This is a genomic window from Larkinella sp. (assembly GCF_965227735.1).
Classification (GTDB): Bacteria; Bacteroidota; Bacteroidia; order Cytophagales; family Spirosomataceae; genus Larkinella.
Map to the genome: position 1 here is coordinate 5,585,145 of NZ_OZ245776.1, position 57,671 is coordinate 5,642,815.

Consider the following 57,671-nt stretch of genomic DNA (forward strand, 5'->3'; position numbering starts at 1 on the left):
CTGCGTAGCCGTCAAACCGTCCATAACCGGCATCTGAATGTCCATTAGGATCAGATCGACGGTTTCTTTTTTCAGAAAGTTGACGGCTTCCAGCCCATTGTTGACCACCACACTCGGGATACCGTATTTGCGGAGGAGGGTGGATAAAAATGTCTGGTTAATGAAATTATCTTCAACGATCAGAACCCGAACAGTCAAGTCAGTTTTTCTGGTTTGTTGCACACCTGGAGGGTTCATGTTCAAAATCGGGATGTCGGCAAAATACACAACACTATTTTCTGGAACAACAGTCTGATATTTTTTTATGGTTCTTTGTCTGATAAAATGAATTCCTTACTAGCTTTAGGGAATGCTATTAAATCTACAGCTTCGTAAATGTAGTAACAATAGCGGTACGATTTTTGCCTATTTGTAATTTATTGAATGGCTTCATCATCGGGTTTTGTCGTATGCCAACTGGATCGTGTCACGGATAAACCGGGATTGCCAAATTCCGTATTTGCCGCCTATGTTGCGAAACTACTTCGCGCACGTTCTGCCTCTGTTGCCCGCCGTTTTGACGTTTCAACTGTATGAAATTATCGTCGACCAATCGGTTGTATATTGGGATTGTCCTGGCTCTGTTTCTTTTTGTTGCGCTTGGTATCATCGCGTTTCGAACCATTCGAAGTCAGCTTGAAGAAGCGCAACGGGTTCGGCATAGCTATCAGGTTCTGAAGAGTATCGCCATAACGGAACAGTTGCTGGTTGATATGGAAACCGGTCGGCGGGGCTTTCGGGGTACGAACGAAAAGCGTTTTCTAAAACCGTATTATGAGGCCGTCGGAAAAATTGAAGGGTCGGCTGATGCCATTCGAAAGCTGGTGATCGACAGTCCCGAACAAACGGAACGGGTGATGGATGCCGAAAGGCATATTCGCGAATTATTGCAATACTGGAACGGCCTGGGCGTCGATGCCGCCCAATATACGAGAGCCGATATTATCCGCGTAACCGACGGCGAAAAAGAGCGGATGGACCAGGTTCGGAAAACGCTGGACGAGATGATTCGGGTGGAGGAATTACGCCTGACCAACCGTGAGAAAGAAAGCGACAGGGCCGTTATCATGGCCATTTATGTGTTCAGTGTCGGGGCGGTTATTTTATTGATTCTGGGCATCGTTGTTTCCTATCTGTTTTGGTATGAGATGAATAAGCGCCAGAAAGCGGAAGCCCGGCTGGTTCAGAACCTGGAAGAAGTCGAACAGCTCAACCAGATCAGCCTGGAAAAAAACTGGCTGCTGACCGGCATGACGGTGGTGAACGATTCGGTTCAGGGCGTGGGCGAATCGGAGTCGCTGGCGCAGGAAGTCCTGCGAAAACTGATCCGGTACCTCGACGTTCAGGCGGGCGGTTTTTACTGCTACGACGACGAAAAACAGCACCTGGAACTGAACGCATCGGTTGCGCTGCCGACCCACACCACCCGGTATTATGCCATTGGAGAAGGACTGGTGGGGCAGTCGGCCACGGAGTCAGATGTGGTGGTGACCAGCCACGTTCCGGCCGACTATTGGGCCATTCAGTCGGGCAGTGGCAAAGCCGTTCCGGGGCAAGTGATCTGTGTGCCGCTCTGGTATAAAAAAGAACTGAAAGGCGTCATTGAGCTGGCGACGTTCCAGCCGCTGACCCCCACGCAACTCGATTTGCTGAAATCTGTTGCCAACAACATTGCCATTGCGTTGAACGCTGCCGACGCCCGCCGAAGGGTAAACCGCCTGCTGGAACAGGTGCAGGAACAGAAAGAAATTCTGGAAAACCAGCAGGAAGAACTCCGGCAATCGAACGAAGAACTGACGCGGCAGGCCGAAATTTTACAGGCGTCGGAAGAAGAACTGAAGGTACAGGAGGAAGAATTGCGGCAGATCAACGCCGAACTGGAAGAGAAAAATGAGGCCGTGGAAGTGGGCCGGCAGTCGCTCGCCCTGAAGGCACGTGAATTGGAAGAAACCGGTCGCTACAAGTCGGAGTTTCTGGCCAATATGTCGCACGAACTGCGGACTCCACTGAACAGCGTTCTGATTCTGGCCAAAATGTTGTCTGAGAATAAGGCCAATAACCTCACCGGTAAACAGGTCGAATACGCCAATGTGATCCATAAATCGGGTTCGGATCTGCTCAATCTGATCAACGACATTCTGGATTTGTCCAAGATTGAAGCCGGGAAAATTGATATGGTGGCCGAAAATGCGACGGTTAGCGGGATGGTCTACGATCAGGAGCAACTGTTCAGCGTGGTGGCAGAGCAGAAAGGCGTTACCCTCATCACCGAGGTCGACGAGTCGGTGCCGCCGGTTTTGTTCATTGCCAAACAGCGGCTGGAGCAGGTTATCAAAAACCTGTTGTCCAACGCCTTCAAATTTACACCCCAACGCGGAGTGGTAACGCTCTCGTTCAGCACCAGGCGTCCGATGGACGGTTTTGCCAATGAACCCCTCCTGGAAGCCGACCGGTGGCTGGTGATTGCCGTCAAAGACACCGGCATCGGCATTTCGCCCGACAAGCAGCAGGTTATCTTTGAAGCGTTTCAGCAGGCCGACGGTTCGACCAGCCGCAAGTATGGCGGTACGGGTCTCGGACTTTCCATCAGCAAGGAACTGGTGAAGCGGCTCGGTGGCGAAATGCGGCTGCAAAGCGAAGAAGGGCAGGGGAGCACGTTCACGGTTTATTTGCCGCTGACCGAAGCACAAACCGGCGATAAACCCAACCCTGTTGCCCCCGAACCGAAAAAGGAAAGTGTTTCTTCGACGCCTTTGAACGGCGCGTTGCCGCGTTTGCAAAACGGCATTGTTGAACAGAACACGTTGAAAGACGACCGGAATACGCTGGAAAAAGGCGATAAAGTGATGCTGATTGTGGAAGACGATCCCATTTTTGCCGGGGTTGTGCAGGATTTTGCCCGTAACAAAAAATACAAGACGATTGTGGCTTTGCGGGGCGACGAAGGCATTTATTACGCCCGGAAATACAAACCGTCGGCCATTATTCTGGACATGCAACTGCCGGTGGTGGATGGCTGGAGCGTGATCAACTGGTTGAAAAACGACGAGAATTTGAAAGCCATTCCGGTGCACGTAATGTCGGCGGCTGACGAGCCGAAGCTGGGCATCGGAAATGCGCTGGCGTACATCCGGAAACCGGTCGAAAAAGAAGATCTGGAAAAGGCATTCGACCGGATCAGCGACCACTTGCAGGGCCAGATCAAGAAGGTGCTGGTGTTGTCGGGCAATTACCTGAATGACGATTCGCTGCGGCAATTTATCGGACAGCGAAAATTTGATCTGGAGTGCGAATACGTCGCCACCAACGCGGAAGCACTGGGAAAACTGCGGAAAGAACCGTATGACTGCCTGATTGTCGACATGGGGGGCGATTTGGAGAAAGGGGTCCATCAATTGAAAGACCTGCGCGAAGCCATGCCGACGGAATCGCTGCCGGTGATCATTTACATGGACAAAGACCTGAAACCGGCGGACGAATGGCAGCTCAAAAAACTGTCCGACGTCGTGATCCGGGAGTCGTCGCAGGCCATCGACCGGCTGATGGACGAACTGGAACTGTTTCTGTATAAAGTGCAGGAAGTCGAGAAAAAGGAATTGCCCAAACCGCTGACCAAAATCAACGACCAGAGCCTGCAGGGGAAAAAAGTGTTGCTGGTGGACGACGACATGCGGAACGTTTTTGCGCTGAGTACTTTGCTGGAAGACCAGCAAATGAACGTGCTGACCGCCGTCGACGGCCGGGAAGCGCTGGAGGTGTTGCAGCAGCACCCGGATACCGACATTGTGCTGATGGACATCATGATGCCCGAAATGGACGGCTATGAAGCCACCCGCCGGATTCGCTCGGATTTGAAACTGCTGCATTTGCCGGTGATTGCCCTGACGGCCAAGGCCATGCCCGGCGACCGCGAAAAAACCATCGAGGCCGGGGCGTCGGATTACATCACCAAACCGATCGACAGCGGCCGGTTATTTTCGTTAATGCGGGTCTGGTTATCCGTCAAAGTATGACCGGGCCGATTCACATTTCGGTGGAAGAACTGGAAGAGATCGTTCACCTGGTTCGGCGGCAGTATGGCTACGATTTCGGCGATTACGCCCGGGCGTCGCTCCAGCGTCGCGTCATCCGGTGTATGCAGAAAGCGGGCTGTCGGACGGCCTACGAACTGAAGTACCAGTTGACGAACGATGACCGGTTTTTTGCCTGGTTTATCGAGTCGCTGACGGTGAACGTCACGGAGATGTTTCGCGATCCGGCTTTTTATAAAGAACTGAGAAATACCGTATTGCCGAAACTGGCGTCGTACCCGATCCTGAAAATCTGGCACGCGGGCTGTTCGACCGGTGAGGAGGTGTTTTCGATGGCGATCCTGTTGCACGAAACAGGTTTGCTCAACCGGACGCGCCTGTATGCCACCGACCTGAATCCGGCCAATCTGGAGCGGGCGCGGCAGGGCATCGTGCCGTTGCAGAACATGAAAGAGTATACGTCCAACTACATTCAGGCGGGCGGAACGAACGATTTTTCGTCGTATTACACGGCCCGGTACGAGAACGCGATTATTCACAAGGAATACCGGAAGAGTATCGTATTTGCGACGCATAATCTGGCAACCGATCAGGTTTTCAATGAGTTTCAACTGATTTGTTGCCGGAATGTGTTGATCTATTTCAACCGGGAGTTGCAAAACCGGGTCATGACGCTGTTCAGCAACAGCCTGGCTCCGTTGGGGTATCTGGCGCTGGGCATGAAAGAATCGCTGCTGTTTTCGGAGGCCCGGGATCAGTTCGATGTCGTGAACCCGGTGGTTCGGATCTACCGGAGTAAGTTATAAATGGTCGGTATACGGTTTACAGTTTTCGGTCGCTGGCGCGTGCAGCTTCGAATGCGTCAGTCCCGGCGGGGAACCGCACCGAAAACTGTATACCGAAAACCTTAAACCGAAAAACCGATGACCGGATGTAAAGTGGTGGCAATTGGCGGCTCGGCGGGTAGTATACCGGTCGTGACGGCTTTGTTGCAGGCCCTGCCGGCGAATTTTCCGTTTGCGGTTTTCGTGGTTTTGCACCGGCTGAAGAACGTTACCAGCAGCATGGACGCCATCCTGACCAGCAAAGGCCGGGGGCTTGTGATTGGTGAACCCGACGACAAGGAGGCCATTCTGGCGCACCGGGTCTATCTGGCTCCGCAGAATTACCATTTGCTGATTGAAGCCGATCAGACGATTAGTCTGGACTATTCCGAGCCGGTTCATTACAGCCGTCCGTCGATTGACGTCACGTTTGAAAGCATTGCGATGGCCTACGCTGGTAGCGCGGTGGCGATTCTGCTGAGTGGCGCCAACCAGGACGGCGCCGACGGGCTGCTGGCCATCGTTCAGCAGGGCGGGGTGGCCATTGTTCAGGACCCGGCCACCGCCGAGTATCCCGTGATGCCACAAGCGGCTATCAATCGAAATTCAAAGGCTGTCGTTTTGACACCCGAACACATTGCGTCTTTTTTACACACACTCAACGATTAACAGAAAAACGAATGGTAACAGCGAACCACTCTCCGGACATGACGATCATGTTGGTCGACGACCGCGAGGAGAACTTGCTTGTGCTCGAAGAAATGCTGGCGAACGACCAGCGAACGTTCATCAAGGCGACGTCGGGCAACGAAGCGTTGCGATATGCCCTGAAAAACGACCGGATTGGTTTGGTTATGCTGGATGTTCAGATGCCCGAAATGGATGGTTTTGAAGTCGCCCGGATTCTGAAATCCAACCCGAAAACCAGGGACATCTCCATTATTTTCGTGACAGCCATCAACAAGGAGGAGCAGTATATTCTGAAAGGGTTTGACGAAGGGGCGGTCGATTACCTGCAAAAACCGCTGGATGTCAACGTGACCAAAGCGAAGGTAAATGTTTTCGAGCAACTGTATCATTACCAGCAGGAACTGAAGCAGACGGCGCTCCAGCTTGAGAAAATAAATAAGCAACTGGAGAAATTTGTCTACATCGTCGCGCATGATCTGAAATCGCCTTTGGTGGGCATGATTGCGGCTCTGTCGTTGCTCGAAATGAAAAACGAGGAAGAGGTGGTTCCGCGCGAAGAAATTCAGGAATACGTGGGTCACTCGAAATCGGCGGCTTTTCATTTGTCCGACATGATCAATTCCCTGCTGGAGTATTCGCGGAAAAATGTGGCGCAGCAAACCGTCGAGGAGGTGGATGTGCACGAACTGGTCGATCAGATTGCCCTGCTGATTTTTCCACCCCGGCATATTTCCATCGAAATTAAAGGGCAATTGCCGGTGTTACATACCAAAAAAATCAAGCTGCATCAGATCTTTCAAAACCTGATCAGTAATGCGATCAAATACAATGACAAACCCGTTGGTTTCATTGAAATCGGTTGCCACGACCGGGGCCGCTCCATCGAATTTTACGTCAAAGACAATGGCCCGGGAATTGCACCGGATGAACACGAAGCGATCTTTAAGTTATTTCGCACCACCTCCAACGTTGCCCAGGCCGAAAGCAGCACCGGCGTCGGGTTGTTCATTCTAAAAATGCTGGTCGAAGAGCAGGGTGGAAAAGTGTGGGTGGAATCGGAAGTGGGTAAAGGCAGTATATTTTATTTTGATTGGATGAAGTAAGTTGCGAAACGCTATGGAAACGAGTATTACTTTTTACGTTGTGGAAGACGATCAAACCGATTTTAGTTACATCGATCGGGCGATTCATGAAATACAGCCGGATCTGAAAATTCGCCGGTTTTTGCACGGTGCAGCCCTGCTGACGCATCTTCAGAGCATTCTCCCGGAAGAATACCCGTCGCTGATCATGCTGGATTTTTTCATGCCGGTTCTGGACGGACTGAAAACCCTCCGGCAACTGAAAGCCAACGAAAACTACCAGCAGATTCCCGTCGTGATGTGGTCGGGATCGTCGCGGCCCGAAGACATCAGCCAGGCCTACCGGCTCGGCGCACGGGCGTTTCACACCAAGCCGGTTTTGTTTGAAGACTGGCAGGAACAGTTACAAACCACCTTGCGGTATTGGTTGCGGACGGTGGAACTGCCCCGTTTGGCCGAATATTAAGAGATCATTCCCTTATTCCTGGCGATGTAACACAATTCTACACGAATCATCCGGAATTCTGTACCACTGGCTCTTGTTCTATTGCTGATCTTTGCAGTGTCAAATCACAAAAACAAGAGCATGGAAACGATACAATTCAAAACCAATATCAAGTGTGCAGCCTGCGTGGCCACCGTAACGCCCTTTTTGAACAAAGCCGTCGGCGAAGCCCACTGGCAGGTCGATACCCAGAACCCGGACAAACTGCTGACGGTGGAAGGCGCCACGGTGGATCAGGTGAAGGAAGCGCTGAAAGAAGCCGGTTATAAAGCGGAACCGGTATGAACGCGCAACCCACGGCGGTGGCGAAAACCGCCCGGGCCGGTGCTGCCTCCAAACCGGTTCGGAAAACCTATCCCGTTCTGGAAATGAGCTGCGCGGCCTGTGCCGTCAGCGTGGAGTCGATGCTGAAAACGACGCCGGGGGTGGTCGATGCGGGCGTCAATTATGCCAACCAGCAGGCCTGGGTGGAGTTTGATCCCCAAACTGTTACGCAGCAGGAACTCCAAACCGCCATCCGTTCCATCGGCTACGACCTGGTGATGGATGCGGAAGATCCGCAGGCGGTGCAGGCCGAAGCACGGGAACGCCAGTATGAATCCCTGAAAAAACGGACGATCTGGGCGGCTGTACTGTCAGTTCTGGTGGTGGTGATCGGGATGTTTTTCATGACGATTCCGTACGCCAACGAGATCATGCTGGTGTTGTCTGCACCGGTCGTATTTGGTCTGGGTCGCTCGTTTTTTGTCAATGCCTGGAAACAGGCCCGGCACGGAAAAACCAACATGGATACGTTGGTCGCCCTGTCGACCGGCATTGCCTTTCTGTTCAGTACGTTCAACACGCTCAACCCGGATTTCTGGCATCGGCGCGGCATTCACCCGCACGTCTATTTTGAGACCGCTGCGGTGATTATTGTCTTTATTTTACTGGGAAAACTGCTGGAGGAACGGGCCAAATCGAACACCTCTTCGGCCATTAAAAAGCTGATGGGATTGCAACCCAAAACCGTCCGAATCGTGGAAAACGACGTCGAAACGGAGATTCCGGTGGCGTCGGTTCGGGTGGGTCAGGTGATTGTAGTGCGGCCCGGCGAGCAGATTCCCGTGGACGGCGTCGTGGTTTCCGGTACGTCGTTCGTCGATGAAAGCATGATTTCGGGCGAGCCGGTTCCGGTGGAAAAAAAGGCGGAACAGGCGGTTTTTGCCGGAACAATCAACCAGAAAGGCAGCTTCCGGTTTCGGGCCGAAAAGGTGGGTGCCGACACGGTTCTGGCGCAGATCATCCGCCTGGTGCAGGACGCCCAGGGCAGCAAGGCCCCGGTGCAGAAACTGGTCGACCGGATTGCCGGTATTTTCGTGCCGGTCGTCATCAGCATTGCCCTGTTGACCTTCCTCGTCTGGATGGTATTCGGGACGTCCGCTGTTGCGGGTGAAAACGCGTTTGCGCAGGCCCTGCTGACGTCCGTAACGGTTTTGGTCATCGCCTGTCCGTGTGCGCTGGGGCTCGCTACACCCACGGCTATCATGGTTGGTGTGGGCAAAGGCGCGGACAATCAGATTCTGATCAAAGACGCCGAAAGTCTGGAATTGGGCCATCAGGTGAACGCCGTTGTGCTGGATAAAACCGGTACGATTACCGCTGGAAAACCTACTGTTACCAACCTGGAATGGCAACGTTCCGACATCGCTCAGGCATCCTCCGTTTTATACGCGCTGGAAAGCCAATCGGAACACCCGCTGGCCGAAGCCGTGGTTGAGTATCTGACCGGTTTATCGGTGAACAGTCTGCCGCTGGAATCGTTCGAGAGCCTGACCGGGCGCGGGGTTTCGGCGCGACATGAAGGGATTACCTACCGGGTGGGCAATCGTCGTTTGCTGGACGAACACGGTATTCTGGTCGATCCGGCGGTTGAAAAACGCGTGAAACAATGGCAGGATGAAGCCCGGACGGTAGTGTATTTCACCAACGACAAAACCGTGCTGGCGATCATCGCCATTGCCGACCAGATCAAAGAAACATCGAAAGCCGCGATTCAAACGCTGAAAAACCGGGGGATAGAGGTGTATATGCTGACGGGCGACAATCCGCAAACCGCCCAGGCAGTAGCAAAAACGGTCGGCTTGACGGATTTTCGCGCCGAGGTGATGCCGTCTGATAAAGCCGCTTTCATTCAGGAATTGCAAAGCCGGGGGAAGGTGGTCGCGATGGTGGGCGACGGCATCAACGACTCCCAGGCGCTGGCGCAGGCCGACGTTAGCATCGCAATGGGTAAAGGCTCCGACATCGCCATGGACGTGGCCCGGATGACGCTCATCACGTCCGATTTGGGCAGCATTCCGAAGGCCCTGGAACTGTCGCGAAAAACCGTGCGGGTGATCCGTCAGAATTTGTTCTGGGCGTTTATTTACAACCTCATCGGCATTCCGATTGCCGCCGGGATTCTGTTTCCGATCAACGGTTTTCTGCTCAATCCGATGATTGCCGGAGCCGCGATGGCGCTCAGTTCGGTGTCGGTCGTCAGCAACAGTCTGCGTCTGCGGGGCGCGCGGTTGTGAAGAAGGCTACAGAATGGGTCATCCCTACGGGATTTTGTGCATTCGATCTTCACCTTGATGGGCGGATTGAAACCCACCCCTACAAAATGGGTCATCCCTACAGGATTGTTGTATTCATAATCCCGTAGGGATGATTCATTTTGTAGCCCTCGGTTTTAACCGGGGGTATAGATTGAACGAGGCATGTCTAAAATCCCGTAGGGATGACCCATTTGTAGCTCAAAACCCAGGACATTAGCTGCTGAACGCCCCACTGTTCCTCGATTTTTCCCTGACTTAATCGGAAAACGTCATAGAACGTACCTGATTTTCGGTCAAGAAGACCTTCGGATTGCACCACCACAAAATTGCCCTCGCCAATAATCCGAAGGACTTCATGGATGGCGAAATCTTCATTTTTTTGTTGCAAATATTGCCATAAACCATCCCGGCCGTTGGCAATTTCGGGCTTGTGCTGAATCAAATCCGACGTGACATAGTCCGAAAGCGCGTCGAATTTCCGCTCGATCAGAACGCGTCGACAGAAGGCTTCTACTACTTTTTTATTCGCTTCGGTTAGCCTAATGTCCTCCATGTCGACGGCTCCGTCCATCATCGGATGCCCGTTCAGGGTCGTTTCGGGTTGCTGCTGAACAGCGTCCCAATGTTCAATGACCTGCCCGTTCCGAAGCCGGAACAGATCAACGACGACCATGTGCTTCCCGCCGAATTCAAAGCGCAGGTTTGTCACCACGTAATCATTTTCCGCAATAAGTCGCATGAACGGTTTGGCCGGATTGGTTGGTTTGGGCATTTGCTGCATGGCTTTCAGGGCCTCCAGCAGCCCCGCCTTGCCCGGTTTCACCATCAGGCTGTGTTGGATGTAATCGTCGGCAATGATTTGTTCGGCATAATCGAGGTCGCCGTTGGCAACCGTGCGCCGGTAGAAATCCCGGATAATGGATTTATTGTGTTCTGTATTTTGCATGATCAGCGTCTGTTTAGAAATGGCTCTGGAACACGAAACGATCCGGAGAACCGCTGCGCATAACAGAGCTGCCATGAAACTGTTTGGTTTCATGAGGGATAAAAGAAGGACTTGAATGAAACTGAAAAACCGTCAGGCTACCAGGAAAAGCCTGATCTGCCCCAAAGAAAGGGCATACGAAAACGCCCTACCGGATTTCGGTGGGAATTTTCGGTGAAGGTTGGCGGTATGTGATGATACGATGCAGCAGTGCCGCAAAGGTAAAGGCATCCGAATAAATTACAATGGGTTACGGATCCAATTTCGATACGATGATACATCCCACGAGCCTGAAAGGCTCACATCACTAGCCCCGGCTATAGGCCGGGGGAATATGGTTGAATACGGTTTGTAATGGTTGGTGATGGTTGAATACGGTTGGTGATGGTTGGTATGGTTGAATACGGTTTGTAATGGTTGGTGATGGTTGAATACGATTGGGTATGGTGTGGAATAACATCATGAACGCGCCAACCGATCGGCATCCACCGCCGTCAGCAGCGACACCAACCCGTTTTGTTCGGTAATCTTCCGGTGCTTTTCGGGGTAGCGAATGGCCGACGTCTGGTCGATGAACATCTGCCGGAGCAACTCGCCGTAAAGGTGCATTTTCTGGTGGTCGAAACCGTAGCGGATCTGCACCTGCTGGGCAATTTCAAATTCCTTGTTGCGCCCCCGGGCCGCCCGGTCTTTGCCGCCATAATTGGCCGTAATGTCCAGAATCGAATCCGGAAATAAATCCATCAATGCCCGCGTTCCGGCTTCATCCACCAGCCCCCGAATCACCGCCCGCGTCGGCACCCATTCCTGCAAGGTAACATCGCCCCGCTCAAACAGCAGCCGCATTTCCTGCCGGTCCATCCGGCCCACCTGCGTAAAACCGTGGTAGAAATTGACCAGCGCATCGCCGTAGCGGACGGTCGCGTTCACCTGGTCTTCGAGGTCGCTGCCCTCACGTTTGCACACCTGAGCTGATTCTACTTTGCCTTCGCCCAGCCAGCCCGCAAACATGTCAAAAAAGTGAACGCCGTGTTCGATAAAAATACCGCCACTGAGTTCCCGGTCCCAAAACCAGTGCTGGGGCGAAAGGCCTTCGTCACCCGCGTAGTTTTCGAAATAACCGTGCAGGAATTTTCCTAGTATTTCCTTGTCAATCAGTTTTTTAACCCGCTCGAACATCGGATTATACCGTTGCATCAGGTTGGTGACCATCAACAAGCCTTGGCTCTCGGCATAGCTTACCATTTCGTGGCCCTGTTCGGCATTCATCGCCAGCGGTTTTTCGCAGATGACGTGTTTCCCGGCCCGCAGCGCCTGCATCGACTGTTCGTAGTGCAGGAAAGGGGGCGTGGCAATGTAGACAATGTCCAGATCCGGTTGCGCCAGCAGTTCTTCGATGGTGTCGAAATGCGTGGCCCCGAAGCGATTGGCGGCCTTGGTGGCTTCCTCGCGTTGGGAACCGGCAATGCCAATCAGCTTGACATGTGGAGTCTGGAGGAAATGCTGGGCAGCAAAAAGGCCGAAGCCGCCGAAACCAATAATGCCTAGACCAAGTTCTTTTATTTCACTCATGATGCCGTTCAGATTGTGGAGATTAAACGTGCGGAACGGTTTTCGCTCCGGGCCATAAAACCGTGAATACGCTATATCCTAACCATAAACCGGCCAAACTGTTGAGATTGAATGGTATGTACTTAGCCAACAGGTAATTAGTTTTCTAACAATATGACTGACTTACCGGAACATCTGTCGTTGGGACGCATTGGGTAGGTTGAAGGCGCCAATTTCTCCTACCCCACAGAGTGTGAAAAACCGTACTTCATGAGAGGGAGAAGAGAAAAAAAAAGGCAGGATTAATTTTATGCTACACCTCATGCCTTTCAGGGCTGGATTTTGGCGGTTCATCATTTTTTTGTCCTACGGGATGGGGGGAAAGCCGACCTTTGCTGTCATTCCGTCAATGTCGTCGTAACGGACGATATACGTTAAACCACCATCCTATGAAACACGCCTTATGAAAAAAATCGTACAAATTGGCCTGCTGCTGTTGCTGGTCGGCCCGGCCGTTCTGGCGCAGGGTACTCCCGATCCCGCTCCTGCAAGCCGGCGAACCAATGGGCAGGCCACTGTGAGCGGCTACATTAAAGATGCTGCCAACGGCGAAGGCCTGATTGGCGTTTCGGTGTTCGTGAAAGAAACCGGTTCCGGCATCACCACCAACTCCTACGGCTTTTACTCGCTGACCTTACCGCTCGGAACTTACAATCTGGTGTATACCTACGTCGGTTTTACCAAACAGAACCGCACCATCGACCTGACCAGCCAGAACGTCCGGCTGGATATGGAGTTGAAAGAAGAAGGGCGTGACCTCCAGGAAGTTGTTATTTCGACCAAACGTGAAGACGATAATGTGAAAGACATTGCGATGAGCGTCAATACGGTAGAAATGAAGACGATTCAGAAAATTCCGGCGTTGCTGGGCGAGGTTGACGTTATCCGGAGCATCCAACTGTTGCCGGGCGTCTCGACGGTTGGCGAGGGCGCAACGGGCTTCAACGTCCGGGGCGGAAACGTCGATCAAAATCTGGTGTTGCTCGACGAAGCGCCGGTTTACAACTCCTCCCACCTTTTCGGGTTTTTCTCGGTTTTTAACCCCGATGCGGTCAAGGATGTGAAACTGGTCAAGGGCGGTATTCCGGCGGTATATGGCGGCCGGATTTCGTCGATCCTCGACGTTCGGATGAAGGAAGGAAATTCCAAGAAAACGACGGTTTCGGGTGGTATAGGTTTGATTTTTAGCCGGTTAACGCTTGAGCAGCCGCTGTTTAAAGATAAAGAAGGGCAGGCCCGGGGTTCGTTCATTATTGCCGGTCGCCGGTCGTATGCCGACATTCTGGCCAAACCGTTCCTGTCCGGCGACTTAAAGGGCTCCCGGTTCTTCTTTTATGACCTTACCGCCAAGGCCAATTACCGCATCAACGATAAGAACACGATTTACCTGTCCGGTTATCTGGGGCGCGATGTGTTCGGGGCCGATTTTGGGTTCAACTGGGGCAATACGACGACCAGTTTGCGCTGGAATCACGTGTTTAGCGACAAGCTGTTCCTGAACACCACGGCTTTTTACAGCAATTACGACTACCTGCTCGACAGTGATTTGAAGCGGAAAGATCCCAAAGATTACTTCAACTGGAAATCGTCCATCGTCAACTACAGCATTAAACCGGACTTTACACTGTTCCTCAAAAACAACACCCTGACGTTTGGTGGTCAGGCCATTGTCTATGATTTCCAGCCGGGGCTGGCCAATGCCGCCAGCGGGGGCGACGTGCGGACGTTTGGGCTGGAAAATAAATATGCGCTGGAAAGTGCGCTCTACATCGGTAATGAACAACTGGTTTCCAAGCGGTTGCAGTTGCAATACGGCTTGCGGTATTCGCTCTACAATTACCTCGGTCCGGGCGAATCCTACGAATTTCAGACCGATGTGCCGCCCAACCAGCGCCGGTTTCCGGTTTCCACCACGACCTACGGCCGCAACGAAACCATCAAAACCTACGGCAACTGGGAACCCCGGTTTTCGGCCAAGTATGAGTTGAATGAGGTTAGCTCGTTGAAAATGAGTTACAACCGGCTGGCGCAATACATCCACCTGGTTTCAAACACCACCGCTTCCACGCCCCTGGACGTCTGGACGCCATCGACCAACAACATCAAACCGCAGATTGCCGACCAGATTGCGGGGGGGTATTTCCGAAATCTGGGTAAAACCGGTACGGAGTATGAGGTGTCGGTGGAACTCTACTACAAGTGGCTGCAAAACCAGGTCGACTACATCGATGGTGCCGATCTGTTGCTCAACAAATACCTCGAAGGCGACTTGCTGAACGGCAAAGGCCGTGCCTACGGCGCTGAGTTTTTCGTAAAAAAGAACAAAGGTGACCTGACGGGCTGGGTGAGCTATACGCTGGCGAAAACCGAACGGTTTGTGAACGGCATCAACAACAACCGCTGGTTTCCAACACGTTTCGACAAGCGGCACACGCTGAATGCCGTGGCTTTGTATGATCTGAACAAACGCTGGAGTTTCTCGGCCACCTTCGCTTTTGCGACGGGCACCCCCGCCACGTTCCCCACCAACGGTTACCTTTTTCAGGGGTATCTGGTGCCGCACAACGCCGAGAATTCCCGGAATAATTACCGGATTCCGCCCTACCATCGCCTGGACCTGGCAGCTACGTTGCAAAACCGCAAGAAAAAACCGACGCAGAAATGGGAGAGCAACTGGGTGTTTTCGGTCTACAACGCCTATGGTCGGAAGAACCCATTCTCGGTCTTTTTCCGGCAGGCCGAAGACAAACGGACGGTGACGCTGAACGGCGAGCAGGTGCAGATTCCGGTTGCCGAAGCCGTACGGTATTCAGTTTTTGCCACGCTGATTCCGTCGGCAACCTACAATTTCAAGTTTTAGAAGATAAAAACCGCCATGAAAAATACACCTATATTCGGTTTTTCGGTCATTCACGTACTCCTGCTGGGGTTGCTGCTGCTGGGGCTGTCGTCTTGCGAAGATCCGATCGATATTGACCTGCAAACCGGCCCGTCGCAACTGGCCATCGATGGCTGGCTGACTGATCAGCCGGGTCCACAAACCATCAAACTCACGAAAACCACCGGGTATTTCGACGCGGCTCAGCCCCCGGCGGCTCTGGGTGCTACGGTAATTGTGGCCGACGAAGACAGCGTGATTCACGAATTTATCGATGTAAAAGGGAACGGTACGTATGTCTGGACCCCGAAACCCGGCGAAGTATTCGGGAAAATCGGCAAAAAGTATTTGCTTGGCATCCGGTTTGAAGGGCAGGAATACTACGCCATTTCCCAGATGAATGCCGTTCCGGCCATCGATTCGCTGGTTTTCCGGGAAGAAAAACCCAATCCGCTGGAGGACCGCAAGGGTTTTGCGGGCGAGTTTTATGCAACGGACCTCCCGAACCAGACGGATTATTACTGGATTCGGGCTTACCGCAACGGCAAGCGGCTCGACGAAACCAGTGACATTGTCGTGTCGTACAATGGCTCGTTCAACGGTTCGGCCGACACCGACGGTTTGTTGTTCATCCAGCCCATCCGGACGTCGATCAACCCCGACAGTTTGTATAACCGGAACGACTCGGTGAAAGTGGAAGTGTTGTCGATTACGCCGGACGCCTTCTATTTCTTTCAACAACTCAGCACCCAGATCAACAACGGCGGGCTGTTTGCCTCACCACCCGCCAACGTGCCGACCAACGTGGTGAACCGCAACGTCAGCGGCCCCAAAGCCGTCGGTTTCTTCGGTGTTTCGGCGGTGAGCAGCAAGACGGTGAAAGTGGAGGAGGTAAACATTCGGCCGAGCGAGGATTAGGGGGGGGGAAGCAGGGAGTGACAAGGACAGAGATTAGGGGCTATTACCTCCTTAATCTCTGTCCTTTTTTTGTAAATACAAAAATGCAAAAGTGGGATAGTTTAGAAAAATACGGCAAAATGACTGGATTGTCGTGGGGAAAATACTGTACTGAAAGGGTAGATTTCCCATTGGTTTAAGTGGCCGAAAGAAACACCTTTGTAAAGTTATAAATACCCTGTTTGCTACCGGTTGAGTTTATAAACGCAGAAAAAATGAGAAAAATACTACTACTACTATGTGTGGCTCTGGCGTGCGATAGCATAGCCCAAAACAGTACGAATGAGCTACTGGAAGCAAAAAAAGTAACGCAAACGTTACACATTCGATTGTCGACGGGAGTAGATAAAAAAATTGAAATTCGTCCAGATAATGAAACGTTTAAGCCTTTATTGGAAAAAAGGGTATTCAGTATTCCAAAGCAGGAAAGTGGTGTAAATCTTATAGTAGACTTTTTAAATCCCTTACGCTACGAAATAAGTGTGTCAGATACTTTATTGCCTGATGCAAGTGCTCAGGCAGTTACTAAATTTCTAGAAGCACTAACTATCGCAGCTTCCAGGTTTGGGGTAGCAGCGGCAAGTGCAAATAAAACCGAAATACCTAAAAGAGATGTCGTTTCGCTAGAAGAAGAATATGTAAGATGTTTAATCAGAGATAGTGCTCGCAAGGAAGAAATAGTACAATCTGTTTCAGCCCTGAAAGAAAGGTACATTATTGATGTCATGGAACAGGTTAGAGTAGCAATAGAAAACGTCAGGTCCAAACAAACGTTAAAAGATTACAAAGAAGCTGTAGATCAATTTGGTAAAGAGATAAAGATACAAGAAAAAGAACTAAGTGATTTTGAAAAAAATATTGCCGAGTTTAAAACACTTTATCTCTCTCTTCGTGAGAATGATATTGAAGATTTCGTTGTATCCAATAAGGTTTTGGAGATAAGGAGACTGTTTGGAGACTATTTAAAAAGTTTAGAAAAAGAAGCAGAGGATCGCAAGGCTCTAATAAATAGTATGAAAGAGTTGCTCAAGCAACTTCTGCCGGTTGCTGAGAATTATACCGATATAAGACCTGACGAAAATTTTATCAATATGAAATATTTGAAAGCGGAAGAGGAAAAAATGCGGGATGTAAAAACCACAATTAAAGATCGGAGTGTGAATATTAGTAAAACTAAAATTGAAATGATTACAAACTCAAAAAAAATCGCGGATGCTGAGTTTAGAGTTAGAACCTATCAGCGTTGGGTTCCTGAGTTTACAATGGGTATTTTCAATTCTGTTTTCTCAGTCCCTACTTACAGTGCAGTTAAAGAAGGAGATAAACTGGTTGTCAGTGAAGAGAAAAAAGTTAAGTATTACGGAGGTCCGGCTGCTTTTTTGAATTTAGTAAAAAATTCAGATGGTAGTCTGGTGAATTTTATGGCTCAGCTTGGGATCGGTACCACTGATTTTCCTGTACCCTCACTTTTGTTTGGACCTGGGATTCGTTTCAAGACAAAAACTCCTTTCGCAATTTCAGCTGGCGGCTTGTTATTTCGTAGCAACGAACTCAATAAATTGAGTAAGGGTAGTGAAATTAACGATAGTAAAGAGATTGATAATGATATCAAGAGTAGTCTTAAGCTTGGTCTTAGTTGGTATATCTGTATTCAGTTGAAAATATAATTTACTCTGCAGCTATGGAATCCAGGAAAAATAAAAAACTTCTTATCCCCCCTCGGTTTATTATTAAAAACGTAGTAGTTTCTCTTTCGGAAGTTATCGATTGGGGATTGCGATTGGTGGGCATACCGGACATTTGGACTGTAACACAAGGGGAGAATATCAAGGTTTGCGTATTGGATACCGGGGTTGATTATAGCCATCCAGACCTAAAGGATGCAATAGAAGATGTTGCAGACTTTACAGGTAGCTTATCTGGTCCATTTGATATTAACGGTCATGGTACCCATTGTTGTGGTATCATTGCTGCTCGACGCAACAACGCGGGTATGGTCGGTGTAGCGCCACAATCTAGGATTTATAGTGGTAAGGTGTTGGGAGATAGTGGGATAGGTGAAGTTGAAAATATCATTAAAGGCATCAAATGGGGTCTTAAAAAAGGAGCGGATGTATTTTCATTGAGTCTTGGAACGTTTGAAGATGACCCTGAATTGAAGGCAGTAATTCAGGATATTTTTAATGACGGGAAGATTATCGTAGCAGCGGCAGGCAATGAAAGCCGATCCAACTTCATAAATTTTCCGGCACGATATGAAGAATGCATTGCTGTGGGATCGATAAATAAGTTGCGTTTAAGATCTGCTAATTCAAACCGATCCTCTGATTTGGATATTGTAGCGCCAGGGGAAGATATTTATTCTACTTACCTGGGAAAAAGTTACGCTGTATTAAGTGGTACCAGTATGGCAACACCATTTGTTGCCGGTGTCTGTGCTTTAATATTATCAAAACATCGCACATCGGGTGGCGGTACGCCCATAAATAATAACAGAGATATGTTGGCTCACCTTGCTAAAACTGCCATCGATTTGGGTAGAGCAGGAGTTGATAGTGATTTCGGCAATGGCTTAATTCATATTGAAAAAGGAGTCCGATCGCTTGCCATGGATGTACTGGCTAATGTATTCTATACTGATATTTTTACTACATACGAAGGAATGAACTATAGTTCAGATAAGAAATAAAAATCGGGTGTTTCTCAAAACCGCCACCGCACCTGCACTTTCACCTCGCTCTTGTGCGGTTTTTCAATCTGATCCAGATCGGAGCCGACGGTTTCCTGTTGTCGGAAATCGCTTCGGCTCCAGCGGAGCCAGACGTCCAGGTGTTTGTTGAGGGTATATTGCATCAACAGGTAATTCCGGATGCCTTTGTTGGCATAGGCCGGGATCGAAAACGCGGAGAGTACATCCCGCTCGTAGACATACTGGCGGCTGTCGTAATCGTTCGTGCTGAACCACGCCAACCGCCCGCTGAGAGACAACCGTCCGAAATCCGCCGTGGCATCCTGCGCGATGGCCAGCCCGTTTGACGCGGAATAACCTGCGTACCGAAAACCGCCCCACTGAATCCGCGTACGAAACGACCAGATTCGGGAAGGGGAGTAGTCGGCGTTGAACGCGTAGTTTTTCCGTACGGTTCCAACGGTTTCTTTGGTTTTGCTAAACCTTTCCGGCAGGTTCTTCTCCTTGTGTTCTTCGTGGTAAATCCCGTAGACCGTGAGCTTTTTGGTGGGCGCATAGGTGGCCTGCAACAGGTAATCGTACCCCTGTGATGGTTTATCAACCAGGTATTTCCACCACGGAAACCGGTAGTGATCGATGAACGCACCCAGCGTCAGTTTGCGGTAGATAACATACCGGAGGCCGGTGTAAAGGCCGCGTTCGTTGCTGTTGCGCGTGTTTTCGCCGAAGGCATTGGCGTAAAAACTGTGAAAATTCCGGGCATAATACCGCCCCAGAATCGCGACATCAAACCGCTTCGTCAGGCTGGCGACCGCACCACCAACGGCCCCAATGCCCCCACTTGACGACTGGGCGGCTTCCCCGAAAAAATTGACGTTCTGCCACAGATAACTGCCGTGCAACCCGAAAACCGTGTTTTGTTTACCCGAAAACTCGTAGCGATTATACGGCAGATTGCGTTTTTGCAGGGTTTTGTCGAAAACCGTGTGCAGAACCGTCGCCCCCAGTTGCCACCGTTGATCCCGGTGGTGCAGCACATGCAGGCCTAGATTCTGTTCCAGCAGGCTGGCCCGGTCGGCGAGTTCGGACGCCGTTCGGTGGAGGCCGCTGGTCTGGAGCGAACTGATCTTTTCTTCTTGGTTTTCAGTATCTTCCACGATGTTACCATCCCGTCGGTTGCGAGCCACCAGCAGCGTGACGTCCCAGTTTTTGTGCAGGGAATAGGTGGCCGTCAGCCCCCGCAGAAAACCGGATTCGCTTAGGGAACTGTAAGGCCGCCCGCCCAGCGAGGGGCGCCGAACACCCGCGACGGTTTCGGTGCCTTTGCCCAGTGAAAAACCCGACGCCAGAATCAGTCCCTGCCCGATTTGCAGTTGGTAATCGCCGATCAGGATGTTCCGCCAGCGGCCCCGGTTCTGGAATTGGGCGTGAAACGAAACGTAGTCGATGCCGTACTGAGAATGGCCCGGTTTCCAGCGAAACGGTTCGCCGGGGTCCTGTTCGAGCGTCAGGCCGAAACTGAACTCGCGCGGGCGGCTGTAGCGATACCGCCAATACCACTGCTGCCGACTGCCGTCGTAGCGCCGGGGCAGGTTGCCGTTTTTGTCCGGTTCTGCCGACGTAAATCCCTTTTGCTTTTCCAGAACGCGTTCCACGCGCATGATCAGGTAATGATCGGTGGGATTGCGAACCGAAAGTGAGCGGTTTTGCGAATCGACGGTGACGAAAGGCAATAGTCGGCGGATGGTGGGAAGATCGAAATCCGGGACGGCCTGGAGTTCATAAATCGAAAGCAGGCTGCCAAAGCGGGTGCGGTATTCCGCCAGGCTGTTGAGCTGGCGTTCAGTCAGCAGCGAGGTTGCCGCCAGCTCATCGCGGGTGGCGGTGTTGAGATCGAGCGGGTTGGCGTAAAGCTGGTACAGATTTTCGTAGACCGTTTGGTAATCAATGCCTTCGGTTTGAACCGGAAACAGGTTCTGAATGAATGCCGCGAGGTTGGTCTCACGCCGACGGTATTCCTGCGCAACGGCAAACGATTGGATGAGCAGAAAACCGCTGATCAGCCAAAAGGTAGAACGGGATTTCAAATCGTCGTGGCAAGGGGGAAGGCCGCACCTCCGCCGGACGGCCCGTTCCGGCTGAAAGAACTTCTCTCAGTTGCTTAGACGAAAAAAAGAACCGGAAGACACTCCGGTTCAGACGGTTTGGCGAAAAGAAGGCCGGATTACTCGCCCTTGATAACGGCGACCAGGTCCTGCAGACTTTTTTTCTGACGCTTGTTTACTTTCGGATAGTCGGTTTTGAGATTTTTCACTTCTTCGACCAGAATCTTAGCCACGATCAGCCGCATGTTTTTCTTATCGTCGGCTGGAATGATGTACCAGGGCGCTTTTTTGCTGGCCGTTGCGTTGATCGCATCCTCGTAAGCCTGCATGTACTGGTTCCAGAAACCGCGCTCAACCACGTCCTGATCGTCGAATTTCCAGTTTTTCGACGGGTCTTCGATCCGGCTGATGAGTCGCTCGCCCTGTTCTTTTTTCGACACGTTCAGGAAAAATTTCAGCACCGGAAAACCGTTGCGGTTCAGATACGTTTCGAAGTTACTGATGTCTTTGTAGCGCTGTTTCCAGAGTTTGTCCAGATCGACGGTGCGTTCTTCGGGCAACCGCTGGGATTGGGTCAGGATTTCGGGGTGGACTTTCACCACCAGCACTTCTTCGTAATAGGAGCGGTTGAAAATGCCGATGGTTCCGCGCTCTGGCAGGTTGATGAGGTTGCGCCAGAGAAAATCGTGATCCAGTTCCTGATCGGTCGGTCGTTTGAACGAGTGAACGCGCATGCCGAGCGGGTTGACGCCCGAAAAGACGTGTTGAATGGTGCTGTCTTTGCCGGCGGCATCCATCGCCTGAAAAACCGTCAGCAGACCGTAGCGGTTGTGGGCGTACATTTTCTCCTGCAATTCGTTCAGCTCGGTCGTCAGGTTGCGCAGTAAAACCTCGTAATGGTCCGAATCGTCGTACAGATCGTCTAGTTTGGTGGGGAAATTGGCAATGGCGAATTTCTCAGATCCGCGGCCGTCGAAACGAAACGGTTCTGTTTTCAGGTCGAATGATTCCGTCATGGATGTTATCGTTGTGGTTTACGGGATTCGGGTATGCCGGGCAATTTCTTCTCCGGCGAACCGTCTTAAATTAGATTCTGTTCTTTAAAAACCGTTGGATTGATTCCCGCGTAGATACAGGCTGGAACTCGATTTTGTTATACCGGTGTAAGGTCGGAATAAAACCCTCAACTTCGTACAATGTTTAAACCCATGCATCTAAAACGCGTTAGTATCTGGCTGCTGGCCCTGTTGCCGCTGGCGTCTTTGTCGGCCTGTGGTCAGTCAACGAAACAACAATCATCCGAGAAAAAATCTAAAATTATGAATACCAACAACCCTGTATCAACTGCCGCCGGCATGGAAAAAGCCACCTTCGGCACGGGCTGCTTCTGGTGTACGGAAGCCATGTTTGAATCGCTGGACGGCGTTTCGGATGCCGTTTCCGGCTACGAAGGCGGTTCCAAAGCGAACCCAACTTACAAGGAGGTCTGCACCGGCAACACCGGCCATGCTGAGTGCGTCGAGGTGACGTATGATCCGAAAAAAGTAACCTACGCCGAACTGTTGCAGGCCTTTTTCCGGAGCCACGATCCGACTTCGCTCAACCGGCAGGGCGCCGACGTCGGAACGCAATACCGCTCGGTGATTTTTTACCACAACGACGAGCAGAAGCAACTGGCCGAAACCGTGAAGAAAGAACTGAACGCGTCGGGTGCGTATGACAAACCGATTGTGACGGAAATCAGCAAGGCCACGACCTTCTACGAAGCCGAAGCGTATCACCAGAGCTACTTCGCCAACAACCCGGAGCAGGGCTACTGCTCGTTTGTGATTGCGCCGAAGCTCGACAAGTTCCGCAAGGTCTTCAAGGATAAATTGAAGAAGGGCGACAAGGTGACGTCGAGTCATGAATAAGTCGAATCAAAAATAAAGTCACAAAATGCCCCGGAAGGGGCATTTTGTTTTGTCACCGATCACGCCGGGTGTAGCTTGCTAAGCATTCGATTCGTATTTTACACCCGGTTTTGCTTTCCCATTTGTGAACGCTCACGCTGATTTATGACGACAGGTTCTACGGCACATTTGCTTTTGGTTGAAGACGAACCCAAGGTGGCAACATTCATTAAAAAAGGATTGCAGACGCAGGCATATACGGTGGAGGTGGCTTTGACGGGTGAAGAGGGAAAAGAGTTGTTCAACAAAACGGTTTTTGACCTCATCATTCTGGACGTGAACCTGCCCGACATCAGCGGCCTGGATGTGGCTGAGTACATCCGGCAGCAAAACCGCCGGGTGCCGATTCTGATGTTGACCGCGCTGGATACAACCGCCGATAAATTGCTGGGATTTGAAGCCGGTGCCGACGACTACCTGGCCAAACCCTTCGACTTTCTGGAACTGGTGGCCCGCGTGAAAGCCCTCCTGCGCCGGGCCGGAACGACGGAAGAACCGGACCGCATTCTGCGCGTGGCCGATCTGGAACTCGATCTGCACGAGCGCGTCGCCCGTCGGCAGGGGCAGACCATTGAACTGACGGCCCGCGAATTTGCCCTGCTGGAATACCTGATGCGCAACGCTGGCCGGGTGGTTTCGCGGGTGGACATTGCCGAGCAGGTGTGGGACATCGGGTTCGATACCGGCACGAACGTCATCGATGTATATGTGAGTTACCTGCGCGCCAAGATCGACAAGGATTATCCCACCAAGCTTATCCATACGTTGATCGGAATGGGCTACGTGCTGAAAGAGAAATGAGCCTTCAAAACCGCCTGACCCTGCTGTCGACCGCCATCGTTTCCATTTTGCTGGCCTTCTTCTGCCTGTTTCTGTATCTGGTGGCGGAACAGTACCGGAAAAAAGAATTCCTGACCCGGCTGCGTTCGGAAGCCCTGACGGCGGGGCATCTGCTGGTGGGACAGGAGCACCTGGGGCCGACCCTCTACAACCTGATCGACAAGAATCAACTGACGGTTTTGCCCGACGAAGAAATCATTATCTACAACGCCCAAAACCGCCTGATTTACGAAAGCGGAACGGACTTTCTGACGGTGACACCCACAATTTTAGACCGGGTTCGGGAGCTACAGACAACGCAGTGGCGGGAGGGAAACCGCGAAATTGTGGGGATTATGTTTACCGAAAAAGCCGCGCCGTTTGTCATTTTTGCCTCGGCGGTGGACATCTATGGCGTGCGGTCCATGCAGGATTTGGCGCGGTTGCTGAGCGGGGGCTGGTTCGTGATGATTGGCGTTATGCTGATTGCGGCCCGCTACTTCATGGGCCGTATTCTGGAACCCATCAGCCGGATCAATCAGCGGATCGACGAAATTACGGCCTCGAATCTGTCACTTCGTTTACCCGAAGGCGAAAGCGCTGATGAACTGACCCAACTGGCGCAGCGGTTCAACCGGATGCTCAACCGGCTGGAAGACGCGTTTCGGCTGCAACGGTCGTTTGTGTCGCACGCATCACACGAGTTGCGAACCCCGCTGACCGCCATTACGGGGCAGTTGGAAGTGTCGCTGCTGGCCGACGATGAGCCCGACGAACTGCGGGCAACGCTCCGTTCGGTGCTGGACGATGTTCGGGGACTCAACCGCATGGCCAATGGACTGCTGGCGTTGGCCAATGCCAGCATGGATTCGTCCGCCGTGCCGATGGGTCCCGTGCAACTGGATCGTTTGCTGGAACAGGTTCAACTCGACGTTCAGCGGCTTCAACCGACCTACGCCGTTCACCTTCGCATTGATTCGCCAGGCGCGTCCCCCGCCGACTGGCAACTGACGGGCAGCGAACCGCTGCTGCGGACGGCTTTTTTTAACCTGCTCGACAACGGCGGTAAATTTTCGACCGACCATACGGTAACCCTCCACGCATCCGTCCAGCCGAAGTCGGTGGAACTGCGGGTGCATAATGCCGGGTCGGTGATTCCCCCCGACCAGCTAGCGGAGGTGTTCATTCCGTTTCAGCGGGGGCGTAATGCCAGCGGACTGCCAGGATTCGGAATTGGCCTTTCGCTGACGGAGCGCATTGTCCGGTTGCACAAAGGCGATATTCGGGTGGAGTCGAAGGAAGACGCCGGAACCACTTTTATCGTTACGCTTCCCCGCTAATTGCATTTCTAACGCCGTTCTAATGTCGTTCTAACACGAGCTTAACACCGGCTTACGACCTTTGTAAGGTCAACCAGGCAGTAGGGTATAAACGAACCTGAAACCGAGCGGTTGATTACTTACAAAATAGAAAAAGCCATGAAAACATACATTTTTGCTCTAGCTCTTAGTGGATTAACGATTTTGAATGCTGCAGCCCAGGACGATACGAAGCGTCGGAAGGATGTAACCTATTCGACCCATAATTACAAACACCCCAACAAAGCGGCTGCTGCTCAAAAATGGGCAAACCAGAAAGGGGAAGGCATCAGCGTCCCGGCGGTGAACAACCGGGCGGTAGCCAACTACAAACAACCAAAACTCAATACGGAACCGGTCAACGGGATTCTGGTGCCGCACACGGCTGAAGAAAATCTGGCGAACCGGAACTACAAAATTCAGCATTTCAACGTAGCGGGTCAGGAGGCCCCGGCAACTGAAGTGGCCGGTAACACGCCGAAAGGAACCTTGCCACAGGAGAACGAATAATCCTAAACCTAATTGCTAAAAAGGGCTTAACCGCATCGATGCGGTTAAGCCCTTTTTGTTTTGGTCAAACTTTCTTGATTCTCAATATTCCAATAATTCAGTAGACCGGATCGGTGATGAGGTCTATCTTATTACTTCTTCCGAACATACACATTGTTGCTGATCGACTCCAGCCGTACCTCCGGCCCTCCGCCGTTGACGGTTCCTTCCAGCAGATAACCGACCATCGGATTCTTTTGCTTCTTGTTTTTAAAGTCGATGGGTAAATCGGAATAGACCTCGCCGGTGATGGTTTTCATGGACAGATTCGCGCCCTTGGTTCCGGGCCAGTTCAGGTCCACAAAACCGCTGATGGTTTTGGCAAACACTTCTTCGCTGGCCCCTTCGATGTCGATGTTGCCGTTGATGGTTTCAACGCGCAGTTTGGCTTTGCGGGGCAGAAAGACCTGGTAGTGGATGGTGCTGCAAACGTACGTATTTTGGCCATTGTATTCAGTTCGCCAGTAGGCGGCTTTTCCGGGACAGTCTTCGGCGCGGCCCTGTTTCAGCAATTCCATGTCGAAGTCAGTTTTAACCTTGATTTCGGTCGCCGTCGATCCCGATTCCACCAGCAGGGCGTCGTTCAGCCGCCCGCCGTTGATCGTCGCGGTAATGTGGACGGAAACTTCGGCTTTGTCCCAATACCGGATCTGAATGCTGTCGGCAAATTTCAGATGGAGGTTGATCAGTTGCTCCGGCAGGAACGGTATTTTTTTGTCGATAATTTTCTGGGCGAAGGCCGAGCCGACACTCAGGCCGGTCAGGAGCAGGAACAGGAGCTTTTTCACAGGAATAGGGCGGTTCTTGGTGGCTTACTTCTGCTTGCGGATGTAGATATTGCTGCTGATGGTATTGAGCTGAATCTCAACCCCTCCGCCGTTGGCCGTTCCTTCGATGTGATTGCCTCCGCCTACGCGCGACAAGCCTTCCTTCGTGCTTTTCAGGCCCAGATCAAAGTCGGTGTACATCTCGCCGTTGATGGACCGCAGCTTCATATTGGCCTTCGCATTGGCGGGCAACGTCACGTCCACCGCCCCCGAAATGGTGGTAATCGATGTCGGTTTTTCCTGGCTCAGATTCGTAAAAAAGACGTTGACTTCGCCGTTGGTGGTGTTGGCGACCACGGGGCCGGTCACACTTTTGAGCGTGATGGGCGAGTTGGTGGTTCGCACTTCCAGGTCGCCGTCCATGTTACTGATGGTGACCGCTCCGTTCCGCCAGTTGATTTGCCGGAAGAGAATGGCGACTTTTTTAGGCACCCGAATTGTGTAGTCGATGTCTTTGCGGGTGGCTTTCTCGATTTTCAACCCGCCGTTTTCCGGAGTTACGGCCAGCCCGATGCCGGAATTGTCTACGGCCGAGTAATACAGCGGTTTGAGTCCTTTGGCCCGTTCCGGCGGTGCTTCCAGTCCCGACGAAGCCCGGATGATGACCTCGTCGCCGTCGTAGCCTTCAATTTTGTAGTCACCGGCGTCCATTTCGATGACGATTTTCCGGTCCTTGGCATTGGCGAGTTTAGCCTTGTATTCCTGGGCATTGGCATCCGGAAGGCAGCATAAAGCCGTGACAATCAATAAACTGATTTTTCTCATTGGTTTGGTCTGTAAAAGTGAAAATCGAATACAATCAGGAGGCAGAGCGGTTTTTGGTCTGGGCCAGGCGATTCAGCCCTTCCTCTGCTTTCAGCCGGACCGCTTCCAGGAGTTGCCGGTTTTGGGCGAGCCGTTGCATTGCGTCGACGGCCCGTTTTTCCTGAATCGAAACCAGGGTTTCGATGAGCATGATCTGGACGTAGGGATCGGTCTGAATCTTCAGTGATTGGATCAGGGCTTCCCGAACGCCCGGTTCGTTGGGCAACCGCATCAGAGCCTCACAAGCCGCCAGCCGTACGTTGACGTTATCATCAAAATTGAGCGTGTTGATCAGCAACTGGGTAATCGCCTGATCGGCTTCGGCCAGCTCGTAGCTCTGATTAACCGCCTGAATGCGCTCGCTGGCCGATGTCTGGGCCGCCGGGTCGAAGTTCAGCACCTTTTTAATGGCCACTGTCGACGAAGTTTCGAGCGAATCGGTCGGTGCAGAAACCCGGTTGCTGTAATAATAACCGCCCACAAAGCCGCCCGCCAGCAGGGCCACACTGGCGGCCATTCGCAGCCCCCAGGTCGTCAGACTTCGGATGCGACCCGCCGAACCCAGCCGGTTGGCCAAGCGGTGGTTGAAAGCGGGGGAGGGCTGCTCTTTCCGGACTTCGACAAAGTAGCGAAACGGCCCGGCCTGGTTTTCCAGATGAGCTGGAACCGAGGGGCCGCGAAAAAAATCCCGCAAGGCTTTTTCTTCTTCCAGGGTGCTCTCCCCGGCGTAATATTTTTCGAGCAGCTTTTCAATATCCTGCTTCATAATCGTTGGTCTTTAAGTAACTGTCCCGCACCCGCTGCCGGGCTCTCGACAAAATCACGCGGATGTTGTTGACGGTCAGGCCCGTTACCTGTTCAATCTCTTCAAACGAATACTCCTCCACATCGCGCAGATGCAGAATCAGCTTTTGCGGGTCCGGCAAATCGCCGATGATGCGACGCAGCAGCGCACTGCTGTCTGCTAATTCGGTCTGGCGATACGGCGAAACATCGTCTGCCTGAACGGTTGTCAGGTCGGTATTGCCGTCTGTCGTCCGGTTAGCCTGGGATTTTAGTTTGTCCAGACACAGGTTTCGCGTCATCTGCACCGCCAGCGCTTCGACGCTGTGGTACGAATCCAACTGCTGCCGTTTGGTCCAGAGCCGCAGCAACACCTCCTGCAACGTATCCTCGGCTTCTTCGCGGTTGCGCAGAAACAGTTTGGCCAGCCGGAAAAGCCGTCCCTGAACGGGGAGTACGATTTGTTTGAAGGCTTGTAAATCCATTTCAGAGACAAAGACGACAGAAGAGGGAATTCATTACAGCGGTTGTGCGAAAATTCGACTATTTTTTTGACATCCTTAGTTTGTCGTCTGGAAACAGGCCGCCAGATAGGGTTCGACCGCCCGTTGAAATTATTGTAACTACATGGATTACAATGGGAGCATACGTAGAACTACTTGCTACTAAAAAAGAAATAAGGGTAACTACTACGAGAATTTAAGGGAATTCTACCCGTTTTTCACCGAAATGCGGTCAACTAACCATTCACCACTTGTAAGAACCTGAGAAACTCCCTTATTTTGGCCTAAGTTTCACATCTAACTCATTCATACTAATGAAAAAATTACTCTCCTCACTCCTCGTAATGTCCCTGCTGCTGGTAGGTACGCAATCATTCGCACAATATCAGAAAGGCGATAAATTATTGAATGCCGGTATCGGTTTGTCAAGCTACTACGGTGGTGGTCTTCCGATCGGAGCTTCTTTTGAAGTGGGAATAACCGACGAAATCAGTGTTGGTGCACAACTCGATTTTTACACCTGGGGTTACAACTTCGGTGGTTACAAATGGCGGTATACTTTTGTTCCGGTAGCGGTACGCGGTTCTTACCACGTTAACGAACTCCTGAATCTGAACAATGACAAATTGGACTTGTACGGTGGCCTGGCATTGGGCTATTATATCTCAAGCTTCAAAGATAATTCAGGATACTCGGGATTTTATGATAATGCCTATGGTAACCAGGTACTGTTTGGTATCCACTTGGGCGGCCGGTATTATTTCAAACCGAATTTGGGCGCCTTTGCAGAAGTTGGTTACGGTGTTTCGGCACTGAAGTTGGGGGTTGCCTTCAAATTTTAATCAGGTATCGCCACAACGAAAAAACCGCCGGAAGCTCGCTTCCGGCGGTTTTTTTTTGTGAGACAAAAGAGCAGAGACAAGAGAATAAAGACCAACAGCCCTGTATCTGCTCTCTTGTCTATTTCAACCTCTTCACGCCCATATTCCAGAGCATAAAGGCATAAATATCCGCCGTCGACTCGATGTTTTTCTTCGTGTTGCTGGCACCGTGGCCAGAATTGGTTTCGATCCGGATCAGTGCCGGATTCGGGCCTTTGTAGTGTTCCTGCAACGTAGCCGCATATTTGAACGAATGCGCCGGAACCACCCGGTCGTCGTGGTCGGCGGTGGTGATCATGGTGGCCGGATACGGGATTCCCTCTTTAATGTTGTGAAGGGGCGAATAGGCATAAATCGCCTTGAATTCGTCGGCGTTATCGCTGCTGCCATAATCCGACACCCAGCCCCAGCCAACGGTGAATTTATGAAACCGCAGCATGTCCATCACGCCCACCTGCGGTATGGCAACCCGGAACAAATCCGGCCGCTGGTTGATGACCGCGCCCACCAGCAAACCGCCGTTGGAGCCGCCCCGCAGCGCCAGCTTTTGCGGTGAGGTGTACTTTTGGGCAATCAGATACTCGGCAGCCGCAATGCAATCGTCGAACACATTCTGCTTTTTGAGTTTCATGCCCTGCTCGTGCCAGGTTTCGCCGTATTCGCTGCCTCCGCGCAGGTTTACGGACGCGTAAATGCCGCCCTGCTCCAGAAACGGAATCAGCAGAGAACTAAATCCGGGAGTGAGGGTGACGTTAAAACCGCCGTATCCATACAGCATCGTCGGGTTGTTGCCGTCCAGTTGCAGGCCCTTCCGGTAGGTCAGGAACATCGGTACGCGCGTGCCGTCCTTGCTGGTAAAAAACACCTGTCTGGTTTCGTAATCCGCCGGTTTGAAATCGACTTCCGGCGCCCGGAACAGGGTGGTTTTTTTCGTCGCCAGGTCGTAGTGGTAAATCGTGGCCGGAAACGTGAAGGAAGTAAACGTGTAAAAAACAAACCTGTCGTCGCGCTCCCCGTCAAAACCGCTTACCGTTCCCAGGCCCGGCAGCGACACTTCATTTTCGAGCTTACCGTTCAGGTCGTACACGTAAATACGGGAGGTGGCATCTTTCAGGTAATTCGCAAAAAGTTTGTCACCCGCCACCGACACGCCATCGAGTTTTTCGGGTTTTTCCGGAATCAGATCATTAAGCGCACCGGTTTTGGGCATCACTCTGGAAAGCTTGTAGTTCGGTGCGCCGTTGTTGTGGTAGACCAGCAACTGATCGCCCACGTTGTCGACCACCGAGTAGTTGTGTTTGAAGCCCTCAAAAAGTCGTTTGAACTGCCTGTCACCGGCTTGCAGGTCTTTGTACCAAATTTCGGACCCGTCTGTGCCCTCGGAAATGTTCAGAATCAAAAACCGTTCATCTTCAGTGGTCTGCGAAAAGAAATACCGCAACGGATGCGCTTTGTCTTCATACACCAGTTCGTCCTGAGCCTGAGCGGTTCCTTGCCGGTGGAAATACACCTTCATGAACTCATTTTTGGACGATAACTCCTGTCCGGCAGCGGGTTTGTCATACCGGCTGTAATAAAAACCGTCGCCTTTCCAGGCCGCCCCCGTAAATTTCACCCATTCGAGCTTGTCGGGCAGCGGTTTCAAGGTCTGCATGTCCATCACGTAGATTTCCTGCCAGTCGGACCCCGCTTTCGACAGCGCATAGGCCGCATACCGGCCGTTTTTCGACAAATCGAAGCTCGTAAGCCGCGTTGTGCCGTCGGCCGAAAGCTGGTTGGGGTCGATCACCACCTCGGGCGCGCCGTCCAGGCCCTTCTGGCGATATAAAACCGACTGGTTTTGCAGTCCGTCGTTTTTGTAAAAGTAAAACCACTCCTTTTTACGACTTGGAGCCGAAAAACGGGGATAATTGATGATCTGTTCGAGCCGCTTCTCCAGTTGCTTCCGGTAAGGAATCTGTTCCAGATACCCGAAGGTGACGGCATTCTGGGCCTTCACCCACGCACCGGTTTCCGCCGAACGGTCGTCTTCGAGCCAGCGGTAGGGATCGGCCACTTTCGTGCCGTGGTAGTCGTCGATCTGATCCGTTTTGCGGGTTTTTGGATAGTTCAGCGGAGTGGATTGGGCTATGGCCCCGGAAATTTCAAGCATAAGAAACAGACCAGTCAGAATGGATTTTAGGTTCATACCTATCAACTAGGTTAATACGAAAATGAGTCGATAAAATCCAAATTACGACTTTTGATCTGATTGGAACGCAGATTGGACGGATTTAACGGATTAACGCAGATAAAAATCTGTTTTGATCCGTTAAATCCGTCCAATCAGTGTTCCCACTCTTTACAAAATATCCCACCAATTTTTCACCGCCTGCGTATCGCCCCCGATGTTTTTGGCTGCTGCTGCGCTGTTGGTGGCATTGCTGGCCCGGCTGCCACTGGGGTATTTCAACCGTTTCGGAACATCTTTCACGTCCGGGTCCAGGCTACCCGATGCCGGGTCGATGAACAGGATTTCGCCGTTCGGTTTTTTCGGATCCAGCCGCAACCGTTCCATCCAGGCCTGCAACCCCTGCATGTAGAGCGCCAGCCATTTTTGTGTACCGATCACGTTTTTGAACGTGCCGGCTTTATAAGGAACCCCTTCAAGGTAAGCTGCGACCACTTTCGAATCCGTGATTCCCCACTGCGACATGGAAGCGGTTACGGCGGTTTTATAGAGGTCTTCCGCCGTTTCGGTGCCGACATTCATCCCGCGCGCAGCGGCTTCGGCTTTGGCAAAGGCGATTTCGGCGTAGGTGATCATGTATCCTTTGGCCGAACCGCTGTAGGCAATCACGCCCGGTTTAGACAAGCCAATCATGGTTGGCGAATTGGCTTCTGTGCCATACACTTTGCCGATGTACTTGCCATTCGTGTCGTCCGGACGGGCAAAAATCGGTAATCGCGGATCGTTGACGGATTTCAGATAATCCACCAGGGTCGATGTTACGGCGAATTCCACCAGTGGTCTTTCGACGTCGTTATACGGAAACCGGTTGGTCGTTGAAGCCACATTGTACGGAAAAAAAGCATCCTGGCTAACGCTGGTCAGCGTGTTTTTAACCGCATCTTCGATGACGGTTTTGGCTTCGGCGGGTTGCGCATCGGCGATTCGCAATGCCATGCGAATCCGCAGGGCATTGCCGATCCGGACCCATTGTTTGGCGTCGCCGTTGGCCATAATATCGCCTCGGATCGGGCCGGATGACGTGTTTTGCAGCACATCAATTTGCTTTTTCAACGAAGCCAGCAGGCCAGTGTAGACATCTTTGCCTTTGTCATAAACGGGCTGCGGAATGTCGTCGCCTTTGAGGGCCTGCGAATACGGAATGTCGACGTAGACGTCGGTCAGTACGTGAAACAGCCAGCTTTTCAGGATTTCGGCCACGGCCAGTGTGTGCGGATTGCTTTCTTCCGGGTGCCGGTTGTAGTAGTTCTGGATTTCCTGCAAGTCCATCAGCGGACCGGCATACAGGCTGTTCCACAAACCGTCGTTGGTAAACAGAAAACGACCGTCGGAGGTCTTGTCCGTCCCCATCCAGTATTGCGAAAGTTCCATGCCGATGCGTCCGTTGAAATACGTATCGTACATCAGGTCCGACGCCCGTTTTTCGGCATTGGCCAGGAGGAATTCGGGCTGGGTTTCGCTGGAACGAGCCGGATCGGTGTTCAGCTCCTCAAAGTTTTGGCATCCTGAAAAGGCGATCAGCAGGGCCGCCAACAGGAAAACGGTATTGAATTTCATAGGAATAAAGGTTATGATTTTGCGTGCCCGGTCCGGGCTTGCCTTAAAACGTCATGTTGATATTCACACCGTAACTGCGAACCGCGGGCAGGGCACCGCCTTCAAAGCCAATCTGGTTGCTGATGGAATTGGTGATGTTCGCCGGGTCCACATTGGGCGCATTGCTCTTAATCAGCCAGAGGTTCCGGCCCGTCAGCGTGAGCCGCAGGGCCTGCATCCGGATTTTTTTGGCGACGGCATCCGGGAAATTCCAGCCCAGCCGAACCTCACGTAAGTAGATGAAGCTGCCATCGTATAAATTGGCGCTGCTGATTCGGTTTCCACCATCGGCGTTGAAGTGCGTGCGGGCCGTAATCACCACATCATTCGGGGTTCCGTCGGCTTTCACGCCCGGGTTGATCAGCCCCTTTTCGCGAATATCACCCACGGCGGTTTCAGCCAGCATACCGGATTTATTGCCGTACAGATTGGTGTACGAAAAGAAATCTCCGCCTTTCTGGAAGTCGACCAGCGCCGAAAGATAAAGGCTCCTGAAACTGAATGTGTTGGAGAGACCACCGATAAAATCGGGGTTGGCATCGCCAATGATCACCGGGGTTGGCGTGACGTTGTAGGTGCCATTGGCACCCACCGTCCGGTTCCCATTGGCATCGTAAACGTAGTCGGTACCGAGCATGGTGCCCAGCGACATGCCTTTTTGCGCCACCATCGAAACCTTGTTGGTACGACGTTCCGTGCCGATCACAAACCGCTCGATGCCCTGGATGTTATCCGTGTTCAGGTCGAGTACGGTATTTTTGTTTTTCGAAAAGTTCAGGGCCATACGCCAGCTAAAATTGCGGGTGGTCACGGGCGATGCCGAGAGCGTTAGCTCAATGCCCCGGTTCTGAACGGTTCCGCCGTTGACAACTTTAGTCGAAAAACCGCTTTCGGCGGGTATCTGAACATCCCAGATCTGGTTTTTGGTCCGACGGTCGTAGTACGTAAAATTAAGCCCGAGCAATTCATTGAAGAACTTCAAGTCAACACCGCCTTCTACTTCCGACGAAAGTTCCGGTTTTAACTTGCTGTTAAACAGCTTGTCGGACGTGCTTTGCAGCGGATAGGTGTTGAACGGAGCCACGTAATCATAATACCGGGAAACGCTGTATGGGCTGGCATCATTTCCGACCTGTGCATACGAAAGCCGCGCCTTGCCGAGGGTAAGCCAGTTGGTCTTGGGCAACACATCCGAGAAGATAAAGGAACCGGCAACCGACGGATAGAAATACGAGAAATTACCGGTTTGCTGTAGCGTCGAAGCCCAGTCATTCCGGCCCGTAGCCGTTAGATACAGTAATTTTTTATACCCCAATGTGGCCGACGCAAAAAGGGAATTGGTTTGCCGGTTTCCGTAGGCATTGGAAATCGTTGCCGGAAGAACCGAGTTTTGCAGCACATATACCAGCGGGTTCTGAAGGCCGCCGTTTGTGGTGCCTGCGTCCACACTCGATTTGATGCTCAGGATGTTACCACCCGCCACGGCCTCCAGGCTCAGTTTGGAATCCATGAACGTCTTGTTCAGATTCAGCGTGCCCTGGTAGTTGGTTTCGTTGTTGATCGCTACCCGCTTGGCATACGACCCAACGAAAAACCCTTTGGCACTGCGCACTTCGTCGAGGTGATTGAGGTAATCCGAGAACACCCGCACGTCGGCCGAGAGCCAGTCGTTGATTTTATACGTCAGACCGGCATTGCCGAAATAGCGGTTGTTCTGGTCGGTGTTGAAGCTTTCATACTGGTTCCAGTACGGATTTTGGGTAAACGCCGGTTTTTGAATGTTCCAGGCCGTGCGGTTCCACGACTGCTCCGTTCCGTCGGCGTATTTGTAGTCTTTCAGATACGCATCGTCGATCTGGCGCTGGCCATACATGACGTAAAACAACATGGGGTTGTTGCCGAAAAAGCCGGTTCCGGGTCGCCCTTTGGAATCGTCGTGAACGTAATTGATGCCTCCGCTGAAGGTGAATTTGTCGGTAAATTTATAGGTCGTGTTGAGGCTGATGAAAAACCGGTTCAGGTGGCTGCCGGGATAAATAAAGTTCTGCTTCGTTTGTCCCAGCGAAAACCGGATGGAGCCTTTGTCGGAGCTGCTGGCGACCGACAGGTTGTTGGAAAACGTGAAGCCGGTTTTGAAGAAATCCTTCGCATTGTTGGGGTGAGCGCTCCAGGGGGCGGTTTTTCCGAAGTTCGGATTGTTCCGGTCCTGATCCCACGACCAGTAGTGTCGCACCAGCGTTCCGTCCAGTTTCGGCCCCCACGATTCATCGGTACCGTAGTCTGGAATCAGGTCATATTTTCCTTTCCCATCATTGTCGTCATACGTTCCACCGCCGGGCAGAAAACCGGTCGGATTCTGGTTGACATACAATTTGGTGAAGGCAGAACTGCCCCCGCCCCCGTACGAATTCTGTAGTTTGGGCAACATCGAAACCTGGTCGACCTGCATGTTGAGGTCATAATTGACCGAAATACTGCCGGACCCTTTGCCGGTTTTGGTGGTGATGTAAATGACGCCGTTCTGCCCGCGGCTTCCGTACAGGGCCGTCGCAGCGGCTCCTTTCAGCACCGAAATATTTTCGACATCATTGGGGTTGATCAACTGGGCCGGGTTGCCGTAATCATAGCCGCCACCCCCGGTGCCCTGTCCACCCGTTGTTCCGTAGGAGTTGAGGTTCATGTTGGCCATCGGCACGCCGTCGACAATAAAAAGGGCGTTGTTGTTGCCGGAAATGGACTTCAGGCCGCGAATGGTCACCCGCGACGAACCGCCCATGGAACCGCTGTTGCCACCGATCTGCACGCCCGCCAGTTTGCCCTGCAACGAATTGATAAAGTTGACTTCCCGGGCTTCCTGAATACCGCTTCCGTCGATCTGCTGCACGGCATATCCGACGTTGCGGGTGTTGCGCTGAACGCCGAGTGCAGTAACCACTACTTCGCTCAGGCTCTTGACGTCCGGGATCAGTTTGACGGTTACTTTCGACATGGCGGGTGTGACCTGGACCTCTTCGGTGCGAAAGCCGATGGACGAAATGGTGAGTGTTTGGTTGCCGGATGGCATGGAAACGGTGAAGGTTCCGTCTCCGGCGGTGGTGGTTCCGGTGGTGTTTCCTTTGACGACCACATTGGCCGCGGGGACTGCTGCACTGGTTTCATCAACGACCTTTCCGGTGACTTGCCGGTTTTGAGCCTGGACATGCTGGGTCCACATCGCTATGCCGAACAGCGTCAGCAAGCAATGGCATAAATTTTTCCTCATGGGTTTAGTGTTAATTGGGTATATGATTACTTCGGTAAGTATACATATTATAATAACACCGTGTATCTGGTCGGCAAATTTGTTTGGCTGTAAAATTAAAGAATATGTCCAGTTTAAAATTTTAATCTTACTATTTTAGCGAAGTTAAACAGGATGGTAATAGGCTGGTTCAAAACCAACTACACCCGGTTTTACGTATAAGGAATAGACTTCCCTGAATGGAAATACTGGCATAAATAATTCTATAAAAGCGGGAAATGAAATAGTATTGCAGCGTGATGAATGAGGGGCCGGTTTCGCTATCGGAACGGTTTTTTATTATTTCCTATCTTTTTAGTTACCATAAACCGCATTGTATGCCTAAAAATCTACTTTCAAAAGTTTTAATCGGATTGGTATTGTTGTTGGAAGCGGCCACGCTCCGGGCTCAGGTGGCGGTTTCGTGGCCGCAAAACGGGATGGTTTTTCAGCGTGGTTCCGACAACAAAGCGAGCGTAAAATGCATCATTACCTCGACCAACGGGCAGGCCATTTCTTCGCTGCAACTGCTGTTTTACAAGTATACCCTGGCTGGCGGCACGCAGGGGCCGCTCGATCCGGTAACGGGCAATTCGCAAAGCTGGACGACAGTACCCATTTCGGGGGCCGGAACGTGTCAGGTTACGGCGCAGATCAACGTGGCCGGTGGCATGTACAAAGTGAAGGCAAAGGACAACAGCGGTCGGGAAACAGCCGAGTTCGACCTCGGAGTTGGGGAGGTGTTTGCCATTGCCGGCCAATCCAACGCGTCGGGCATTGTGAATGCCAACAACCCGGCTTACGAAACGGGTAATGCGACCTTCGTCCGGTTTTTCAATGAAAAAGACCAGAGCAACAACCTCCAGGGTTTTGAAGAAAACGATCCGGGAAAATGTGCCGGTTGTTCGCCCGAAACGGTGTATTTTCAATGGTATTGGGGCGGATTGGGAAACAAGCTGATACAGGCGCTGAATGTGCCGGTGGCCTTCTACCAGAACTCCATGTCGTCGACGAGTGTGGTGGAATGGCGGAACAGCAGCCAGAACCGCAATACGCCCTTTAACGACGGACAGCCCCGGTTTATCAACGGGTTTCCGTACCGGAATTTGAAGAATTTTCTGACGGGCCGCGCCAAACAGACGGGGTTGCGGGCCATTCTCTGGCACCAGGGAGAGAACGACCGACGGGATGACCCGACGACGCCGAACAACTCGCCTACCAATACGACCGGCGGTTTTCCACGGGCGATGCGGTATTACGATGTGCGGACCAATTCGATCAACATGTCTGAAAATGACGGCGATGTGCTGAATGAACTGATTGGACAAAGCCGCGCCGATCTCGGTGCCGATGTTCCCTGGGTCATTGCGCAGGCCAGCCATCTTCGGGGCATCAACGACCCGTTAATCGTGGCAGGACAGGTCAAAACGATTGGGTATGCCACCCACGACAACAGCAATCCGTCCGCTGCACCCAAAGCATTTGGCGATCCGTTTGTGTCGCCCTATGGCCGGGCCAACATCTTTAACGGACCCAACACCGACCAGTTTGGCAATTCATACCGGCAACCGGACCCCGATAAAACGCACTTCAACACCCTGGGGCAAAGCGCCGTGGCGACGGAATGGAACAGGGCCCTGACGACCCCGTATAACGGACAGACTTTTTTCAACGCTTCGGTACCGATGCTCAACAAGGGTGAAACGACCGGCGTGCCGACCAACGTGGCCTGCAATCCAACGACGCCACCCGTGGTCAGCGGCAACTTTGACGGCTATCTCTACGGCGCGGACTGCGAAACGTTCCGGGGCTGGGCCTGGGACGCCAACCAGCGAAATACCCCGATTTCGGTTCAGATTCTGGACGGCACAACGGTTATTGCCACCCTGACCGCCGACGAATTCCGGCAGGATCTGGCCAATGCCGGTAAAGGCGACGGACGCCATGCGTTTCGCTACTTCATCGACAACAGCCTGAAAAATGGGGTGAAACACAGCCTTTCGGCCCGCGTAACGGGCAGCAGTTTTGTCCTGAAAAGCGGCCCCAAAGTGATTGAGTGTCAGGGAACGGGCACACCACCACCGGCCAACAATCCACCCCAGTCGCCCACGGTATCCGCGTTGTCGGCCCAGCAGGGCGTAGCCTATTCAACGACTTTACCGGCATTTACGGACCCGGATGGCGAAACACTCACCTACGGTTTATCGTCTATACCGACTGGCCTGGGCTTCAATGCGGCCAGCCGGGTGCTGAGCGGGACGCCCACGGTCAATGGCACGTTTACCCTGACGTATACGGCAACCGATCCGCGGGGCGGCAGCGGCTCAACACCGGTAACCTTGACGATTCAACCTCCGGCAACACAACCGCCGTCGTCTACCACCGTGACGGGCAGCTTTGAAGGCTACCTGGACAAAGTGGAGTGCGGCACCATGCGGGGCTGGGTCTGGGATCGGAACAAGCCCAACACCCCGATGACCATTGAGTTTTATGCCAACGGTGTTGCCATCGGCACGACCGAAGCCAACATTTACCGGCAGGATCTGAAGGACGCGGGCAAAGGCAACGGCGCTCATGCGTATAGCTTTACGACACCGGCCAGTCTGAAGAATAATGCGACGCATCAAATCAGTGCGAAGATTCTGAACAGCAGTTACACCCTGAAAGGCGCGCCAAAACCGCTGGCGTGTGCGCCCCCTGCGGCCCGCATGTCGGCGGGTGTTTCGGAGCAGAACTTGAGGGTAACGGTGTTGGGCAATCCGGTGGGCGAAACCGTTGGGGTGGAAGTTCGCGGAGCCGAAGGACAATTCCTGCGTTTTCAGCTTTCCGACCTGAATGGCCGCATGTTGGCGCAACAGGACGTGGCCGAAGCCGGAACGGTTGAAATTCAGCATTTGCCGGTCGGACGACAGCCGACGGGCTTACTTCTGCTCCGGATTGAGAGTGGTCAGCAGGCGGTTACTGTCAAGGTGCTGAAACCGTAGGAAAGACGAGAGGGGAAAGACAAGAGACAAGAGAGGGAAGACGGGAGAATGAAGACAGCCAGTAGCGGTTTTTGGTCTTTTATCTCTTGTCTTTCCTCTCTTGTCTTAACAACATTTGCAGGTTACCGATCTATCTGTTAATTTACCCTGATGTTTCCGTTTCGGTGACAAATGAAACTAACCTGTATCTTGTTCCTGCTCTGCTGGCTGATCGTCCTCGGATCGCCGGTGGCTTCGGGAGCTCCGAAAGACCCGCTCAGTCAGTCCCTCCGGATCGACCACATTGGCGTTGACGATGGTCTGACGCAGGGTTCAGTGTATCACATGCTGACCGACAGCCGGGGGTTTCTGTGGTTGGGTACGCAGGACGGCCTGAACCGGTATGACGGGGCGCATTTCCGGCATTACCGCCCCAATCTGACCGATTCTACTGCCATTGTCGGCATCAATATTTCCGGCATTGTGGAAGATCGCAACGGCAATCTCTGGATTGGGACGGAATATGGACTCAACTACTACGACCGGGCGACCGACCATTTTATCTGCATTTATTCGTATTCGAAAGCCAAAAAACCGTTAAAAAGCAAAACCATCCCGTTTTACGCCAACGGGCAGGAGGTGTTGTATTACAGTGAAACCGAAGGGCTGGTTTCGTTGACGATCAAAACCCGCCAGAAGCTGGTGCTGGACCCGGGTGTGCGGCCCACGCATGAATACGACCAGTTGAATTCGACCGTTCGGACTCCGCTGGGCGATGTGTGGCTCCACGCGCCAACCGGTTTGATTCGGTATAATCTCTACGAACGGCGGGCTCATTATTACTTCAGCAATCACCCCACCAACGAAGCAGGCCCGGCGGTGGGCGTTTTTTCGTTTCATTGCGATACGGCGGGGGTGGTCTGGCTCGGAACCGCAGCCGGTATGATTCGATTTGAGCCGCAAACGGGTCGTTACCAAACGTTTATGCCGGATGGTGGGCGTTCTCTGACTTCGATTTATACCATTGCGGAAGACCACGACGGTCGGTTGTGGCTCGGCACCCAGCGCAGCGGAATCTGGCTGTTTGATAAACAGACCAGCCGGTTCAGCCCCGTCAGCGGTTTTACCAATAGCTCCCGACACCTGGCCGATTACGAAATCTGTAAAATCTACATCGACCGACAGGGCATTATCTGGGCGAATACCGACCCTGATGGCCTGGCCCGCATTGTGCCGGGCAGTACTTTTTTTGGCGGTATGGCTGTTTCCAAGAACGAACCGCACGTGGCCAAAGACCCGTCGATGCTCAGCCATTTTGTGGTGCGTGGTTTTCTGGAGACCTCCCCAACGGAGCTGTGGATTGCCACCGAACGAAGCCTCGACGTGTTGGACCGGTCCCAAAACCGCATCATCCGGCGGTATCTGACGCAGGCCAGATACAGCGATTTACCCTCCCGAACCCTCATCAAATGCCTCTACAAAGACCCTCAGGGCCGAATCTGGGTCGGCACGAACGGGGGCGTTTTTACCTTCGACAAGGAGAAATCTACCTTCCGGAAAATTCCGCTGCCGGGTTCGCCCAACAGCAAGGTGGTCGAAAATTTTGTCCGTCGGCTGCTGTCCATCGATGACAATACCATGCTGGCGGCCACCGAAGACGGCCTTTTTCTGCTCGATGTTCGCCAGAGGAAGTTTACCCTGCTGCCGACGATGGTTCATCAGAATATTTTCAGTCTGGCCCGCGACCGTGCCGGTCACTATTGGGTGGGAACCTACTCGGCCGGATTCTACTGCTATGAGCGGCCACCCATCGGCAAAGGGTTTGAACCTCAGCGAATTGTGAAGGGCCTGGACGGCTACACGATTCTTTATTTTTATGAAGATCCTGTGCATCCCATTGTCTGGATGGCGACGGACAAAGGGCTGGCGGCTCTGAACACCAAAACCGGCCGCATCAGCCTCTATGACCAGCAACACGGCCTGGCCAATCCGTTCATTTACGGCATTCTGCCGGATCACCAGAACCGGCTGTGGATGAGCACAAACCGGGGCCTGGCCTTTTTTAATCCCACCACAAAAAAGTTCAAAAACTTCGACATGTCCGACGGGTTGCAGGGCTACGAGTTCAACGGCAATGCGTATTTCCGAACCCAGGACGGCGAGCTGTTTTTCGGTGGTGTAAACGGATTCAACCGGTTTTATCCGGAGCAGTTCCGAACCAGTTCCTACATGCCGGCGGTTCACATTCACACGATGAGTGTCAATGAAAAGCCTTATCAATCAGAAGGTTATATTGGGGAAGTGGCCCGCGTCGAACTGCCCTTCGATCAGAATACCGTAGCCCTTGAATTCACGGCTCTGGACTATTACAGCAACGGTCGAAACCAGTATCAATATCAACTCGTTGGCTACGATGACCAGTGGGTGCAGTCGGGGCTGGACACCTACGTCCGGTATGCCAATCTGCCGCCGGGGACCTACACTTTCCGGGTGAAAGCCGCCAACAAGGATGGCCAGTGGAGTCCGAAAATCAAGCGGTTGACGGTGGTGATTCAGCCGCCGTTCTGGCAGCGGGCATGGTTTCTGGTGTTGCTGGGATTGCTCGTCGGCGCGATCGGTTTTTACTGGCTTCGCAGGCGCGAAAACCGGATTCACCGGCAGCACCAGCGGAACACCCGGCTGGCCGTGGAGTTGCAGGAGCAGATCAAGAAAAACCTGGCCCGCGACCTGCACGACGAGATTGGAACCCAACTGGCGACGCTGAAACTGTACGTCGGTCGGCTGGTCGATCCGCCCGGTCATCCCGCTCGGTCGACTTCTCTGAGCGAGCTGGCGCGGCAACTCATCAGCGACATCATTGGCAACATCCGCAACCTGCTGCGGGAGTTGAGTCCCCGAACGCTCGAGCAGTATGGCTACGCGGCTGCCGTGGAAGAACTGCTTTCCCGCATCGACAAATCGACGCTCGAAACGCACTTCTGGGCCGACGAATTGCCGTCGCGGCTGAATCCCGAAACCGAACTGATGCTGTACCGGATTACGCAGGAACTGCTGAACAACACGCTGAAACACGCCAATGCACGGCAAGTGAGCATCCGGCTGGTGTATGAAGAACCGCTATTGAAACTGTATTACAACGACGACGGCCAGGGTTTCGACTACAAAGAAGCCCGGCGGGGGCTGGGCATCGGCAACATCGAGTCGCGGGTGGCGTTGATCAATGGCGAGATCGACTGGCAATCGACGCCCGGCGATGGCACGCGGGCCATTGTAACGCTGACCTACCGGCCAACGAGCCGGTTTTCGCTGAACCGGCTGGAGCGGTCGATCAAAAAAGTGACGGCTTTGTTTTAACCCCGTCTTAAGGGTAGTATGACCAATTTGCACATCAACGGAAGAGTCTGGCTGGAAGCCCAGGAACGGTTTTTCGGCATCGGCCGGATGGAACTGCTGGAACACATTCAGCAGACGGGGTCGATCAACCAGGCGGCCAAGGAGATGAAAATGTCGTATAAACGGGCCTGGGAACTGGTTCAATCCATGAACAGCCAGGCCGACGCGCCCCTGGTGAGCACCCAAACCGGCGGTGAGCGGGGTGGGGGAGCCAGTGTGACCGAAGAAGGTCTCAAATACCTCACCTATTATCGCGGACTTCAGGAACGGTTCCAACAATTTCTGGCCGAAGAAGTGAACCATCTCCCCAGCTGAATTCAGGTACGAACCTCTCCTGAACCGGCTCGTTTTTTTGCTTGCGCGGTTGGCTCCTGCCCCTGCATCCGGATTGCAGGCAAAAAATAATCGTTGGCCTGAATCGGCTTATTTCTCCCAAAAACCGTCCTTTTTTGTCCCGTTCCCTCGAATACAGGCCTAATAAAATCTTTTTTAATCGTTCCGAAATCCAAAAATCAAGTTGACTCGTTCGTATGGGTGTCTTTTAAGAAGATCCTTTTTATACACCCTATTAACAAATTCACTTTTCTTATGGAAGAATTAACAAGTACCTCTACCCCCAAGAAAGGCCCGAGCGTACCCGCCATTCCATCAGTTGAACGTCGGATGTTTCTACGCGCATTAGGCTTAACGACTGTTTCGGCGGCTGCCTTTCTGACGGCTTGTCAAAATTCGATGAACGATGTTGCTCCCAAGTATTCAGGTGCCCGTATTTCGGCCGATGGTGTGAGTTTTGGAGAAGGTGATTTTGCCATTCTGAACTACGCTTATGCCCTGGAGCAACTGGAAACGGCGTTTTACATGGCCGTTATCGAGAAAAAAACGTTCGCTGCCGGGAGCAAGGAAGAAATGATTTTCAAGGATATTCACGATCATGAGCTGATTCACCGTGAGTTTTTCAAGCTGGCGATTCCGGCCGACAAGCGCATTGGCGATCTGGAATTCGACGTAAGCAGCATTGATTTCACCAATCGCCGGGAAGTGTTGAACACGGCGCGGGTGCTGGAAGATACCGGGGTGGCGGCCTACAACGGTGCGGGTCCGCTGATTTCGAAAGCAAACTCCATTTACCTGACCATTGCCGGAAAAATTGTATCGGTCGAAGCGCGTCACGCTTCCCTGATCAGTTCCATCCTGCAACCAGGTGGCGGTTTGTTTGCCGGTGACTACGTTGTGGATAACAACGGGTTGGAGAAAGCCCTAACGGTTTCGGAAGTATTGGGCAGAGCGGGTCGATACATTAAAACCGCCATCAACCCCGCTTCACTGCTTGCTCTGGAATCATCCAAATCATAAACCTTACGAACGATCATGAATCTTCTCGGAATATTCTCACAAATTGAAAAAGCTGATCCGGAAATTGGCGAAAAAATGGATTATTCGCGCCGGAAAATGTTAAAAACCACCTCCGTAGCGGCTGCGGCAACGCCGATGTTTTTTGCCGCGATGGTGAACAAAGCTTTTGCCGCTGACGGTTGTGCCGGTGATGCCATTGCCATTGTAAAATATGCATTGACGCTGGAATACCTGGAACGTGATTTCTACCGCGCCGGTCAGTTCAAAGCGGGTTTGCTGCCTGCAGGAACGCGCCCTTACGTGGTGCAGATTGCCAAGCACGAAGCGCAGCACGTTGATTTGCTGGAAGGTGTTCTGGGAATCAAGCCGAATGCGATGCAGCCAAAATACAACATGGCGACGCTGAACGCAGCCCTGGCCGACTATCCAACCTTCCTGACCTATGCGCAGGCGCTGGAAGACACCGGTGTTCGGGCGTACAAAGGACAGGCCGCCTGTTTGCTGGAAGAAGATACGGCAACATCCCGGACCGTTCTGGCAGTAGCCCTGCGGATCCACTCGGTGGAAGCCCGTCACGCGGCCGCCGTTCGCTACATGCGGGATCTGCGCGTATGGCCATCAGGCGGTCAGAACGGTACAGAACCGGATCCGAAAATCTATGCAGGTGAAGATCAGGGAACGCAAGGTGGTGCCAATCTGGTCGATTTCTTCAATATGCAGGAAAATAAAATGAAGCTGTACAGCCCCGAAATGTCCAGCCGGAGTGTGTATGAATCATTCGATGAAGCGTTGACTGCAGAACAGGTACTGGCGATTGCCGGCCCGTTCTTTGCCGCGCCAATGTAATTCAGTATAGATTGTGTTTTTTGGAAAAGGCCGGCATATGTCGGCCTTTTTTTTGCCGGTTTTTCAGTTGATTTTTAACGCTCAGGAAGCAATAGCCTGGTAACGATCCTGCCATTAAAACCTACCTTTTAGTGAGTAGATTCAGGTCTGCAATTCCGGATTTACACCTACTTGACGGTTGGTAGTCGAACTAAAAATATCGTTTCATCGCCGGTGCACAACTGAACCGCCTGTTGATCACATGGGGAGCCGAAATTCCTGATTTTCTTTCCCGATGGCTTATTTTTTCATGACCGCCCACTCGTTTTATTCATTATTTTTTCGTTAACAACGATCGGTAAAATGGGACCTATCCGTGATTTCTTCCGCTTTTAACGGTTCGAAAAAAAACGCCTTATCAGACAAGACGGGGGCTCGGGATGGAATCTGGACCTTCTTAAACCGGCCTGTCAAAAATTTGTCCGGTGAACGGCGAAAATGCGCTACGACGCCGAGGGCAGCGCATTGACCGAACCAGTGCCATCGGCTGGCACCAACGCGATGAACGCGGCCATACCGAAACGGATAGAAAGCGGCTGTATAATAGAAACCAGTTGTTTATCAGTATTTTGTGAGAAGGCCTGGCGTTGCGCTACGAAGCCGTCCGGGGGGCGGGCAATTCAGGTTCGATCCCTGCGGCAAGTGTCAAAACCGGGGGGTAAAGTCGTTTGACGGCTGAGAAAAAAGGCGGAATTTTGAACAATGGCCACAATTGCCTGTCGATTTCATGAGGATAATGGGAGTTTGTCCATCTGGTTTTGCGATAGTAGTAAGACAAGCCCCTGGAGTCGACACCCGATTTGATCATCAAAAAATGACACCTTATGAAGAACTCGGACCTATTGCAGAAAATACTTATGATATACTCTTCACGTATTCCGGACATTTTTCCACCACAAAATTCTGAAAAATATAATTAAATTTAGCACGAGTAACCCTGTCCAATATGTCCAAACTTATACAACTCGCAACGCATTCCTCAGCGCGGGGAGATCTTACCGTTTTTGAAAAAATATTACCCGGTGAAATAAAAAGGGCTTTCTATATCTATAACGTCGAGTCGCCAACCCAGGAACGGGCATTGCATGGCCACCGGAAAGAGTCGAATGCTTTGATTGCACTGGCCGGCCAATGCCGGATATTCGTAACCAACGGAGAAGAAGAGAAATATTTTCATCTCACCGTTCCGAATGAATGTCTGGTGATCGAACCCGGCGACTGGCATATTATTGACGAGTTTACGAAAGATACCGTTCTGCTGGTGCTCTCGAACGAGTGCTATGACCCATCCGATTATTTCTTCGACCGCCCATGATTCCGCATTTAGACCTCAGGCAGGTGAATCAGCCCCACACAGCAGCTCTGCAGGCCGCAGCCTGTCGGGTCCTGTCGTCGGGCTGGTATGTACTGGGGCACGAAGTGGAGGCTTTTGAAACCGGTTTTGCAGCCTATTGTGGCGTCAAACATTGCATTGGCGTCGGCAATGGCCTGGAAGCAATCCATTTGATTTTCAAGGCCATGAATTTTCCGGAAGGGAGTGAAATCATCGTACCGGCAAATACCTACATTGCCACCATTCTGCCCATTACAGCTTTGGGGCTGACGCCGGTCTGGGCTGAACCCGATCCGCGAACCTATACCCTGGCGGCACCGCAAATTGAACCCCTGATTACGGAAAAAACCCGTGCCATCGTCGTGGTTCATCTCTACGGACGCTGCTGCGACATGGCTCCCATTGAGGCACTGGCCCGGAAACACAACTTGAAATTGATCGAAGACGCGGCCCAGGCCCACGGAGCAACGTACCAGAACCGCAAAGCCGGGAACCTCTCCGACGCGGCAGCGTTCAGTTTTTATCCGACCAAAAACCTGGGTGCGCTGGGCGATGCGGGCGGGGTGGTTACCAATGATGACGAACTGGCGCATCAGATTCGGCTGCTCCGCAACTATGGCTCCGAACAGAAATATATTCACCGGATTCCGGGCATGAACAGCCGCCTGGATGAATTGCAGGCGGCATTTCTGGGCGTCAAATTAGTCCACCTTGATGCGGATAACCGGCGTCGGCAAGCACTGGCAGCCCGGTATCTGGCCGGAATTCAGCATCCTTCCCTTCAATTGCCCCCCGCCGACGCCATCAATCAGGATGTCTGGCATCTGTTTGTGGTGCGGCACCCGCAGCGGGAGGCTTTTATGACGTATCTGCGCCAGAAAAACATCGGCACGGTGATTCATTATCCCGTGGCCCCCCACCAGCAGGACGCCTATACGGAATACCGTTATCTGGATTTACCCCTGACCGAACAACTACACCGGGAAGTGTTGAGCCTGCCCCTCAATACCGTCCTGACCGATACCGAAGCAGATTATATTATCGAAACCATCAATGATTCCCCTTACTGATGTTACTCTCTGTCATTATCCCGGTCTATAACAGCGAACGCACCATCTTTCCATTGGTGGAGTGCCTTACCTACGAACTCGCGGCTTATTCCTTCGAGATCGTGCTGGTGAACGACGGCAGTCGCGATGCTTCTGAAGAAATCTGTGAAACGCTGGCCCAGACGTTTCCGCAGGTTCAGTTTATCTCCCTCCGCAAAAACTTTGGTGAATTTCAGGCCGTCATGTGCGGCTTGAACCACGCCCGGGGCGAATACTGCGTAATTATCGACGACGACTTCCAGAATCCTCCGCAGGAAATTATCAAACTGCTCCGCGAAGCCCAGCAGGGCCGCTACGACGTGGTGTATTCGCAATACGAAAAAAAGAATCACGTTCTGTTCCGCAACATGGGTAGCTGGCTCGTAAACCGCCTGACCACCTGGCTGTTGCGAAAACCGTCGGATTTATATCTGTCCAGTTTCAAACTGATCCGTCAGGAAGTGGTGCAGGAAATCATTCAGTACAATGGCCCGTATCCGTATCTGGACGGCCTGATTTTCCGGACCACCCGCAACATTGGCCGGGTAATCGTGCAACACCATAAACGCCAGGAAGGCGATTCGAACTATACCTTCCAGCGACTGATTTCGCTCTTTCTGACCATCTTTTTCGGCTATTCGGTTCAGCCACTGCGCCTGCTGACCACGCTGGGTATTTTCATGATTGCGCTGAGTATGGTTGCGGGTCTGGCCGAAACCGTCGGTTCGTTGCTGACGCTGCACTGGCCCGCAAAAGATCATTTGCTGTGGGTAACGATTTGCCTGATCGGCGGGATTCAGCTCTTTGGGATGGGGCTGCTTGGCGAGTACGTCGGTCGCCTTTTTATGATGCAAAGCGGACTGCCGCAATACGTGGTAAAATCGGAACATTTCAACTATGATCGGAAACCGGGACGAGTACGAAAGTATGTTCCAAGTGGAGCGTAAACTCTGGTGGTATCGCATTTTACACCAAAAAGTTATCCAACAAATTCAATCCCATTTTCCGGGTAATCAGTCTATTCATATTCTGGATGCCGGTTGCGGAACGGGCGGGTTGCTGGACGCGTTGCGTCAGGCGGGTTATGCACAGATCGCGGGCTTCGATGCGTCGGTCGATGCGGTTGCCTTCGCCCGCGAACGGCAGGTGGCCGTTGAACTGCATGATTTGCGGGCGCTTGTGTCCTTCCATCCCGGAGAAACGTTCGATGTCATCATCTGCAACGATGTGCTTTGTTACTTCAGGGACGAAGAACTCCTGGCGGTTCTGGACAGTTTTCGGAAACGACTTCGCCCCGGTGGAATTTTCATCAGTAACAACAACGCTTTTCCGGCTTTGCGGGGCACGCATGATATCGCGCTGAACATCATCCGGCGGTTTGTAAAAGCGGAGTTTGCCCGATTCGCTCCGCAAGCGGGTTTTTCGATTGAACAGTTGGAATACTGGAATTTCGGTCTGACCGCACCGATCTGGCTGCTCCGCAAAGCGCAGCTTCTGGGGCAGCGTCTGAGCCCTTCCCCGTCCGTTCAATCCGATGTGAAATTGCCGCCGTTGTGGATGAATGAATTGATTTTCAACTGGCTGACGGTCGAAAACCGCTTTTTCCGCACTCCTCCTTTCGGGAGTTCCCTTTTTACGGTGATGCGTTGATGGAAAACCTTCTCTATTCGCTTCCTTTCCGGCTTTTTGGTATTTTTCTGCTCATAGGCTGGAGTCTTCTGCTCGGGTGGAAAGTCCGGTCTCCGGACTCCCGGCCCCGGCTTTCGGGGCGGAGCATCCTGGGCATTTCGTTCCTGCTATTCATCGGAATTCGGTTGCTCTACGCCCCGAATCGGGAGCAAAATGTGGATACCAGCACCTGGATTGCTACGGCCCTGACGGTTGGCCAGGCCGGAGATCCGCTGTCGACGCTGCTCAACTATTCGGATGGCCGGCCGCTGGCTGTTCTGCCGCTGGCCATCGCCGAGCTGGTGGGCATTCCGCTCAATTACCGCATCACCGACTTCATGGGAGTGTTGCTGTGGTGCCTGACACTCTGGCTTTTCTGGCGAATTCTGAAAAAATACCTGGCTGAAGAAACGGCGGTCGTGCTGGTCTGGTTCCCCATCCTGATCATCAGTACGGTTTTTAATCACGACTTTGCGAGTTACAATACCGAAATCATGGGAAATCTCTGGCTAATCACCGGGCTTTTCTGGATTTTGAACCTTAACATCCGCTCGATGGGTTCTGTGCTCGCCCTCGGTTTCTGGCTGGGGTGTCTGCCATTTGTGAAATTTCAAACCGTGCCGATGGGTGTAGTATTCGGTCTGTTTTGCCTCTGGAAACTCTACCAGGCCCGGCGATGGACTGCCATCCCCGGTTTGGTTGGTGGGGCTTTGATGCCGGTTCTGCTGCTGTTGCTCTACTACGGCAGCCGGGGCGACCTCGATTCGTTCTGGGGTGATTATTTCAGCAATTATTTCGTCTATTCCTATACCACCCAGTATTCCGCCTTATCAACCGGCGACCGGTTTTCGCCGGTCCGCGTTGTCCGTTATTTGTTTCATTCCTACCAGCTTGGCCTCTTTTGGGTTGGTGTTTTTGGGGGCATTCTGCTGGGCGTCTGGCGTCTGGTTCGTCGCCCGGTTTTCCGATCAACTGATCAAACGGAACGGCTTTGGTTGGGGGCGTTCTGGCTGGTGGCTAGCTTCTATGCCGCTCTGCAGGCGGGCAACAACTACACCCATTACCTTCTTTTTCTGGTTTTCCCGGGCCTGTTTCTGCTCGCGGTTTTGTACGAGATCCACGGCGTTTACTGGAAATGGGTAGGCATCAGTTTAAGTCTGGTTGTCGTGCAGGCTTCGGTAAACGGTTTTTTCCGAAAACCGCTCCCTATTCATCCCGGCGAGCCTTTGTTCCAGGCTGTTTCGGCTGAAATTCAGCGACGGAGCCAACCAGACGACGGTCTGGTTGTTTGGGGGTATGTCGACCGGCTTCATGTGTACGCGCGTCGGCCGATGGGCTACCGGGCGTCCGACACCTTCTGGGTGTATTACCCGACCTCGACCCAGCCTTTCCGCATGAAGGAATTTCTGAGCGATCTGGAACGGAATCAACCGCTTCTGTTCGTCGATGCGATGACGCCGAGAATCTCCATGTTTGCCGATGAGGCCTTTGAATTTGAAAACTTTCCCGCCATCAAAACCTACATTGACCGGCATTATCGGTTGGTGAAAACCATCGAAGATGTCCGGATTTTTGAGCGGAAGAAGAAGTGAATGAATTTTGAATTGGTGTGTATATCGTTTAACAGCCCACGGTTAAAACCGTGGGTTGAGCGAAAAGAGAATTCTATGCAACCGTTTCAACGGTTTTTTAAGCTCCTAAAACCGTTAAAACGGTTGCCAGTACGGCGGTTGTTTCTGTTTAGACCCACGATTAAAATCGTGGGCTGATTGATCTGTAGGAAGAATGACGCTTGGTTTACAAACTAATCATCTGCTCTCCTTCTTTCAAAACCACCGTTTTCCCTTTCCATTTCAAGGTTCCGGTCAGTCCGTCGGGCAGGGTGACGGTGCCTTTCAAGCCGCCGGTGGGTGTTTTGTCGAACCGTACGGCAATTTCCCCCGCCGGGTGTGGCATAGCGCCTTCCGCAAATTGAAGGTTACCGAGATAGGGGGTAATCACAACGGTTTCAAAACCGGGCGACGCCGGATTGATTCCGCAAACCGTCGACAGAAACTCGTAATTCGGGGCCGCACTCCAGGCATGGCAGTCGGAGCGGGTGGGTTCGGGATTTTCGGCAAAGGTCGTCAGGCCCATCGCCAGCATGTCGTGCCACGGTTTCAGCATCGGCAGAAATTGATCGGCCATCCCGGTTTTTTTCAAAGCCTGAAACAGATAGAATTTGAAGTAAAAGGTTGCCTGAATCAAATTTGGATCACTCATCACTTTCTGCATCAGTGCTTTTTGCTGCGCCACTGGCACGGCATCGGTCAAAATCGCCCAGATGTTGGCGTGCTGGCTGAAGCCGGTTTTGTCGGGCGTGTCGGCCATCAGGCCCCGGCCCGCATCCCAGCAGCGGTCGTACACATTTTTGGCCAGCCGGAGCCCCACCAGACGGTAATGCTCGGCCTGCTGGTTTTTGCCGTAATGGTAAAACACCTGCGAAATCCGCTGCATCGTGTAGGCTTGCTGCAAGGTCAGAATGGCCGAACCGCCTTTCCGCGCGCCCTTCGGCACCCCGCCCATGCCTTCTTCCGGCGCATCCCACTTCGCCCAGTCGACAAAATTCCACCATTCCAGCGGGCCGTTCAGACCGTTGGTTGCCAGCCGTTTTTCGTGCCAGTCGAGCACGCTCGTGATGCCCGGCAGCATGGATTCCACAAACGGATCGTCTTTGCGGTGCATCCAGTAATCGTACACCATCGTGACCCAATACAGCGAAAACGGCGGAATGACCTGGAAATCAGCACTGGGATAGCGGCTTTGCGTCAAACCATCGTTGAAACGGCTGTGGTCGTAATCCGAAATGGCTTTCCGCATCAGCCGGTCGTCGCCGGTTACATACAGCGAAATGAACGACTGAATGCGCGTGTCGCCGGTGTACTGTAATTGCTCGTAGTAGGGGCAATCGTAATACGTTTCGCCGGCACAAAGCCGCGCCGTCCGCCAGCCGACGTTCCAGATGGGTTTCAGGCTTTCGTCGCTGCTGGCAAACCGGGCTTTTTCCTGAAACGGATAGCCCGTAAAATGACCCGTCAAATCGTGAACTTCCAGCGGTTCGCCTTTGGTTTCGATCGTGATTTGCAAATACCGGTAGGTCCGGAACAGCAGCGGGCGGAAGGTGCGTTTCTGCTTGCTGCCGTCACCGATGAACTGATCTTCAAACCCGATCAACTGCTTGCCTTCCACCTGGTTGCGGTTGCCTTTCTGCCGCTTATCGTCCACCATCGCTTCGGCGTAGCCCAGCGTAATGACGGCGTCTTTCCCCCGGCTGACGGTCAGTTCGGGAAACGCGTTGGTCAGATGACCCTGATCGCAGAGGATGACGGCTTTCGAGTTGCGGTGAACGGTAAACGAGTTTTTCCCCTGCAAAAAATCATCATCGACATCAACGCCTTCCGACCGCCGAACCGTGGCCAGTCGTTGCGGAGTTTCTTCCATGAACGGGATGGTGCGCGCCACCAGATTCCAGTTGCCGTCCGTCCCCAGACCCCGCGGTTTGGCGGGCCAGCCGATCGGTTTGGCGAGTGTCCAGGCCGCATCGTCAAACGCCGGTTCTTCCCAGCCCCAGGGATACTTGGCTGCTTCGACCCGGTCGCCCGCACCCATGACAATGTACGTCCGCAGTTTCGGGATGTCGTTGATCACCGGCGAGTAGGCCGGATTCTGGTGGATTTTCCAGGTGTTGTTGGTATTGACCACCTGTTCGGCCTCACCATCGCCCTGTACGATAAACCCAAACTGGTAGTGCATCTGGGCAAACGGGGCGTATTCGGCCATGTAAGTCACCACGGCGGCCAGGGTATTTTTACCCGCATTCAGATACGGGGCGATGTCGACGGTTTCGTAATTCCAGTTTTGCAGATCGCTGCGGGCGGGGCCGGAAATCACGGCTTTCCCATTGACAAACAGTCGGTAGCGGTTATCGCCCGATACGTTGATGACGAAGCGACCCGGTTTCTGGGCCAGATCGAAGCTCTTGCGGAAATGATAGACGCCATACGCCCGGATCGGGGCCGTCGGGTGACCGATCCACTGCGCTTTCCAGAAGTCCGTTTGCCAGCGTGGATTCGGTTTAACCAGTTGGGGAGCGGGGATTTGGGCGAAGGAAAGACGAACGGCCAGCAGGAATATGAAAAGGAGTAAGCGGGTCATAGTTGGGTAATAACGTTATCTCTGCAAAATTGCACTATTTAAAACATTTTCGGCAGCCCGTCGACCCGGTTTTATTGAACGAAATCGTTTTCATACCCCAAACTACCCAATTTCTTAACACCGCCGTAATCCGATAAATCCCTATTTTTAACGAATGAAACAACCGCTTCGTAAACCGTTCGGATTGGCCCTGCTGGCCTTTACGCTCCTTCCTGTTTTTGCCGCTCTGGCGCAACCTGCTCCGAAAACCGTTCTGGGCGACTGGTGGTTCTGGCCCGATTATACGCTGGAACGAAACGCCCGAAACTATCCTGGCCCCCGGAAAGAAGCCCCAACCACACCGGTGGTGGCGGCTGCGGTCGAAACGCCCGCTCTCACTTTTTTCGGAGAAAAACCGACGGAGCGCATCACCAGCCTGCTGCCCGCCGTTGCCCTGTCCGGAAAGGCGTTTGCCGTTGAACTCTGGCTGCTCAATCACGTCAATGAACCCGTTGGCGCGCTGGTAACGCTTCGGAGCCGGCAACGGCCCGATCAGGGAAGCTGGCTGCTCGGTTGTTACGGACAGACGATGCTGTTTTCGCTCAAGCCCGATGAGTTGTCGCAGTTTACAGTCGAAAAAAAACAACCCAGGGGCGGAACGGAAACGACAACCAAGGCGTCCATCCTGCGAACGGTGCAGGAAAGAGGCTGGAAAAAACGCTGGAGCCACCTGGTTGGTAGCTACGACGGAACCAGCCTGCAATTGTATCTGAACGGCAAAAAAATCGGCGAAATCCCGCAGGCTTCCCTGACTGCTTCCGGAACCGACTCGCTGCAACTCGAAATGGCGGCTTACCTGCGTCGTGAACCATATATGCAATGGGGTGATCTCGTCAAAAATGTTCGGATTCACAACGCGGCTCTGACGGAGCAAGCCATCGTTGGCCGGTTTGCAGAACTACAGCAGTTGGTTGAAGATGGGCGGTTGTACCCGGATCTGTTTCATTTCAACGCCGGACCGTATCTGAATGGAGTGCAGCAGGAAAGCATTCGGCTGGTTTGGGAAACCGACCGACCGGCGTCTGCCGTGATTCGCTACGGCGACCGGCAGCCGTTGACTCATACCGTAACGGTTCCGCTGACAGAGGGCAAAACCCACAATGAAGGGAAAGTCCATAGTTACATTCAGGAAGCCGTTCTGAAAGATTTGAAACCGGGAACGCCCTATTTTTACGAAATCGAAGCGAAGTCGAAAACCGGCGAAACCATTTCGTCGGGCATTCTGACGTTCAGCACCGCCGTGAAGGCAGGCGAGGCTTTTACGTTTGGGGTGATCGGTGACACGGAAGCGCGGCCGCACGTCAACAACCGCGTTGCGGGGCTGCTGTGGGATGAGCGACCCAACTTTGTGCTTCACGTGGGCGACCTCACCGACGGGGGGGAACAGCCGTATAAATTTGAATGGAACTACGAATTTTTTACCGGCAACCGGCAACTTTCGGGCCGCGTTCCGTTTTTTCCGGTTCCGGGCAATGGTGAAGGTGATTTATACTGGTATAAGCAATACCACGCGCTGCCCGAACCGAAAGCGTACTACAGTTTCCGGTATGGCGACGCGGAATTTTTCATGCTCAACAGCAACGAAGAGAAGGATTTTGCGCCCGGAGGCAAGCAATATGAGTGGCTGGAAACGCAATTGAAAAAATCGACCGCCCGCTGGAAATTCGTGGCCCACCACCACGCGCCCTATTCGCCGGATGAAGATGACTATGGCAATGCCTGGACGCGATCTACGGACATGGGCGATGTTCAAATCCGGAAAATCATTCCGTTGTACGAAAAATACGGCGTCGATCTGGTGTTCTACGGCCATTTGCACACCTACCACCGGACCCTGCCGCTGCGGGAAGGGAAAGTAAACCGCAAAAAGGGCATTACCTACATTCAGGTCGGTGGAGCGGGCGGCAATCTGGAGGATTTTGCGCCCACCCGGCCGTGGTTTACGGCCAAAGCGTTCCGGGGCTACCACTACAGCACCCTGACGCTGGCCGACGGTCATCTGAATTTTAAAGTCTACGATACGGAAGGACGTTTGAAAGATTACCTCGATCTGGAAAAAACCGGGCCGGAAAAACCGTAGCGACTCATCAAGATTCCGGCTTAAAATATCTATAAAGGTCGATTGTTTCATTCAAATGCCGAAGCTGTTTTTTGGTAGAATACGGTAGGTAAACAGACATGGAATTTGTCTGTTTACCCGCGTAATTGGTATCTCGTTTTATTGTAATCAGAAAAAAATCTATTTTAATTACCAAAAAAATATGAGTAGTTTGATAGCGATTAGCGTGCTCAACGTGTATAGAAAGTATGATAAAAACATATACCCTTTTTATTGTAGTTATTTTAGGATTAGCGATAGCCTGCGAAACATCTCCCAACCAACACGCTGACCACATTGCTTGGGCCGACAGCACGGCCGAACGCGCCACCAACCTCATGGACGGTACGAATCCGGCTTTAGCCCTGCACTATGTGGACTCGGCTTATAATGCCCGACGCAAACCCGGTATTGGCGATTTGTGGAAAAAATACAAGGTAAAAGCAACCTACTATACCTATTACAAACAAGATTTTGTAAACAGAAGGCTGTATATCGACAGCATGTTTACCATCCTGAAAAGCAAGGAAACGACTTACCCGTATGAATATGCCCACACCCTGTATACGATGGCTAATCTCTTGCAGGAAGAGAAAAAGTATAACCACGCTTTTAAAGTGTATTACGATGGGCGCAATTTTTCGAAGGGAAGTCTGGACAATTGCAGCCTGAGTGATTTCAGCAATGCCCTGGGAGTTATCCGCTACCGACAGGAGCAATATCAGCAGGCTATTCCGTATTTTAAACAGGCCTACCGGGAGGTAAGCTCGTGTTCTAATCCGGTTTTTCAATACAGTTTTATTCAACGCCAGAGCGCGCTCAATTCGATTGCGCTGTGTTTCGAAAAAACAGGCCGGTCCGATTCGGCTATCTTCTATTACAACCGCGCCCTGGCGTTTATCAAAGAGAGTTTCAAACAGCATCCGCACAAACAGGATTTCATTACCACCGCCCGCGCCGTCGTTGAGGGAAATTTAGGAGGGGCGTATGGGCGATTGAACCGGTTTGAGGAAGCCGAAAAACACTTGCAGACGAACATCCGGCTCAATGACCGGCCCGGCTTTTCGATTGAAGACGCCCAGACGGGCAAAACCAAGCTGGTCAAATTATACATCGGGCATAACCGTTTGCCCAAGGCGAAGTCATTGCTCGATGAACTGGAATCCGATCTGGCATCGGGTCGCGGCAAGAGCATTTCGCATGGGGAAATCTGGGAAAGCTGGTACCAGTTGAAATGGCAGTATTACGACAAGGTGGGCGATCTGGCCGGCGCCTACCGGTTTTCAAAAAAATACCATGCCTACCGCGACTCGCTGGACCATCTGAGCAACGGGTTGAAGAATGTTGACATCGACCAGGTGCTTCGGGAGCACGACCAGAAATACCGGCTTTCGTTGCTGGAGAAAAACAGTGAATTGCAGAACACGTATGTGATCGGGTTGTCGGTTTTTCTGGGAATGGCCCTGTGTCTGGCGTTCGTCATCTGGCTTTCCTATCACCGCTCCCGCGCCAACGTGAAGAACCTGACGGAACTCAACAGCCAGATGCAGCAGGCGCTTTCGGCTCTGGAGAACAGCCAGCGGGAAAATGCCCGGCTGATGAAAATTGTGGCCCACGACCTGCGCAACCCGATCGGAGCCATGTCGTCGATGGCCGAACTGATGCTGGACGATGACAACCGGGCCGAAGAGGACCGGGGTTTTCTAAAGCTGATCAAAGACTCTGGCACCAACTCCCTGGAACTGGTCAACAACCTGCTGCACATGAGCGGCACGTCGGAAAAACATTTCGCAAAAGAAGAGGTGAACCTGGCCGATCTGGTGCAACATTGTGCCGATATGCTGGCCCTGCGGGCTGCCGACAAGCAGCAGTACATCCGGTTGAATCTCCAGCCCGCCGTGCTTTGGCTCAACTATGAAAAGATGTGGCGGGTGGTTAGCAACCTGATTTCCAACGCGATCAAATTCAGTCCAGAAGGGTCGGTTATTGAAATAGCGATTGAAAAAACACGGGAATCCGTTCAACTTATCGTCAAGGACGAGGGGATTGGCATACCGCCGGAGGTGGGGAGCAAAATTTTCGATGTCTTCACCGAATCGA

At 52.4% G+C, this 57,671-nt stretch carries 41 protein-coding genes (2 of these 41 cut by a window edge); 28 read left to right on the top strand and 13 right to left on the bottom strand.

The genetic code is table 11. The features are described 5' to 3' along the window. Positions 1-198, bottom strand: the beginning of a protein-coding gene (locus tag ACO064_RS21875) for a response regulator (protein WP_421829351.1). 513 nt of this gene lie to the left of the window's left edge; the window shows 198 of its 711 coding nt (coding positions 1-198); it begins with the start codon at positions 196-198; the stop codon falls past the left edge of the window. Positions 199-572: 374 nt separating this feature from the next. Between ACO064_RS21875 and ACO064_RS21880 the strand changes: the two genes are divergently transcribed. From ACO064_RS21880 to ACO064_RS21910, 7 genes are all read left to right on the top strand, one after another. Next, positions 573-4,052, top strand: a complete 3,480-nt coding sequence (locus ACO064_RS21880; protein ID WP_421829352.1) for a response regulator — start codon at positions 573-575, stop codon at positions 4,050-4,052. Then, on the top strand, positions 4,049-4,876 hold the full coding sequence (locus ACO064_RS21885; protein WP_421829353.1) for a CheR family methyltransferase: 828 nt from the start codon (positions 4,049-4,051) through the stop codon (positions 4,874-4,876). Before ACO064_RS21880 ends, ACO064_RS21885 begins: the two co-directional genes overlap by 4 nt. Positions 4,877-4,993: 117 nt before the next feature. Further along, positions 4,994-5,563 (top strand): chemotaxis protein CheB, encoded by a 570-nt coding sequence (locus ACO064_RS21890; RefSeq protein WP_421829354.1) that lies wholly within the window; start codon positions 4,994-4,996, stop codon positions 5,561-5,563. 11 nt (positions 5,564-5,574) lie between these two features. Beyond that, positions 5,575-6,687, top strand: a complete 1,113-nt coding sequence (locus tag ACO064_RS21895; protein WP_421829355.1) for a sensor histidine kinase — start codon at positions 5,575-5,577, stop codon at positions 6,685-6,687. 13 nt (positions 6,688-6,700) lie between these two features. Next, positions 6,701-7,132, top strand: coding sequence for a response regulator (locus ACO064_RS21900; RefSeq protein ID WP_114404055.1), 432 nt, complete (start codon positions 6,701-6,703; stop codon positions 7,130-7,132). A gap of 120 nt (positions 7,133-7,252) precedes the next feature. Beyond that, a complete protein-coding gene (locus tag ACO064_RS21905) occupies positions 7,253-7,456 on the top strand; it encodes a heavy-metal-associated domain-containing protein (RefSeq protein WP_421829356.1) in 204 nt (67 codons plus the stop codon). After that, complete coding sequence (locus ACO064_RS21910; RefSeq protein WP_421829357.1) at positions 7,453-9,729, top strand: heavy metal translocating P-type ATPase; 2,277 nt, start codon at positions 7,453-7,455, stop codon at positions 9,727-9,729. The genes ACO064_RS21905 and ACO064_RS21910 overlap by 4 nt, the downstream gene beginning before the upstream one ends. 187 nt (positions 9,730-9,916) lie before the next feature. Here ACO064_RS21910 and ACO064_RS21915 read toward each other — a convergent pair whose 3' ends face one another. Both ACO064_RS21915 and ACO064_RS21920 read right to left on the bottom strand, forming a co-directional pair. Further along, on the bottom strand, positions 9,917-10,771 hold the full coding sequence (locus tag ACO064_RS21915; RefSeq protein ID WP_421829358.1) for an ester cyclase: 855 nt from the start codon (positions 10,769-10,771) through the stop codon (positions 9,917-9,919). 423 nt (positions 10,772-11,194) lie between these two features. After that, positions 11,195-12,307: a Gfo/Idh/MocA family protein gene (locus ACO064_RS21920; RefSeq protein WP_421829359.1), complete on the bottom strand. Its 1,113-nt coding sequence runs from the start codon at positions 12,305-12,307 to the stop codon at positions 11,195-11,197. Between the two features lie 442 nt (positions 12,308-12,749). Between ACO064_RS21920 and ACO064_RS21925 the strand changes: the two genes are divergently transcribed. From ACO064_RS21925 to ACO064_RS21940, 4 genes are all read left to right on the top strand, one after another. Further along, positions 12,750-15,206 (top strand): TonB-dependent receptor, encoded by a 2,457-nt coding sequence (locus tag ACO064_RS21925; protein ID WP_421829360.1) that lies wholly within the window; start codon positions 12,750-12,752, stop codon positions 15,204-15,206. Between the two features lie 15 nt (positions 15,207-15,221). Continuing rightward, the gene (locus ACO064_RS21930; protein ID WP_421829361.1) at positions 15,222-16,142 is read left to right on the top strand and encodes a DUF4249 domain-containing protein; all 921 of its coding nucleotides are present in this window, start codon (positions 15,222-15,224) and stop codon (positions 16,140-16,142) included. A 254-nt stretch (positions 16,143-16,396) separates the two neighbouring features. Further along, positions 16,397-17,848: a hypothetical protein gene (locus tag ACO064_RS21935; RefSeq protein ID WP_421829362.1), complete on the top strand. Its 1,452-nt coding sequence runs from the start codon at positions 16,397-16,399 to the stop codon at positions 17,846-17,848. Between the two features lie 14 nt (positions 17,849-17,862). Further along, positions 17,863-18,870 (top strand): S8 family peptidase, encoded by a 1,008-nt coding sequence (locus tag ACO064_RS21940; protein ID WP_421829363.1) that lies wholly within the window; start codon positions 17,863-17,865, stop codon positions 18,868-18,870. A gap of 14 nt (positions 18,871-18,884) precedes the next feature. Here the strand turns inward: ACO064_RS21940 and ACO064_RS21945 are convergent, their stop codons facing one another. Together ACO064_RS21945 and ACO064_RS21950 are read right to left on the bottom strand one after the other, a co-directional pair. Continuing rightward, positions 18,885-20,957, bottom strand: coding sequence for a ComEA family DNA-binding protein (locus ACO064_RS21945; protein ID WP_421829364.1), 2,073 nt, complete (start codon positions 20,955-20,957; stop codon positions 18,885-18,887). Between the two features lie 137 nt (positions 20,958-21,094). Next, positions 21,095-21,991 carry a PPK2 family polyphosphate kinase gene (locus ACO064_RS21950; RefSeq protein WP_421829365.1) on the bottom strand — a complete coding sequence of 299 codons (897 nt, stop codon included), beginning with the start codon at positions 21,989-21,991 and terminating at the stop codon, positions 21,095-21,097. Between the two features lie 303 nt (positions 21,992-22,294). On the opposite strand from ACO064_RS21950, the gene msrA reads away from it, so the two are divergent. The 4 genes from msrA to ACO064_RS21970 all read left to right on the top strand — a co-directional run bounded on the left by msrA (position 22,295) and on the right by ACO064_RS21970 (position 25,614). Further along, positions 22,295-22,888, top strand: a complete 594-nt coding sequence (gene msrA, locus ACO064_RS21955; RefSeq protein ID WP_421831049.1) for a peptide-methionine (S)-S-oxide reductase MsrA — start codon at positions 22,295-22,297, stop codon at positions 22,886-22,888. Between the two features lie 144 nt (positions 22,889-23,032). After that, positions 23,033-23,728: a response regulator transcription factor gene (locus tag ACO064_RS21960; RefSeq protein WP_421829366.1), complete on the top strand. Its 696-nt coding sequence runs from the start codon at positions 23,033-23,035 to the stop codon at positions 23,726-23,728. Beyond that, positions 23,725-25,086 carry an ATP-binding protein gene (locus ACO064_RS21965; RefSeq protein WP_421829367.1) on the top strand — a complete coding sequence of 454 codons (1,362 nt, stop codon included), beginning with the start codon at positions 23,725-23,727 and terminating at the stop codon, positions 25,084-25,086. Before ACO064_RS21960 ends, ACO064_RS21965 begins: the two co-directional genes overlap by 4 nt. Before the next feature lie 183 nt (positions 25,087-25,269). Next, positions 25,270-25,614 (top strand): hypothetical protein, encoded by a 345-nt coding sequence (locus ACO064_RS21970; protein ID WP_421829368.1) that lies wholly within the window; start codon positions 25,270-25,272, stop codon positions 25,612-25,614. A 131-nt stretch (positions 25,615-25,745) separates the two neighbouring features. Here the strand turns inward: ACO064_RS21970 and ACO064_RS21975 are convergent, their stop codons facing one another. From ACO064_RS21975 to ACO064_RS21990, 4 genes are read right to left on the bottom strand one after another with little or no spacing between them, the layout of a single operon-like run. Next, positions 25,746-26,441, bottom strand: coding sequence for a hypothetical protein (locus ACO064_RS21975; protein ID WP_421829369.1), 696 nt, complete (start codon positions 26,439-26,441; stop codon positions 25,746-25,748). A 24-nt stretch (positions 26,442-26,465) separates the two neighbouring features. Then, entirely contained in the window at positions 26,466-27,245 is a 780-nt protein-coding gene (locus ACO064_RS21980; protein ID WP_421829370.1) for a DUF4097 family beta strand repeat-containing protein, read from the bottom strand. Between the two features lie 34 nt (positions 27,246-27,279). After that, entirely contained in the window at positions 27,280-28,050 is a 771-nt protein-coding gene (locus ACO064_RS21985) for a HEAT repeat domain-containing protein (protein WP_421829371.1), read from the bottom strand. Beyond that, complete coding sequence (locus ACO064_RS21990; protein ID WP_421829372.1) at positions 28,034-28,552, bottom strand: RNA polymerase sigma factor; 519 nt, start codon at positions 28,550-28,552, stop codon at positions 28,034-28,036. Before ACO064_RS21990 ends, ACO064_RS21985 begins: the two co-directional genes overlap by 17 nt. Positions 28,553-28,884: 332 nt before the next feature. Between ACO064_RS21990 and ACO064_RS21995 the strand changes: the two genes are divergently transcribed. Further along, complete coding sequence (locus ACO064_RS21995) at positions 28,885-29,412, top strand: hypothetical protein (RefSeq protein WP_421829373.1); 528 nt, start codon at positions 28,885-28,887, stop codon at positions 29,410-29,412. Between the two features lie 118 nt (positions 29,413-29,530). Here ACO064_RS21995 and ACO064_RS22000 read toward each other — a convergent pair whose 3' ends face one another. The 3 genes from ACO064_RS22000 to ACO064_RS22010 form a co-directional block, all read right to left on the bottom strand. Beyond that, the gene (locus ACO064_RS22000; RefSeq protein ID WP_421829374.1) at positions 29,531-31,639 is read right to left on the bottom strand and encodes a prolyl oligopeptidase family serine peptidase; all 2,109 of its coding nucleotides are present in this window, start codon (positions 31,637-31,639) and stop codon (positions 29,531-29,533) included. Positions 31,640-31,792: 153 nt separating this feature from the next. Further along, entirely contained in the window at positions 31,793-33,238 is a 1,446-nt protein-coding gene (locus ACO064_RS22005) for a SusD/RagB family nutrient-binding outer membrane lipoprotein (RefSeq protein ID WP_421829375.1), read from the bottom strand. A 43-nt stretch (positions 33,239-33,281) separates the two neighbouring features. Then, on the bottom strand, positions 33,282-36,539 hold the full coding sequence (locus ACO064_RS22010; RefSeq protein WP_421829376.1) for a SusC/RagA family TonB-linked outer membrane protein: 3,258 nt from the start codon (positions 36,537-36,539) through the stop codon (positions 33,282-33,284). A 356-nt stretch (positions 36,540-36,895) separates the two neighbouring features. On the opposite strand from ACO064_RS22010, the gene ACO064_RS22015 reads away from it, so the two are divergent. The 10 genes from ACO064_RS22015 (at position 36,896) to ACO064_RS22060 (ending at position 50,832) form a co-directional block, all read left to right on the top strand. Further along, the gene (locus ACO064_RS22015) at positions 36,896-39,541 is read left to right on the top strand and encodes a putative Ig domain-containing protein (RefSeq protein WP_421829377.1); all 2,646 of its coding nucleotides are present in this window, start codon (positions 36,896-36,898) and stop codon (positions 39,539-39,541) included. Between the two features lie 171 nt (positions 39,542-39,712). After that, on the top strand, positions 39,713-42,874 hold the full coding sequence (locus ACO064_RS22020) for a ligand-binding sensor domain-containing protein (RefSeq protein WP_421829378.1): 3,162 nt from the start codon (positions 39,713-39,715) through the stop codon (positions 42,872-42,874). Positions 42,875-42,892: 18 nt separating this feature from the next. Beyond that, positions 42,893-43,228, top strand: a complete 336-nt coding sequence (locus ACO064_RS22025; protein WP_421829379.1) for a winged helix-turn-helix domain-containing protein — start codon at positions 42,893-42,895, stop codon at positions 43,226-43,228. 273 nt (positions 43,229-43,501) lie between these two features. Then, positions 43,502-44,266, top strand: coding sequence for a ferritin-like domain-containing protein (locus tag ACO064_RS22030; RefSeq protein WP_421829380.1), 765 nt, complete (start codon positions 43,502-43,504; stop codon positions 44,264-44,266). 15 nt (positions 44,267-44,281) lie between these two features. Continuing rightward, the gene (locus tag ACO064_RS22035) at positions 44,282-45,112 is read left to right on the top strand and encodes a ferritin-like domain-containing protein (RefSeq protein ID WP_421829381.1); all 831 of its coding nucleotides are present in this window, start codon (positions 44,282-44,284) and stop codon (positions 45,110-45,112) included. 985 nt (positions 45,113-46,097) lie between these two features. Next, the gene (locus ACO064_RS22040; protein ID WP_421829382.1) at positions 46,098-46,466 is read left to right on the top strand and encodes a sugar 3,4-ketoisomerase; all 369 of its coding nucleotides are present in this window, start codon (positions 46,098-46,100) and stop codon (positions 46,464-46,466) included. Further along, positions 46,463-47,554, top strand: a complete 1,092-nt coding sequence (locus ACO064_RS22045) for a DegT/DnrJ/EryC1/StrS family aminotransferase (protein ID WP_421829383.1) — start codon at positions 46,463-46,465, stop codon at positions 47,552-47,554. Before ACO064_RS22040 ends, ACO064_RS22045 begins: the two co-directional genes overlap by 4 nt. Then, the gene (locus ACO064_RS22050; protein WP_421829384.1) at positions 47,554-48,519 is read left to right on the top strand and encodes a glycosyltransferase family 2 protein; all 966 of its coding nucleotides are present in this window, start codon (positions 47,554-47,556) and stop codon (positions 48,517-48,519) included. The genes ACO064_RS22045 and ACO064_RS22050 overlap by 1 nt, the downstream gene beginning before the upstream one ends. Further along, positions 48,500-49,222: a class I SAM-dependent DNA methyltransferase gene (locus ACO064_RS22055; protein WP_421829385.1), complete on the top strand. Its 723-nt coding sequence runs from the start codon at positions 48,500-48,502 to the stop codon at positions 49,220-49,222. The genes ACO064_RS22050 and ACO064_RS22055 overlap by 20 nt, the downstream gene beginning before the upstream one ends. After that, positions 49,222-50,832, top strand: coding sequence for a hypothetical protein (locus ACO064_RS22060; RefSeq protein WP_421829386.1), 1,611 nt, complete (start codon positions 49,222-49,224; stop codon positions 50,830-50,832). The genes ACO064_RS22055 and ACO064_RS22060 overlap by 1 nt, the downstream gene beginning before the upstream one ends. Positions 50,833-51,037: 205 nt before the next feature. On the opposite strand, the gene ACO064_RS22065 is transcribed toward ACO064_RS22060, so the two are convergent. Continuing rightward, complete coding sequence (locus tag ACO064_RS22065) at positions 51,038-53,434, bottom strand: alpha-L-rhamnosidase C-terminal domain-containing protein (RefSeq protein WP_421829387.1); 2,397 nt, start codon at positions 53,432-53,434, stop codon at positions 51,038-51,040. Between the two features lie 154 nt (positions 53,435-53,588). On the opposite strand from ACO064_RS22065, the gene ACO064_RS22070 reads away from it, so the two are divergent. Both ACO064_RS22070 and ACO064_RS22075 read left to right on the top strand, forming a co-directional pair. Beyond that, entirely contained in the window at positions 53,589-55,553 is a 1,965-nt protein-coding gene (locus ACO064_RS22070) for a metallophosphoesterase (protein ID WP_421829388.1), read from the top strand. Positions 55,554-55,780: 227 nt separating this feature from the next. Then, positions 55,781-57,671: the 5' portion of a tetratricopeptide repeat-containing sensor histidine kinase gene (locus ACO064_RS22075; protein ID WP_421829389.1), read on the top strand. Its footprint extends 155 nt past the window's final position; the window shows 1,891 of its 2,046 coding nt (coding positions 1-1,891); its start codon is at positions 55,781-55,783; the stop codon falls past the right edge of the window.

Coding starts and splice junctions, on each gene's coding strand:
- ACO064_RS22065 (WP_421829387.1), bottom strand. CDS start 53,434: ATGACCCGCTTACTCCTTTTCATATTCCTGCTGGCCGTTCGTCTTTCC.
- ACO064_RS21880 (WP_421829352.1), top strand. CDS start 573: ATGAAATTATCGTCGACCAATCGGTTGTATATTGGGATTGTCCTGGCT.
- ACO064_RS21965 (WP_421829367.1), top strand. CDS start 23,725: ATGAGCCTTCAAAACCGCCTGACCCTGCTGTCGACCGCCATCGTTTCC.
- ACO064_RS21900 (WP_114404055.1), top strand. CDS start 6,701: ATGGAAACGAGTATTACTTTTTACGTTGTGGAAGACGATCAAACCGAT.
- ACO064_RS21910 (WP_421829357.1), top strand. CDS start 7,453: ATGAACGCGCAACCCACGGCGGTGGCGAAAACCGCCCGGGCCGGTGCT.
- ACO064_RS21925 (WP_421829360.1), top strand. CDS start 12,750: ATGAAAAAAATCGTACAAATTGGCCTGCTGCTGTTGCTGGTCGGCCCG.
- ACO064_RS21885 (WP_421829353.1), top strand. CDS start 4,049: ATGACCGGGCCGATTCACATTTCGGTGGAAGAACTGGAAGAGATCGTT.
- ACO064_RS21935 (WP_421829362.1), top strand. CDS start 16,397: ATGAGAAAAATACTACTACTACTATGTGTGGCTCTGGCGTGCGATAGC.
- ACO064_RS21985 (WP_421829371.1), bottom strand. CDS start 28,050: ATGAAGCAGGATATTGAAAAGCTGCTCGAAAAATATTACGCCGGGGAG.
- ACO064_RS22045 (WP_421829383.1), top strand. CDS start 46,463: ATGATTCCGCATTTAGACCTCAGGCAGGTGAATCAGCCCCACACAGCA.
- ACO064_RS22055 (WP_421829385.1), top strand. CDS start 48,500: ATGTTCCAAGTGGAGCGTAAACTCTGGTGGTATCGCATTTTACACCAA.
- ACO064_RS21940 (WP_421829363.1), top strand. CDS start 17,863: ATGGAATCCAGGAAAAATAAAAAACTTCTTATCCCCCCTCGGTTTATT.
- ACO064_RS22030 (WP_421829380.1), top strand. CDS start 43,502: ATGGAAGAATTAACAAGTACCTCTACCCCCAAGAAAGGCCCGAGCGTA.
- ACO064_RS22020 (WP_421829378.1), top strand. CDS start 39,713: ATGAAACTAACCTGTATCTTGTTCCTGCTCTGCTGGCTGATCGTCCTC.
- ACO064_RS22010 (WP_421829376.1), bottom strand. CDS start 36,539: ATGAGGAAAAATTTATGCCATTGCTTGCTGACGCTGTTCGGCATAGCG.
- ACO064_RS22070 (WP_421829388.1), top strand. CDS start 53,589: ATGAAACAACCGCTTCGTAAACCGTTCGGATTGGCCCTGCTGGCCTTT.
- ACO064_RS22040 (WP_421829382.1), top strand. CDS start 46,098: ATGTCCAAACTTATACAACTCGCAACGCATTCCTCAGCGCGGGGAGAT.
- ACO064_RS22015 (WP_421829377.1), top strand. CDS start 36,896: ATGCCTAAAAATCTACTTTCAAAAGTTTTAATCGGATTGGTATTGTTG.
- ACO064_RS22035 (WP_421829381.1), top strand. CDS start 44,282: ATGAATCTTCTCGGAATATTCTCACAAATTGAAAAAGCTGATCCGGAA.
- ACO064_RS21890 (WP_421829354.1), top strand. CDS start 4,994: ATGACCGGATGTAAAGTGGTGGCAATTGGCGGCTCGGCGGGTAGTATA.
- ACO064_RS21950 (WP_421829365.1), bottom strand. CDS start 21,991: ATGACGGAATCATTCGACCTGAAAACAGAACCGTTTCGTTTCGACGGC.
- ACO064_RS22025 (WP_421829379.1), top strand. CDS start 42,893: ATGACCAATTTGCACATCAACGGAAGAGTCTGGCTGGAAGCCCAGGAA.
- ACO064_RS21905 (WP_421829356.1), top strand. CDS start 7,253: ATGGAAACGATACAATTCAAAACCAATATCAAGTGTGCAGCCTGCGTG.
- ACO064_RS21915 (WP_421829358.1), bottom strand. CDS start 10,771: ATGGCAGCTCTGTTATGCGCAGCGGTTCTCCGGATCGTTTCGTGTTCC.
- ACO064_RS21960 (WP_421829366.1), top strand. CDS start 23,033: ATGACGACAGGTTCTACGGCACATTTGCTTTTGGTTGAAGACGAACCC.
- ACO064_RS21995 (WP_421829373.1), top strand. CDS start 28,885: ATGAAAAAATTACTCTCCTCACTCCTCGTAATGTCCCTGCTGCTGGTA.
- ACO064_RS21990 (WP_421829372.1), bottom strand. CDS start 28,552: ATGGATTTACAAGCCTTCAAACAAATCGTACTCCCCGTTCAGGGACGG.
- ACO064_RS21895 (WP_421829355.1), top strand. CDS start 5,575: ATGGTAACAGCGAACCACTCTCCGGACATGACGATCATGTTGGTCGAC.
- ACO064_RS22000 (WP_421829374.1), bottom strand. CDS start 31,639: ATGAACCTAAAATCCATTCTGACTGGTCTGTTTCTTATGCTTGAAATT.
- ACO064_RS21920 (WP_421829359.1), bottom strand. CDS start 12,307: ATGAGTGAAATAAAAGAACTTGGTCTAGGCATTATTGGTTTCGGCGGC.
- ACO064_RS22005 (WP_421829375.1), bottom strand. CDS start 33,238: ATGAAATTCAATACCGTTTTCCTGTTGGCGGCCCTGCTGATCGCCTTT.
- ACO064_RS22050 (WP_421829384.1), top strand. CDS start 47,554: ATGTTACTCTCTGTCATTATCCCGGTCTATAACAGCGAACGCACCATC.
- msrA (WP_421831049.1), top strand. CDS start 22,295: ATGAATACCAACAACCCTGTATCAACTGCCGCCGGCATGGAAAAAGCC.
- ACO064_RS21980 (WP_421829370.1), bottom strand. CDS start 27,245: ATGAGAAAAATCAGTTTATTGATTGTCACGGCTTTATGCTGCCTTCCG.
- ACO064_RS22060 (WP_421829386.1), top strand. CDS start 49,222: ATGGAAAACCTTCTCTATTCGCTTCCTTTCCGGCTTTTTGGTATTTTT.
- ACO064_RS21930 (WP_421829361.1), top strand. CDS start 15,222: ATGAAAAATACACCTATATTCGGTTTTTCGGTCATTCACGTACTCCTG.